The sequence below is a fragment of the Bacteroidota bacterium genome, assembly GCA_017303975.1.
GTDB lineage: Bacteria > Bacteroidota > Bacteroidia > JAFLBG01 > JAFLBG01 > JAFLBG01.
The window spans coordinates 1-57,671 of record JAFLBG010000001.1; the positions used below are offsets into that span (position 1 = coordinate 1).

Consider the following 57,671-nt stretch of genomic DNA (forward strand, 5'->3'; position numbering starts at 1 on the left):
AACTTCATCTACTACTTGAAGTTTAAAGGCTAAACTGTAATCTTTCTGAGCCCTTCGTAAATGACTCCTTTGGTCAATGTGTTCCATATAAGTTAACTTTTGTGTCAACTTATTTCAGGATGAGGCATTACAATAAAAAGAAAGGGGGTATAAAATTTTATGCCCCCTTTCTTTTTATTGCATGAGCTTAAATAAGTCGAATGAACATCGAATTTAATCATTAAGCGAACCCGAATTAATCCAACACTTTATCTTTTTCCTATCATCTAACGATAAAGGCTTAGATGGTGGCATTTTTTTATCGACCAACACGTGTCTATTTAACGAACCGTTATTTGATTTTGACAGTAACCCTTTGTAAGTAGTAAAATCACCGTAAGAAGAACCACTGTTATGGCAGCCCCCGGAATTGCAGTTTGCGTCTATAATAGGTTTTATATCGCTCTTGTAAGATGAATTTATAGTTGAGCAGTCCAGATTTTTGTACTCATCTTTTTTACAGGAATTGTGTATGACCAACAAGGTGGTCATACACAAAAAAATTGAAAGCTTTATTTTCATAAATCTATTCCGTTACGGGAATGTTTACTTCCGTCATTTTCTTTCTGTCGCTCCATTTTATTTTTACCGGAACACCACCTTTTACAGGCATACTGATTGCCGCATCAAAACCAACTGCGTACAAATAGTATTCCCCTGGACGCATATTATCTATGTGAACATGGTTGTCGGAATCTTCTCCTGTTACCTTTAAATCATAATTATTTTCAGGATCAGAAGGAAGTTCTTGTGTGCCAAATTTTATATATACAACTGCACCATTGATTGGTTGCTCATGATGAAATATTTCTGCATGTATCGTGGCTTTTCCACCTACATCATTCTTCTTACATGAAATAAATGCTAAAAAAGAAATTAGTGTTAATAGTTTTATTGTTGTTTTCATTTTTGTTGTTTTAAATTGTTATTGTAAAAGAAGCTTTTAATCTTAATGTTGTTTTTTCTTGCACGCTACTCCACCAATTTTGCCTTACCGGGATAAAGCCGTTTAGCAATAATCCGAAACGCGAAAAAAACAACTGCGTTCCAATTGCTGCGCACAACATGTTTCCTCCCGTTTGATAATTTACTTTTCCCGAAATAGTTTGTGCACCAAATATTTCGTTGGTAAGACCTGTGCTAAGAAAAAAAGTAGGTTTACTTATGTTTAACGAATCTATACTCTCACAAGTATTAGTCTTATTAATTCCATACATCACAAAAAAACTCTGATTGTAATAATTTCCAAAATTATTTTTGTCTGAATTACTTATGGTTAGCTTGTTTGCGGAGCTCCAAATAAAAACAAAACTGTTTTTTACCAATTGGTAATTAACTTGCAACAACGGGTCGAAATTTCCTGAGCCAAACACAATTATGTTTTGGTTTAACGAACTCTTTCCTGTTGGTACTTCAACACCTGCGGATACATTAAACTTGTTTCTATTGTTAAAAGTAAACGACTTACCTACCAAAAAAGGTATATCAGCTATTCCACTTTCTTTATAAATAGAAACAATTCTTGAATATGGAACTAGTGTCGAAACACCAAAACCTCTTCCAAACCTATATTGTAAGGCTATCAAGCTTACAGAAGTAGATTGCAGCTTAATATTGGTTGTATCGATTACTGTTGTTGCATCATTTGATAAAATAGTCTCCTTAAAAAATCGATTATCAGATGTCAATTCAATAGATAGTGGTTGACTTCCATAAATCGAAAAATTTAAACCATCTATAGTTCCAGATGCACTACTACCTGCTCCGCAATTGCATTGTGCACTTGCAAATCCACACAGTACAACAGCCAAAATACAGAAGAAAATTTTTTTCATATATGTATATTGGTGTAGAATTAAAAAATGCTCGTATTTCGTTTATCCTGTTTTAATAGAATACGAACACATAAACTAAATAGTGTGTTTATAAAGAAGGTGGGTGAAAAACGGCATCTAAGAAGCCGGCTTGGGAGGGTAATAAAAAATCAAAAAATTTAATTCTGGGATTGTTTTGCGCAATAAAAACAGATGTTGGGAAGCAGATATACAACAAGGTTTCGATTTTTTCCTTTAAAAAATTTGGCAAGGGATTTTCTGATTTTTCTTGCTTTTCTAATTCAGCCCTTAAACAACAGTTTCCCTCACAATCATTCTCCTCTATTTCTTTTTTAATACATAAATTTTTTGCAATAAAATCTTGATTGATTTTAAACCGAATGAAAATAAAAGATTTTATAGTTCCCTGTAGAAAGAATGCAGCAATTAATATGATTGTAATTATTCTCAAACTCTAACTATCCTCATTAAACCGTCATTATTTCTTTCTCTTTTATTTCTAAATGTTTATCACATTTTTGAGAATAGGTATCTGTGAGTTGTTGAATTTTTGCTTCGCCCTCTTTAGCCTCATCTTCCGGCATTCCATTCTTTTTCAATTCCTTTATGCTTTCGTTTGCATCACGTCTTATATTACGTAGTGATACTTTACAATTCTCTCCTTCACCTTTGGTTCTCTTTACCAAATCTTTTCTTCTTTCTTCGGTAAGTGGCGGCACAACAATACGAATTAAAGTACTGTCATTTTGCGGATTCAATCCAATATTTGCAGCCTGTATAGCCTTCATAATAGGATCTATCATTGATTTATCCCAAGGTTGTATAGCAAGTGTTCTTGCATCTAATGTATTTACATTGGCCGTTTGATTCAGCGGCATTTTTGCACCATACGCATCAACCATAATACTATCAAGCATATTAGGCGATGCTTTTCCTGCTCTAATTTTAGCCAACTCTCCCTCCAAATGAGAAATAGCATTTTCCATTTCTTCTTTCGAGTTGTTTAATATATTTTGCATTTCTGAATTCATAAAATAAAATGTTTATTTTTTCTTAAAAATACAGCTTAATTTTTAATTTTCAATTACGCCTCTACTAGCGTTCCAACAGGCTCTCCCGTTACCACCTTTTTAAGGTTTCCTAATTTATTCATATCAAAAACAATAATAGGAAGTTTGTTTTCGTTGCATAGCGTAAAGGCGGTCATATCCATTACCTCAAGGTTCTTTTGATATACTTCTGTAAATGTAATTTTTTCATACTTCACCGCATTTTTATCCTTTTCAGGATCGGCCGTATAAATGCCATCTACTCGTGTTCCCTTTAAAACTACATCAGCCTCTACTTCAATTGCTCGAAGTGATGCAGCTGTATCTGTTGTAAAATAAGGGTTTCCGGTTCCAGCACCAAAAATAACAACTCTGTTCTTTTCTAAATGTCTTACTGCTCTGCGTCTTATAAATGGCTCACAAATTTGTTCCATTTTAATGGCAGACAATAAACGTGTATGCACATTTATTTTTTCTAATGCCGATTGTAAAGCCATACTATTTATAACCGTAGCAAGCATTCCCATATAATCTCCTTGCACCCTATCCATTCCACCCTGCTCGGCCTGTACGCCTCTAAAAATATTTCCACCGCCAATAACAATTGCTATTTGCACTCCGGCATTTACAACTTCTTGTATTTCTTTGGCATATTGCTCTAAGCGATTATGGTCTATCCCAAATTGCTTGTTTCCCATTAGGGCTTCTCCGCTTAGTTTTAAAAGGATTCGTTTATATTTCACGTTAGAAGGGTTTTATATTAAATTTTAAAATGTGTGCAGCGCTTTTACAAAATTTAACCCTAAAAAAAATCCCGATGAAACTCATCGGGATTTTTTAAGAATTAACTTAACGAATGGCGTTTAAAGCCAAGTATTTTCAACTCCTTATCATTGTTGGCCAAATACTGACCAATTGATATTTTATTGTCTTTTATAAACTCTTGATTTAATAAAGTAGATTCTTTGTAAAACTTATTAAGTTTACCCATGGCAATTTTCTCCAACATCTCTTCTGGTTTCCCTTCTTGACGAGCTTGCTCTTTACCAATTTCAATTTCTCTTTTTAGAGTTTCTGCATCAACATCATCTTTATCTAACGCAACAGGAGCCATAGCTGCAATTTGCATAGCAACATCTTTCGCAATCACATCAATATCTTTAGTTGTGCTCTTATTAAATCCAACTAAGCTAGCTACTCTATTTCCGGGGTGGTTATATCCAAGGACTTTTTCTCCTATAATAACCTCGTATCTTGAAATTTCAATTTTCTCTCCAATTTTACCAACTTGCTCAGTAATTTTTTCTCCAACAGTAATTGTTGTTCCTGTAAAGTTTAAAGCTTTTAATTCTTCTGCTGTTTTTGGATTAGATGCCAAAGCAACATCAACAATTGTATTTACAAATGCCCCAAACTCTTCATTTTTAGCAACAAAGTCTGTTTCGCAGTTTACAACTACTAAAACACCTCTTTTGCCGTCTGCAGTAACCTTTGTAACAACCAAACCTTCTTTTGCATCTCTATCGCTTCTGTTAGCTGCTACTTTTTGTCCTTTTTTACGCAAAAAATCAATTGCTGCTTCAAAGTCGCCATTGGCTTCGCTTAGCGCTTTTTTACAGTCCATCATACCGGCACCGGTAATCTGTCTCAACTTATTTACATCTGCTGCTGAAATCATTACTGTTGACATAAATTATATACTTTTTGGGTTACTATAAAAATTAATCCTTTTTCTTAGGCGCCTGTTTTTTTGCAACAACTGGAGCTTTTTTAACTGCTAATTTTTTAGTTGCTGTTTCAACAACCTCTTCTCCACCTTCTACTTCAAAAGCAATTTGCTTAACACGTTTTTCTCTCTCTTCTTGTTCTTCTTGCTCCATGATAGATGTTTTACCCTCTTTTTCTTCTGAAGCAGCTTCTTTATCAATCTTTCTATCTGCCAAACCTTCTTGAATAGATTTTGTAATAACATCCATAATAAGTGCTATAGAAGACGATGCATCATCATTTGCAGGAATTGCATAATCAACTAAATTTGGATTTGAGTTTGTATCAACAATCGCAAATGTAGGTATGTTAAGTCTTTTAGCTTCTGCAACAGCAATGTGTTCTTTCATGATATCAACCACGAAAATAGCTGCAGGCAATCTTGTTAAATCAGCAATACTACCCAATTGAGTCTCCAACTTAGCTCTCTCACGAGAAATAGAAAGACGCTCTTTTTTAGAAATATTGTCAAATGTACCATCAGTAGCCATTTTATCAATGGATGCCATTTTTCTGATAGCTTTTCTGATAGTTACAAAGTTGGTAAGCATTCCGCCCGGCCATCTTTCTGTAACATAAGGCATGTTAATGTTTTTTACTTTATCCGCAACAATGCTCTTTGCTTGCTTCTTTGTAGCAACAAACAACACTTTTTTTCCTGAGCGTGCAATTCCTTTTAAGATAGTTGCTGCTTCATCAAGCTTTACAACGGTCTTATTAAGGTCGATGATGTGGATACCGTTTTTTTCAGTAAAAATGTAAGGAGCCATGCTCGGATTCCATTTTCTTCTAAGGTGTCCAAAATGTGCACCCGCTTCCAAAAGTTGTTCAAATGTAACTCTAGCCATTCTTTTTGTATAAGTAAGTTTAAAATATTAACGTTTGCTAAATTGAAATTTCTTTCTTGCTTTCTTTTGACCAGGCTTCTTACGCTCTACCATTCGTGGATCGCGCGTTAAAAGACTTTCTACGTTTAATGTAGCTTTTGTCTCCGGATCATTTTCTACCAATGCTCTAGAAATAGCCAATCTGATTGCTTCCGCTTGTCCGGTAATTCCACCGCCATATACGTTTGCAATTACATCAAAATTGGTTTCATTCTTTGTTAATGTTAAAGGCAAAGCAACCGAACGTTGTAAAACAAATGTTTTAAAATATTCTTTGTAGCTTTTATCGTTAACGGTAATTTTTCCTTCACCTTTTTGCAGATATACTCTAGCAACAGATGTTTTTCTTCTTCCTACTGTATTAATAACTTCCATGTTAATTATTTAAGTGAGTCTATTTTAATTTGTTTTGGTTGTTGTGCTGCTTTATCGTGCTCTGCGCCTTCGTAGATAAACACGTTTTTTCTCATAACATCACCCAATCTGTTTTTAGGCAACATTCCATGAATTGCTTTTCTAATAACTAAAGTAGCATCTTTTGCCATTAACTCCTTTGGTGTAGCAAAACGCTGACCACCCGGATAGCCAGTATGTCTTTTGTAAACTTTATCTTGAAGCTTATTTCCGGTCAATCTTACTTTTCCGGCATTGATGATAACTAGATTATCTCCGTTATCTACATGTGGTGTAAAATCTACCTTGTGCTTGCCCAATAAAACATAAGCAGCTTGCGATGCAAGTCTTCCTAACACTTGATTTTCGGCATCAATTAAAATCCAATTCTTCTTTACAGTTGCCTTGTTGGCATGTACTGTTTTGTAACTCAAATTATCCACGTTAATATATTTTAAAATAGTGTATAAAAAACCCTAAAATGGGCAGCGAAGATAGGAACTTTTTTTGATAAGAACAAAATTTATTAACAAATTAACAAATAAGCGTTTTTTTTATGTCCCCAACCTCCTTTATTTGCAAAAATTGTTGGAAACCGTTTGTGTATTATTACCTACCTAAAAAAACAGTTCTGTGTCCGCCCACACAGTAAAGATAATTTCTTTTTAATAAAATTTATATATTTGGGCAATAATACAAATACTATGTTTAAAAAAATACTAACGTTAACCGGATTTTCTCTGATTGCAGTATCACTTATGCAGGCACAGCCTTGTAGTTCTAGCGAAATGACGAATGAGCTAAAGGCAAAAGACCCACAAATTGAGTTGTTAGAGAAGCAGCACAGAGAATATGTAGCCGACTATATAGCCAATCACAAAAAAGATGGCTCTGCTAAAATGACAACCCTTTATACAATTCCGGTTGTTTTTCATATCATTCACAATGGTGGCTCCGAAAATGTTTCGGATGCAATAATTCACCAAGAAATTGCAAAACTTAATAAATATTATAGCAAAACCAATAGCGATATAACAGCCGTAATACCTTTTTTTGACACCATTGCAGCAGATTGCCAAATAGAATTTAAATTGGCACAACTGGACCCAGAAGGCAACTGCACAAACGGAATTGATAGAATACAATCTCAAAAAACATACGTGGGAGATGATGGAGCAAAATTAAATCCATGGCCAAGAGATAAATATTTGAATATTTGGGTGGTAAATAAAGTTCGCCAAGTTGCATCCTCTGGGGTTACACTTGGATACGCCTATTTCCCTTCTTCTGTAACCGGCACTAATTTTGTTTTTGATGGTCCAATCGTTTCGTCTTCTACATTAGGAAACAGCCCAAGCTCTGGAGAGCCAACAACTGTTGCTCACGAAATTGGTCACTATTTAGCTTTGTACCATCCTTGGGGCAGTGGTGAAGTAGCCACAGCATGTGGAGATGACTTTATATACGATACACCGGAAACAAAAGGCTCATTCAGTACTTGTAACCTGAATTTAGCTTCTTGTAATCCTCCTATAATTGAAAATGTTCAAAATATAATGGATTACTCTAGTTGCACCAACATGTTTACCAGAGACCAAAAGACTGCGATGCATGCAACCTTAAACAGCCCAATTGCAGGCAGAAACAACCTGTGGCAACCAGCTAATTTAATTGCAACCGGAGTAAACACTCCAACAGCTGTGTGTGCACCTAAAGCTGACTTTTATTTCGATTCTCCTACAAATTGTGTGGGTTCTAATGTTATTGTAAAAGACAATTCATATGATTCCCCTGCTACTTCATACAGTTGGAATTTTGCAAACGCAACGCCAGCTACTGCAACATCAAAAAACGTAACAAATGTTGTATTTAATGGCGCAGGATATCAATACGTTAGCTTAACTAGCTTTAACTCTAGCGGTCAAGACACTAAAATTAAGACGGATTTTTATACGTTCCCTTCTCCAGCATTGATTAATACGCTTCAACAAGATTTTGAATACATCTCTTCTTTTAGTGACGATTGGTATTTATCTAAGTCGGATAAAATCGCCTCCTATGGTTGGTCTGTGGTTAATTTTGCGGGACGAAACAGTACTTCTAGCGCAAAGTTAAATAGCTATTTTGGTGTTTCTCAAGTTCCTAGCTACTTTATTACACCTCCGGTAAACATTACAAGCATTTCTAGCCCTAAACTTGAATTTTACTATTCTTGTGCTACCGCAGCTTCTAATACAAACCTAATGTCAGACAAGTTAATTGTTTATGGATCAACCAATTGTGGAAAATCTTGGACTCCAGTTTATACACAAACAAATTCTGTGGCATTAGCAAATGCTGGATTTTCTTCTGTAGATTACGCTCCTACATCCACAAGCAACTGGACAAAGGTATCTGTAACAATACCAAATATCTTAAAAACAAATAAAACGGTTTTTAAATTTGAATTTACTTCTGCAGGAGGTTCCGGACACGTGTCAAATGTCAATTATGAGTCGGAGTTTGGCTATAGCAACAATATTTATATTGATGACATTAACATTGGAACCCCTTTGAGTACTGAAGATGAACTTTCTTCTCTAGTTAACTTCCACTCATTCCCAAACCCTACAGAATCGGGCAATTTTTCGCTTGTAGTTAATTTGCAAGAAGCAACATCACTTGATGTAACTATAAGCAACAATCTGGGACAAACGGTTTACATGTCAAATTTGGGCCAAAAAACAGTTGGAACTCACCTGTTTGATATCGATTTGTCTAATAAAGATCTTTCAAATGGCATTTACTTTATCAACCTAAAAACTGAAATGGGTTCTGTTCAACGAAAAATTATTTTCAACTAAATTATAGAAACACGTTTTTAAAAAATAGGCACTACAAGAGTGCCTATTTTTTTTGTATCACAAATTAATTTTACGGTCATTTTAGTACCAATCTATAAGAAAATTATATAGCTTTGCACTGCAATTTTAAAATCCGTTGTTTGTGTTAGCAAAAAGAAAATTAGTTTTATTTGTTGCAGTATCATTTATACTCTCCTTCACTTTTGTTTCAAAATCCTTTTCAACTTCCGAAACACATTCGGATAGTGTAGTTGTTGATGCTGCCGCTATTGAGGATGAGCCTGTGTTTGATAAAGAAGAACTATCGCACGAGAAAGGTTTTAATGCAGGAGAATTGATAATGGAACACATTGGAGACGCCTACGATTGGCACTTGTGGGGTCATACGGCCATCCCTTTGCCTGTTATTATTTATTCCGACAAGGGTTTAGATGTTTTTTTATCAAGCAAGTTTGAACATGGGCACGCTAGTTACCAAGGCAACTATAACTATAAATTAATACACGGACACGTAAAAGTCGTAAACAATGCGGGTGAAGAGGATGCTGAAGCAACTGCAAAGCTTTGGGATATATCAATAACAAAAAATGTTCTTGCAATATTTGTTACAATTGGTTTAATGATTTGGATGTTTATTAGCGCTGCTAATATGTATAAGCGCAATCCGGGTCAGGCGCCCAAAGGTATTCAATCTCTATTAGAGCCTCTTATTGTTTTTGTGCGAGACGAGGTTGCAAAATCAGCCATTGGAGAGAAAAAATACGAGCGCTTTCTTCCATTTTTGCTTACCGTTTTCTTCTTTATATGGATTAGTAATTTATTGGGATTAATTCCACTTGTTGGTGGTGCTAATGTTACCGGAAATATTGCCGTTGCGCTTGTTTTAGCAGCAATGGTTTTTTTGATTACAATTATAAACGGAAATGCCCACTACTGGAAACACACATTAGCAATGCCTGGGGTTCCTGTTGGTGTTTTGTTTATTTTAACACCAATTGAGATTATAAGTTTGTTTTTGAAACCCTTTGTTTTAATGATACGACTTTTTGCCAACATCATGGCGGGCCATATCATTGCATTGTCTTTCTTTAGTTTGATATTTATTTTTGCAGAGATGAACGTTGCTCTTGGATTTGGGGTTTCTTTGCTTTCTATTGCATTTACTGTTTTTATGGGATTCTTGGAATTGTTGGTTGCTTTTTTACAAGCGTACGTATTTACGTTGCTTACGGCAATGTATTTTGGTTCCGCTGTTGAAGAGGGTCACCATGCAGAAGAGCATCATTAAGAAACCCGCTGTAATCTCCGATAGCGGTTTTAAAATCGGAGAATAATAATTTAACACAATTTATATGTTACACACAATTTTGTTAGAAGCAGGAAGCACACTTGGTTATGGTGTTGCTGCTCTTGGAGCTGGTCTTGCAGCAGTTGCTGCAGGTTTGGGTATTGGTAGAATTGGTGGAAGCGCTGTTGAGTCTATTGCTCGTCAGCCTGAAGCTGTTAACGACATTCGTGCTACTACTATCTTAACTGCCGCTCTTATTGAGGGTGCTGCATTCTTTGCGATGGTAATTGGATTACTTGTAATTTTCTTAAAGTAATCAACATCTTTTAAATGCTTTGCAACGGTTGGTTGCAAAGCATTTATTTAAAATTAAAAAGATTAAATAGGTAAATAATTAATATATGGAATTAGTAAAACCCGCATTTGGACTCGTTTTTTGGATGTGTATTTCTTTTGGGATCATCTTTTTTATTCTTAAAAAGTTTGCCTGGGGTCCAATTTTAACAATGCTTAAAGAGCGCGAAACATCTATTCAAAATGCATTAGATTCGGCTAAAAAAGCAAAAGAAGAAATGTTGGCATTGCAATCTAACAACGAGCGCATTGTAAACGAAGCAAAAGCAGAAAGAGATAAATTAATGAAAGAAGCTCGCGAAATAAAAGATGCTATAATTTCGGAAGCAAAAAGCACAGCAAGCAAAGAGGCAGACAAACTATTAGCAATTGCAAGAGAAAACATCCAAAACGAAAAAATGGCTGCTATTACAGAGCTTAAAAATCAAGTAGCAAAGCTATCTATCGAAATAGCAGAAAAAATATTGAGAGAAGAATTGTCTTCTGCCGAAAAGCAAAAAGCTATTATCAATAATTCATTACAAGAAGTTAATTTAAACTAACTTATATTTCTATGAAAGGAACAAGGGTTGCAACACGTTATGCAAAATCTCTTTTAAAGTTATCGACCGAAAGAGGAGAGCTAGAGCGTGTATTTGCCGACATGCAACTTATTTACAATACACACACCGGGAGTAAAGACTTGGAGCTTTTTCTAAAAAGCCCCATTATTAAATCAGACAAGAAGGATGCTGTGTTGGGTGAAATATTTGGCGATAAAATAAGTAAAATAACAAAAGAGTTTATAGAAATAATTGTTCGCAAAAAAAGAGAAGAGCATTTGGGTATTATTGCCGAAAGCTTCGTAAATCAATACAGAGAACAAAAGAAAATCTTAACAGCTGTGGTAACTACCGCTATTGGATTAGACGATTCTATACGAACAAAAGTACTCGAACTCATTAAAAAATCAGCCAAAGGCGAAGTTGAAATACAAGAACATGTTGACAAAGATATTATAGGTGGATTTGTATTGCGAGTTGGGGATAAACAAATAGATGCAAGTATTGCACGCAAATTAAAACAACTTGCAAGTAATTTTTCAGACAACCCTTACGTAAAAGAATTTTAGAAAACAGAAATAAAAAACAGAATTTAACTTTTAAATTATAGTATATATGGCCGAAGTAAAACCAGCAGAAGTTTCTGCAATTTTAAGACAACAATTATCCGGTTTTAAAACCGAATCTCAACTAGAAGAAGTTGGATCTGTATTGCAAGTGGGTGACGGTATTGCTCGCATCTACGGTTTATCCAAAGTACAATCGGGCGAGCTTATTGAGTTTGAAAATGGCTTAAAAGGTATTGTATTAAACTTGGAAGAAGACAACGTAGGAGCTGTATTACTAGGCTCTTCCGGAGATATTAAAGAAGGTTCGGTTGCAAAAAGAACCGGGAAAATTGCCTCTATAAAAGTTGGTGAGGGAGTGTTGGGTCGTGTGGTAGATACATTAGGAAATACCATAGACGGTAAGGGTCCAATCAAAGGCGAAACTTTTGAAATGCCATTAGAAAGAAAAGCTCCGGGTGTAATTTTCCGTCAACCGGTAAACGAACCGCTACAAACAGGTATAAAAGCTATTGACGCCATGATTCCTATTGGTAGAGGACAACGTGAGTTGATTATTGGAGATAGACAAACCGGTAAAACAGCTGTTGCTATTGATGCTATCATCAATCAAAAAGAATTTTATGAAAAAGGAGAACCGGTATATTGTATATATGTAGCAATTGGTCAAAAAGGTTCTACGGTTGCAGGAATTGTGCGTGTATTAGAAGAAAACGGAGCATTGCCTTATACGGTAGTTGTTTCCGCATCTGCATCAGATCCTGCACCAATGCAGTTCTTTGCACCAATGGCAGGAGCAGCAATTGGCGAGTACTTTAGAGATACCGGTCGTCCTGCATTAGTTGTGTATGATGATTTATCTAAACAAGCGGTGGCATACAGAGAGGTTTCTCTTTTATTAAGAAGACCTCCGGGGCGTGAAGCGTATCCGGGTGATGTGTTTTACTTACACTCCCGTTTATTAGAGAGAGCCGCAAAAGTAAATGCGTCTGATGATATTGCAAAAAACATGAACGACTTGCCAGAATCGCTTAAAAACAAAGTAAAGGGTGGAGGCTCACTTACAGCCCTTCCTATCATTGAAACACAAGCCGGTGACGTTTCTGCATATATTCCAACAAACGTAATTTCGATTACAGATGGACAAATTTTCTTGGAGTCTAACTTGTTTAACTCCGGTGTTCGTCCTGCTATTAACGTAGGTATTTCGGTATCTCGTGTAGGTGGAAATGCACAAATTAAATCGATGAAAAAAGTTGCTGGTACATTAAAGCTAGACCAAGCACAGTATAGAGAGTTAGAGGCGTTTGCTAAATTTGGTTCTGATTTAGATGCTGCCACAAAATCTGTATTGGATAAAGGTGCGCGTAACGTAGAAATATTGAAACAAGGACAATTTTCTCCACTACGTGTAGAGCAACAAGTTGCTATTGTTTATTGTGGATCAAAAGGATTGTTGCGCGATGTTCCGGTAAATAAGGTGCGAGAATTTGAAGCGGAGTTTTTGCAGTTTTTAGAAGTAAAACACAAAAACGTTTTAGATGGTTTGAAAGCAGGAAAGCTAGACGATGCAATTACTGGCGTATTGGAGAGCGTTGCGAAAGATCTATCAAAAAAATATAAGACAAACTAAGAATGTAGAATTGAGAATTAAAAAGTAGAGAAAACAAACTCTTACTTTTTAATTCCTAATTTTTAATTTAGGTAATATGCCAAACTTAAAAGAAGTACGAAATAGAATAGTATCAGTAAGCTCTACACAGCAGATTACGAGTGCCATGAAAATGGTGTCGGCCGCTAAACTAAAAAGAGCACAAGATGCAATTATAAAAATGCGTCCGTATGCTTCTAAATTAAGAGAAGTATTAGAAAACTTAAGTGCGGGCCTAGATGCGTCCGATAGTGCATATTCTAAGCAAACAGAAGCAAAAAACGTGCTGTTGGTTGTTATTACCTCGAACAGAGGATTGGCGGGTGCTTTCAATGCAAACATTATTAAAAAAGCAAATCAGACAATAAAATACCAATACAAAAATGCACAAGTTGATGTGTTATGCATTGGTAAAAAAGGGTTTGATTTTTATAAAAAAACTGACCGTAAATTTTTTGCGGACGATTATACAGGAAGCAACAATTCTCTTTTTGATAAACTAAACTACAATTCTGTTGCGCCTTTGGCAGAAGCTGTAATGCAGGCCTTTTTATCAGGTAAATACGACAAAGTTGATATCGTGTACAATCAGTTTAAAAATGCTGCGGTTCAACATGCTTCCACAGAGCCATTTTTACCGGTTTCTCCCAATACCACATCTTCGTCTAAAACAAAGAAGATGGAGTATATATTTGAGCCGAATAAAGAAGAAATTATAAAAGATTTAATACCGCTTTCATTAAAAACACAATTTTATAAGGCACTGCTTGATTCTAGTGCTTCGGAGCACGGTGCTCGTATGACTGCAATGCACAAAGCAACCGACAACGCAAAAGATTTAATTAAGCAATTAAAACTTACCTACAACAAAGCCCGTCAGGCAAACATTACAAAAGAGATTTTGGAAATTGTTGGTGGTGCAGAAGCGTTGAACGGATAAGCGTTTATATAACACGTATTATATCGCTTCGTTTTTATTAATTTTTTTGCTGTGTGCTATAAGGTGCTCTATCTGTTATTTATAATCAACATCCAAAACACTTGCAACGAATGATACTATTAAAGAGGGTTATTTGTGTAATTGTTTTGTTATTTACCCTTACGACAAACGCACAAATAAAAAAACTTAAAACCAACACACCTATGAATACTTCGGACAAAAAAATTAGAGTTGAAATTTGGAGCGATGTGTTGTGTCCATTTTGTTATATAGGCAAACGAAAATTTGAAAATGCACTACAACAGTTTAAACAAAAAGATAGTGTTATTGTTGAATGGAAAAGTTACCAATTAGACCCGGAATTTGTTTCCGGAGATGCAAAATCGTACGTTGATTATTTAGCAACCAGAAAAGGGTTTTCGCTGCAACAAGTTAACCAAATGTTTGGGAATGTAACCGAAATGGCTCAATCAGTAGGCTTAAATTATCGGTTTGATAATGCTATTGTTGCTAACTCGCACAAAGCGCATCAGTTGACACATCTAGCTAAGAAACACCGCAAAGAATCAGAAATAGAAGAAGCGCTTTTTTCGGCACATTTTATTGAAGGAAAAGATATTGGAAACGAGGATATCTTAATTGCTATTGCCAAATCTAGTGGAATAGATGAGCAAGAAGCAAAAACAGCTCTACAATCTAATCTTTACGCCAACGATGTAGCAAAAGATATAGAAGAAGCTACAAAGCTTGGTGTGCAAGGCGTTCCCTTTTTTGTATTTAATAGAACGTACGCTGTTTCCGGTGCACAGGATAGCAATGTTTTTTTAAAAACACTTGAAAAGGTTGCTACAGAACTAAAGTAAACTACCAACGAGTATCCTACAAATGCTCGCTTACAATATCGTTTAAGCCCTTTATTTTTTTGGTAAAAACAAATTTGCCTTTTGTAAAATTGTTTACCGGCCAACCATTCCAAATAGTATAGTTTCCTTGGGAGTCTTTGTAGTTATACAATGCATTTGTATTCTCATTAAACTCCCAAATCATTGTAGTAGCCGATTTAATTGGGTCTGTAACATCTTCCTCTATTTGTTCAGGAAACACAACAGATACATTTGTAAATTTATGGTAGATAGTTTGCTGCAACCAACCATTGCCCACACCAAAAATGGTAAGTATATCAGAAAGACCACCCGCAATTGCAGTTGCTTGTAATTTAAACTCTACGGTAAATACGTCTGTTACGCCTTCTCCCACAAAAAACTCTCCGGTATTAAAACGCAGATTAGCATAATCAAAAACTTGATTCATCTTTCCGGAAGCCTGCGACCAATTGGTATTTCCATAAACCAGTCGTGTTGCTAATGGAGCTTGTGTTCCCAACATGCCATTGTCGTCTGTTAGTTGTATGGCGGTAACAGGAAAAGAAATCTGTGAAAGGATATCGTTTCCAGCTGCATCATAAGCTTCTGTAAGCTCCCAATTTCCCTGCATTAGTATTTTTGTTGCGGTAGATTCTTTTGCACAGCTAGTAAATAGTGTAGCTAAAACTGCTAAAAGAAAGATGTTTCTAAATAAAATCTTTATCATATAAGTGGTCTTAATCGTTACTAAATATAAAAATATCTTGTGTATAAAATAATTTATATTGCTAAAACAACAAGTGTGCCAAAAACCTAGTCGCTCTTTTTTTTGTTTTTATTGTGTTTTTTGTTACATTCATCATACGTTTAATTAAAAACCATCGTAATGAAAACCGAATTAAAAAACAAATTGAAGAATTACGCAAAAGGTGCAGCGGCACTTTCGTTAGTTTCAAATATTGTGGATGCGCAAGCTGTATATACAGATATTATACCTGATTACGTTGGTAAAAACCACTTGGATAATTACCAGCTAGATTTGAATAACGATGCAATTAAAGACTATAAATTGAATTTATTTAAGTTGTCTTATGGCTCTTCTGTATATAAAATGACTTATATTGAACCATTAGACACCAATAATATGTTTAACGGAACTGGCAGTTCTAGCTTCTATTTACCTACTGCCAACAACTCAGGAGTTGTAATTGACAATTCTTTAAGCTGGACAAAGGGAAATATAAGCTCTGCTTCATACAATTTATTAGCTTTAAAGGTAACCAGTAGTAGTGGTGGTGGTGTTTTAGGAGACTGGGTTGGTAAGTCTGATAAATACTTGGGCTTTAAATTTAAAATAGGTGCAAATTACCATTATGGCTGGGCAAGATTAGATGTTTCTTTGGGTGTAGATTCTTTTAAAGTAAAAGATTACGCATACAATGCAACACCGAATACACCGCTTACAACCGGACTTGCTTCTGGTGTTTCAACCAATGTAAATAACAACAAAGCACGTATTGCATTAAACGAAAACACACTAGTAATTACCTACAAAGAAGCAACTCTTCCGGAAAACACGTTCTATTCTATTACTGATATGAAAGGATCTGTTATTCGCAGAGAACGTATGATTAATAAGAAAGAACAAGTAGATGTATCTGAATTAAACCAGGGCGTATATGTTGTTTCTATAGAATCAAACGAATACAACCAACACCAAAAAGTGTTTAAGAAATAATTTATAAATACTATTAACTAACCCCGGGAGTGTTTTTTCTCGGGGTTTTTTATTTTTAACACATGAGTTCACCAAACTATACAATACCCAAAGAAGGTTCGCTTGGGTTACTAGCTCTGGGCGCAAAAGGATTAAAAGCTTGGCGAGAAGTAAGAAACGGAAAGACGCCTATTATTGAACCTGACAAAGAAAAAAAATCAGACAAAAAAAAGCGTAAAGTTTTGGTTGTTGGTTGGGATTCTGCTGACTGGCAAATTATAAATCCGTTGATGGATAAGGGTTTGATGCCAACCTTGGAATCATTAGTGAATAAAGGTGTTATGGGGAATATTGCAACACTAGACCCTCCGCTATCTCCTATGTTGTGGTCTTCTATTGCAACCGGAATGGCACCTTATAAACATGGTATATTGGGCTTTGTAGAGCCCGATCCAACAACCGGAAAAATTAGACCAGTAACATCTACATCTAGAAAAGTAAAAGCAATCTGGAATATCCTTTCGCAAAAGGGTTACAAAACACATACCGTTGGTTGGTGGCCTAGCTACCCTGCTGAGCCTATTAATGGAATTTGCGTTTCTAACAAATATACCGAGTTTAGTGAGAACATAGATACTCCATGGAAATTACCTAACGAAGTTATTTATCCAGAAACGTTAAATTCTATTTTTTCTGAGTTTAGAATACACCCGCAAGAGCTTACCGATGCACATATTTTGCCATTCATTCCGGATGCAGCAAAAGTAGATCAAGAAAAAGAAAAAAGCATTCAGATATTGGCAAAAGAAATAGCTCGCTCTTCTTCTTACCACGCAGCCGCTACATGGATAATGGAAAATGAAGAATGGGATTTTTTAGCTGTTTACTTAGATACGTTAGACCACACCTGTCATTCGTTTATTAAATTTCATCCTCCACAACTGCCTGGATTGCCAGATGATTACTTTAATCTATACAATGATGTGGTATCAAGCATGTATCGTTACCACGATATGATGCTGGAAAGGCTTGTAAAATTAGCGGGAGAAGACGCCACAATAATACTTTTGTCGGACCACGGATTTTACAACAACCACATGCGCCCAACTTGGCTACCGGAACACTTTGCGGCACCAGCACTAGAACACAGACCATTTGGGGTATTGTGTATCAGCGGTCCGGGAATAAACAAAGACGAGAGAATTTACGGTTCCTCTATAATTGATATTACACCTACTATACTTCAATTATTTGATTTAGAAGTAGGAAAAGATATGGAGGGAAAAGTGCTAACACAGGCGTTTACGGAAAAACAAACAATTAAATACATAGACAGTTGGGAAAAGGTAGATGGCGCGAGCGGAATGCACCCAACGGATAAGATTGTTGATCCATGGGCTTCAACAGAAGCGCTGAATCAACTAATAGAATTGGGCTATGTATCACCACTAGAAGATGACGACAGAAAGAACTTAGAAAACATGAATGCAGAAACGCAGTTTTCGTTGGCATGTAGTTATATCCAATTTCAAAAATACGATTCAGCTCTTACTATTCTTAAAGAGTTGTATCAACAGTTTCCGGAAAAAAACCATTTTGCTTTGCGCTTTGCGGCCTGTCTAGAACACACCGGAAACACTAGCGAAACAAGAGAAATAATAGAACATCTTAGAAAAGACTCGAAAAACAAATTACCACAATTAGATTTACTGGAAGGCTCTATATTGCTAAAAGAAAACAAACCGAGAAAAGCACTAGAGTGTTTGAAAAAAGCAGAGGGAGTTTCATTACATCTACCACACTTTCATATTAAAATTGGTCAAGTATATAGTAAAATAAAGCGTTGGAGCGATGCACAGCGAGCTTTTGAAATGGCATTGAAAATTGATTCAGATAGTCCGATGGCTAAATTGGGATTGGCAATTGCATACCTAAAAATGGAAATGCTTGAAGATGCTGCTAATGCTGCATTAGATGCTGTTGGATTGCAACACGAACTTACATCGGCTCACTACTATCTTGGTGAAGCATTATACAAACTAGGAGAATACGAAAGAGCTGTTGATGCTTTTAACACGGCACTTTCGCAAAGCCCTGGAATGAAAAAAGCACACGAGTGGTTAATTAAAATTTATTCGGAAAACAAGATAAATCCTGCGTTAGTTGAGCAACACCAAGCATTTATAAAAGATAAAATAAAAGGCACCGTGTATGTGGTATCCGGACTGCCGCGCTCTGGAACATCGATGTTAATGCAAATGTTGCATGCGGGTGGAATGCCAATATTAACCGATAATTTACGACAAAACGATTCCAACAATCCAAAAGGATATTTTGAATACGAAAAAGTAAAATCTTTAAACAAGGACAAAGATTGGGTAGTAGAAGCCAAAGATAAATGCGTAAAAGTGGTAAGCCCACTAATTCAGTTGCTGCCGGGTAATTTTAATTATAAAATAATTTTTATTCGCAGAGATATAAATGAAATACTTACATCGCAACAAATAATGTTAGGAAAAAATCCTAAAGATTTTCCGGTTGTGCTGCAACAGGCGTATCAAAAATACGTAGAGCAATCGTTTACGTGGATGAAGGCAAATCCAAATGTTTCTTATATGGAGTTGAATTACACTGATGTCGTAAATAATCCACTAGAACAGTCTGAAAATATAGTATCTTTCTTGGGTGTGGATTTGGATATAGAAAAAATGAAACGGTCGGTAGATGGCACCTTGTATAGAAACAAAGCTGTGGTTGATTAAAAAGATTTATACGCAAGAGAAACAATAGCTTTTTATGGATATTTTATTTGTTGTTTTACTCTTGTTGGCTGAGATAGTTGGAACTGTTGGTGGTTTCGGTTCGTCTATGCTACTGGTGCCCTTAGCTTCCTATTTCTACCCATTTCAAGAGGTATTATTGCTTACGGCAACTATACATATAATAAGCAATACCAGTAAATTAATTTTGTTTCATAAACACTTTAGTTGGAAAACTATTTTGTTGATTGGCATTCCGAGTGTGTTGTTTGTTTTGCCTGCGGCCTATTTCTCCAAACACCTTACAAACATAAGTGCCAACCTGTATTTGGGAATATTTTTGATTGTGTTCTCGGTGGTGCTTTTGGTAAAGAAAAACATTGTGCTAAAAACAAGTTCGACTAATTGTATTATAGCAGGCTCTGTTTCCGGATTTTTTGCGGGACTGCTTGGCACGGGCGGTGCTATACGAGGAATTATGTTGGCTGCGTTTAATCTCGAGAAATCTATTTTTGTTACAACCTCTGCTGCTATTGATTTTTCAATAGATCTGTCGCGCTTTTTTGTGTATAAAAGTCAAACGTCATTCTCTAATTTTTCTCTTACCTCTTTATTGGTACTGATTTGTGTGGCCTTTGTTGGAAGCTATTTGGGAAAACTAATACTAAAAAAAATAAATGCAGAACAGTTTAAAAAAATTGTCTTGGTGCTTATACTTTGTGTTGGTATTGTGAATATCTATTCTTTTGTGATTCAGAAAATCTAAAATATACATAACAATTTTTACCTTTAGCTGTGGCAACAAACAAACCCAAAATAGGTGTAATTGGTGGAGGTCAATTAGGATTGATGCTTGCTCAAGCTGCCGAAAAACTGAGCGAAAAATTAAACTTCTTAGATGACTCGAATGATGCTCCCTGTAAGGGAATTTCGGCTTCCTTTATTCAAGGAAGTTTATATGATACATCTGCGCTAGAAAAGCTAGCAACCATATCAAATATAATAACCTACGAAACAGAACACACCAATGCAAGCGCCATAGAGGAGTTCGAGAAGCAAGGGAAAAAGATTATTCCAACACCAAGTGTATTGCGGATAATGCAAAATAAGGTAAAACAAAAAGAGTTTCTGTTTAGAAATGATTTGCCTACCGCACCATTTGTTGTTGCAGAAAACTGGAACGAATTAAAAAACAAATTAAACAAAATAAATTCTACGAAAGTTGTTGTTAAGTCGGATACTGGAGGATACGATGGTAAAGGTGTTTGGATTGGAACAAAGGAAGAAATAGAAAAAGTAAATTCGAATCCTGTAGGAGGAAGTCAATTATTAATTGAAGAGTGTATCCCTTTTGAGAAAGAACTTGCAGTGATGCTTGCAAAAGATCAATATGGAAATTATACTATCTACCCTGTTGTTGAAATGTATTTTGATGAAAAAGCTAATTTGTTAGATTATCTTTTTTGTCCTGCACATATTAGCAATTCCGTTCAAGAAAAAATAAACAGTATTATTGACAAACTTGCGAAATCAATAGAAAGTCCAGGATTATTCGCCATTGAACTTTTCCTAACACACACCGAAGATGTTTTTATAAATGAAATTGCTTCGCGACCACACAACTCACAACACCACACTATTGAAGCCTGCAACATATCTCAATACGAACAATTAATCCGAATTTTATTGGGTGAAAAGATAAAGCCGGTAGAATTGAACTATACAAGTGCTATTCTAAACATTGTTGGCCCATTAAACTTTACCGGAGAATATATTACAAGTGGAGAAAAAGAAATTAGTACAAAGGAAAATATTTTTGTACATATGTATAATAAGTCCATTAGTAAGCCTAATCGAAAGTTGGGACACATTACAGTATTGGGAAATACGATGGATGAAGTAAAAGAAAAGATAGCCTTTGTGAAAAATAATTTTAAAATTGTAAAAAAGTAATTGTACTAAGTGATATGCTTCGACACCGCTCAGCATAACCTAGTTGTAATTATAGAATATAACAAACAAGCACTATTTATGAAAAACGCACAAGTAGCAATAATAATGGGGTCTGATTCTGATTTGCCGGTAATGCAAGAGGCCGCAAGCATTCTAACTGAATTTGGAGTTGCTTTTGAAATGACTATTGTATCTGCACACCGCACGCCTAAACGCATGTATGAGTTTGCCGAAAACGCTGAAAAAAGCGGAATAAAAATAATAATAGCGGGAGCCGGTGGTGCTGCTCATTTACCGGGGATGGTTGCATCTATTACGAAGCTACCTGTTATTGGTGTTCCCGTTCAGTCAAAATATTTATCAGGAATCGATTCACTTTACTCTATCGCTCAAATGCCTCCGGGAGTGCCTGTTGCAACCATGGCTATAAACGGTGCGAAAAATGCGGGGTTAACAGCCATTCGTATTTTGGCATTAAACGACAAAACAATTTCAAAAAAACTAGAAGCCTTTATTAATAAGCAAACCAAGACTGTTTTGGAAAAGGCCGAAAAAATGAAAAAAGGGAAATAAAGGTGTTACTAAAATACTATTTTGTAACCGAGCCTTTTCTTAAAATGAATTTTTCATCTTGAAAAATTATTTCATGCTCTGACAGTTCAATTTTTTTCAAAGAATCTTCTTCTGCTACCGGATCTAAATAGGTTGATGATTCAAGTATTTTTATTTTCACTTCAGCGTTTTTACTAAATTCAATTTTACTTTCTAAAAAATACTCGGCTCCTCCATCTCCAAAGTATGCACCAACCCAATACGAAGAATCTGAAACCAACATTTTTTCTGTATCATATAGCTTAAGAACAATATTCATCCAATTGTATTCATGTGGCAAGCCTATGAGATAACCGGTATATTTATTTGAAATTTGAAATTTTCCAATAGCTAGAGGTTGCAACGATTTATTGCTATAGTACTCTACATTGGGAAAGTTTGGAAGGACTTGCAAATTGAACCTCTTTATTGCAAAAGAATCTAATTCCTTATACTTGCCAAAATCCTCTTTCTGAATGTGTGTTACGCGAATTGGAGTAGTATCATGTGTTATAAAAAAAGAATCGAAATCAGCTACTTGACTTGTTAGTTGAGGTTTACACGAATAGATAATTGACATGAAAACGAAAGCCAAAAAATAAAATAAGCTATTTTTCCAATTCATGCGAAAGTTTAATTTATCTACCCATATATATCAACAAAACAGATATATCCGAAGGACTTACACCACTTATGCGTGATGCTTGACCAATAGTGCCAGGTTTAATTTTAGAAAGTTTTTGTTTTGCTTCTGTTGACAAAGAACTGAGTTGTGTGTAATCAAAATCTTCATGTAGTCGGATATTCTCCAAGCGCTTCATTTTATCGGCAGTTTCGTTTTCTTTAGAAATATAGCCTTCGTATTTCATTAGTATTTCTGCTTGCTCTAGCGTTTCTAGAGAATATTGAGAAATGTAATTTTTAACACGTTCGTTGTATAATGCAAAATCAAGTAGTGTTACAAATGGTCGAGCCAACACACCAAACATTTTTACTTTTTGAGTTAGCAGAACAGAACCAACAGCCTCTAGTGCCGGATTTATCTCAGAAGGGTCGACACTTTCTGTTTTAAAATATTTTACAATTTCTTGTGCTTGCTTTTGCTTTGCCAACACTTTATCTAAGCGTTCCTTTTTTACTAATCCCAATTCAAACGCTCTGGGAGTGAGGCGTGCATCGGCATTATCTTGCCTTAACAAAATACGATACTCGGCACGAGATGTAAACATGCGATAGGGTTCATCGGTACCTTTGGTAACCAAATCATCGATTAAAACTCCTATATAGGCCTCAGAACGTTGCAATATAAAAGGATCGCGACCGTGTACTTTTAAATGCGCATTAATACCAGCCATTAAGCCTTGGCAAGCAGCCTCTTCATATCCTGTGGTTCCATTTATTTGTCCTGCAAAATAGAGGTTTTCTATTTGTTTAGTTTCAAGTGTAAGCTTTAATTGTTGCGGTGGAAAATAATCGTATTCAATTGCATATCCGGGACGAAAAACTTTTACGTTTTCAAAACCGGGTATAGTTGTAAGTGCTTTGTATTGGACATCTTCGGGCAACGAAGTAGAAAATCCATTTACATATATTTCGATGGTATTCCAGCCCTCCGGCTCTACAAATATTTGATGCCTGTCACGTTCAGCAAAACGAGTTATTTTATCTTCGATACTAGGACAATAGCGTGGCCCCAACCCCTTGATACGTCCCTGAAACATGGGTGACTTTTCAAATCCAGTCTTTAATAATTCGTGTGTTGCGCTATTGGTGTAGGTTATATGGCAGCTTCGTTGTTCTTTTAATGGTTGTGTTTCATCGGAATAGGAAAACTTACATGGCTCTTCATCTCCCTTTTGTTCCTCCATTTTAGAGTAATCTAACGAACGACCATCAATACGAGGCGGTGTGCCTGTTTTCATTCGTCCTCCCTCAAAGCCAAGCTGAACCAACTGTTCTGTAATTCCTGTAGAGGCCTTCTCTCCTGTTCTTCCACCACCAAATTGTTTTTCGCCAATATGTATTATACCATTTAAAAATGTTCCATTTGTAAGAACAACAGACTTTGCGCGTATTTCAATACCCATGCCCGTTACAATACCACAACATCTCCCCTCCTCTACTATCAAGCCTTTCACCATATCCTGAAAGAAATCTACATTGGGAGTTCTCTCCAGCATGAGCCTCCACTCTTCAGCAAAGCGCATTCTATCGTTCTGTGTACGAGGGCTCCACATAGCGGGACCTTTGGAGCGATTGAGCATACGAAACTGTATCGCACTTCTATCGCTTACAATACCCGAATAGCCGCCCAACGCGTCAATCTCTCTAACAATCTGACCTTTGGCAATACCTCCCATGGCAGGATTGCAGCTCATTTGTGCAATAGTCTGCATGTTCATAGTTACCAAAAGAGTCTTAGACCCCATATTAGCAGCAGCAGCAGCAGCCTCACATCCGGCATGACCGGCACCAACCACAATTACATCGTATTCTTTAAACATAACGTTGCAAAGATACGGCAGAAATAGGGTTTTGCAAAAGATGTTTTATATAAACCCCAAAGCAAGAATAGCCAAAATTGATTCGTTTTCTAATTTGTACTATATTAACATAGATTATTTACCTATTTAACCACAACACAGAAACCTCCACAACTTAATGAAAAATTTATTTTTTGTCTTATTATCACTACTAACTATTAGTGCAAACGCACAACCCGTTAATGATAATTGTTCCGGAGCAATAACAGTAACAGTGGCTGCCAATCAAGCCAGTAGCGCACCTATTGCTGTTAGCACTTTTTCTGCGACAAACTCAGGGGTAAGTCCTGATTGTAGTCAATTTATGAGTTCATCGATAAAAGATGTTTGGTATCAGTTTACTGCGCCCTCTGCGCACATTGCGATGACTTTTAGCAACAAAAGTTTAAACAACAAAATTGGTTTTGCCTTATATACCAACACGTGCTCATCTCTACTAGACGCATATTGTGGAAACGATAGTGCTAAATTCAATGGACTAACTGTGGGACAAACTTATTTTCTGCAATTGTACTACAATGGTGCAAACTTGGTGGGAACATTTGACTTTTCTATTTTTTCTTTTGTAAACAACGCTACAGCACAAAATGACGAGTGCATCAACGCCACACCAATTACCATTTATAGCAACACAGCAACATGTATTCCTACAACAATAAACATGAGTGGCTCTAGCCTCTCCGGATTTTATGGCAGTTGCACCAGTATGGTAGGTGTTAATCCGGGAGATGTTTGGATTAAATTTACAGCCACAAGCAATACTGCAAACTTTGTGTTTAGCAATGGTACCGGGCAAGCGGCTTCGGCCATACGATATCAGATTTATACACAACCTTGCTCTTTGTTTACTACAAACGTTGCGCAACAATCGGTTTGTGCGTATTTATCATCGTCTATGTATGGGCAACTAGATGTGGCAGCAGCCTCTATTTCTTTAACAGTAGGGCAAACCTATTATGCCAAAATATATCCCGCTACCAACATAACAGGAGGAACTATTGATTTTTGCATTGTTTCAAACGGTTCACAAAATGGTATAATAAAAGAGCGAGCCTTTTCAAGACTCCCAATGATGCCAAATCCTACTAATGGTGATTTTGAATTTGCATTACCTTATGGAAAAAACATTAAATCTGCTTGGCTGCAATCGTCCTTGGGAACACGCATAAGCTTGCCATCAACTACTGTGCAGCAGCTACAAGGCTTTTTATCACAAGGGTTGTATCATCTTTTTGTAGAGGATGAACAAGGAAATATTTATACAGAAAAGGTGTGTGTGTATTAGGTAGATTATAAAATACACATATAAGTGAGAAAATAAATTTAGAGCGTCTATTTTGTAGTGACAACAAACGTCCTAAAAAACATGGAAAAATTTGGAATCGGATTCCAAATTTGTAAGAATGCCTTTACCCTTAATTATCTATTATCTAGGTATTGTTCCGTTTAAATTAATATTCACTCCGTTTTTAGGCTGTGGAGCAGCGGGCGCAGTATTGTTTATAATAATTACATCGTTTCTGTTATTTATTTCGTTTTGGCGCTTGGTATGCGGCATTCCATTTTGTCTTATAAAACGCTCAACAGCATTGTTATCCAAATCTCCATCTGCTATCAGCTTGTCTTCATATACAAACTCTATATTTTTAATGCTTTTCATAAAATAATAGGAAACTTCTGTGATCGAATTTGTGTTTAAAAATGTAATCTCTCTATATAGCACATTTCCATTGGTGTTTGCCGATTTTCCTTCATTTGGGTCGCTGTATTCACGGGTTTTAACAAAAATTAAATCTTTACCCTCTAAATTTTGAATGTAATAATCCTCGCAACCATAAAGCGTCTTGCTTTTTAATTTTGATACTTTAAACAAGCTTCCGGTTTCGTTAGAAACAATGCCCGTTTCTTTATCATACTTTAATTTACCACCAGCAAATACATTGGCAATAAATAGCAGAGAGATTAATGTTAAAAATATTTTTTTTATCGCTATTGTTTTTTTCAGGCGCAAAGATACACGGGTAGAGTGCAACAAAACAAGTGTTTGGGGAAATATATTTTTGAGGGCTGATTTGAATATCCACTTCTATTTAAACACCTATAATTAAGATCTTCAAATCACTTTTTTATATGTAATTTTTATATTGTAATCACGAATTTTTATATCCTACCGTCAAAAAACGTTAATTTGTTGAATGGATTCATGAAATTCATGTAAAAATTGTGAATGCATTCACAGAATTAACGAAAACGTTCGATTTTTAAACAACTCAACCTATCTTATAATTCCTTACTTTTGCACAGCTATGGAAAACATTAGAAATTTTTGCATTATTGCTCATATCGACCACGGAAAAAGCACGTTGGCCGATCGTTTGTTAGAATACACTAAAACCGTGTCTAAGCGTGACATGCAGGCTCAAGTGTTAGATGATATGGATTTGGAGCGTGAGCGCGGTATTACCATTAAAAGCCATGCTATTCAAATGGATTATGAGTTGAATGGTAAAAAATATGTACTTAATTTGATTGATACTCCGGGGCACGTAGATTTTTCTTACGAGGTTTCTCGTTCTATTGCTGCCTGCGAAGGCGCTTTGCTTATTGTAGATGCAGCACAAGGGATACAAGCACAAACGATATCTAACCTGTATCTAGCTCTAGGCAATGATTTAGAAATAATTCCTGTTTTAAATAAAATAGATTTGCCTAGCGCAGAGCCCGAAGTTGTGAAAGACCAAATTGTAGATTTGTTGGGATGCAAGCGCGAAGAAATAATTGGCGCTAGCGGCAAAACGGGTCTTGGTGTGTATGATATCCTTGCTGCTATCGTAGAGAGGATTCCAGCACCTAAAGGAGATCCTAAAGCCCCTCTTCAAGCCTTAATATTCGATTCTGTTTACAATTCATTCCGTGGTATTATTGCCTATTACAAGATTGTAAATGGCACCATGAAGAAAAACGAAATAGTAAAGTTCATGAACACCGACACACAGTACGGAGCTGATGAGATAGGTGTACTTCGACTTCAAATGGAGCCTCACGACCAAATAAGTGCGGGTAATGTCGGGTATATTATTTCCGGTATAAAAGAAGCAAAAGACGTAAAAGTGGGTGATACGATTACTTCTGTTGCAAATCCTTGCGAAAAAGCTATTGAAGGATTTGCAGAGGTTAAACCAATGGTATTTGCTGGTATTTATCCGGTAGATACTGAGGATTACGAGGAGTTGCGCGCATCCATGGATAAGTTAAAATTAAACGATGCTTCCATTACCTATGAACCGGAATCTTCGGCTGCACTTGGTTTTGGCTTTAGATGTGGCTTCTTGGGTATGTTGCACATGGAGATTATTCAAGAGCGATTGGAGCGCGAGTTTAATATGACTGTTATTACAACGGTTCCAAACGTATCGTACAAAGCCTTTACTACCAAGGGAATTGAGATGGCTGTAAATAATCCGTCTGATTTGCCTGATTTCAGTACGCTTGATAGGGTTGAAGAACCTTACATAAAATCTACTATTATTACGAAGTCCGATTATATAGGACAAATTATTTCGTTGTGTTTAGAAAAGCGCGGTGTTATAATGAACCAAACCTACTTAACCACCGACCGTGTAGAACTTATATTTGAAATGCCATTGGGCGAAATTGTATTTGATTTTTACGATAGATTAAAAACTGTTTCTCGTGGGTATGCTTCGTTTGACTATCAGCCATTGGATTACAGAACATCGGACTTGGTTAAACTAGATATCTTAATTAATGGTGACCAGGTGGATGCCTTGTCAGCATTGATACACAGACAAAACTCCTATACATTCGGAAAAAAGATTTGTGAAAAACTGAAAGAATTAATTCCTCGTCAACAGTTCCAAATAGCCATACAGGCTGCTATTGGTGCTAAAATTATATCGAGAGAAACTATATCTGCTTTACGTAAAGATGTAACTGCAAAATGTTATGGTGGAGATATTTCGCGTAAACGTAAATTATTAGAAAAACAGAAAGAGGGTAAAAAACGTATGCGCCAAGTTGGAAGTGTAGAAATTCCACAAAGCGCATTTATGGCGGTGTTGAAGCTGAATGATTAATGATAATGGCTTCTTAAATATTGAAGCTTAAATCTTATTTCTTATTTAAGCGTACCGTTTTTCTCTGCTTCTTTGTTGTAGATGTTTATTCTTCTAACCCACAATATAAGGGCTGCAAAACAAATTACGATAAATAATACATTAGGACCATCGCCCAATTTTTCGATTATTTTAAAAGAAGCTTCAAAAAGTTCTCCTATTCCGTAGAAAAATTCTGTCATAGTTCTTATTTTGTACTAATATACACTTTTTTGTATTTAATTAAATAAACCACCGTGATCAATTTTTTTAGAAACAACACCCCTTTTGCAACAATAATCATTTGTGTTTTGGGTGTATTACTTTGGTTTTCGGGGTTTTTAAATAGTACTTCTATAATCGTAAAACACGAAATGCCGTTGTTCGAAACAATAGCATTTTCGTATAACAAAGCCTCCATAGCGGTAAGCGCCTTCTCTTTATTACTTATTTTAGGAAGCAGCCTCTTATTAAACCGACTTTGCAATGATTACGAGTTATTAGGCAGACCAAACTATGTTGTGGGTTTAATTTATTTGCTTATCTGCTGCTCTTTACCCGGCTTGTTAAAACCTAACGCATTTCATTTTTCAAACATTATAATTGTGTTGGGGCTTCAAAGGCTTTTATCCGGCTACAGACAAACCTCTGCCCTCTCTTCTGTTTTTGATTCGTCTTTGCTGTTCGGCATTGCCACATTGTTTGATTTTTCTAGTGTTACATTGGTATTGTTTGTTTGGATTTCTATTGCCATTATCCGCCCGTTTAATTGGCAAGAATGGGTTATCCCCGTTATCGGCTTCATTATACCGTATTTATTTTTGGGTGTGTATTTCTTTTGGATTGACCGAATTGATTATCTTATTTACGATAAAATGCTTTACAATATTATTTACGAGCCGTTTGTTTTAAACTTTACAAGTAAGGAAATGCCTGTAATATATACCCTTTTGGCTATTCTTATTTTTTCTCTTTTTAATTACTTTACAGGAGGAGTAACACCCAAACTAAAATCGCAAAAGGTACTTCAGGTGCTTTTGGTTTTGCTTTTTGTAAACCTAATTGGTGTGTTGTTTTCGAGGGAAATTGGGTATGAAATGCTTGCACAGTGTGCAATTCCACTGTCGGTATTTATTGGGCGGTATTTGTATGTGATTAGACGACCGTTTTTTTCTGAATTGTTCTTCTTTTTGCTGTTAGCCGTTATTATTGTGTGTAAATTTTAGTGTATGTTGGTAAAACAACAAGGTGTTCTGTTTTTTATATTTATTTGTTCAATAGGAACATACGCACAAAAAACAAAAACAGAAAAAATAGATTCGCTATTAAAAAAATTATATTACTCTAACCAGTTTAATGGAGCAGTGTTGATTAGGGAAAAAGAAAAGGTTATATATAAAAAAGGTTATGGATGGGCCGACTATAACAAAAAGGATACTATTGATTCGAATACCCGTTTTCATATAGCATCCATATCAAAACCTTTTACAGCTATTGCTATCATGCTTTTAAGAGACGAAGGAAAATTAGTCCTGAGTGATGATATCACGAAATACCTACCCGAATTGACCCACTATAAGGGCATTACGATACGACATCTATTACAGCACACCTCGGGTATTAACTATCCTGAAAACTTGAAAGGCAATCGCGAATTCAAGCTTTTTGAAAAAAAATATTTAGACACTATTCCCAAAAAGGACCAACCTTACTACCAAACAAATGAGTTTAATTTACGGTATTTGGCAACCTGCAAACCAAAACTATTTAATACACCGGGCGAAAAATTTATGTATAGTAACATTGCCTATAGCTTATTACCTATAATTATTACTCGCATTACTCACATTAAGTTTGAAACATTTATGGAAAACAATGTTTTTAAACCGTCTGGTATGCATAACACTTTTATTTACAATGGAAGAATGGACGATACACTAACAAATTTTGCACGACCAGATATGACAAAAACGTGCAAAGGCGATGATGTAAATGGAAGCAATATGATTTGTGCTTCTATTGAAGACATGAATATGTTTGATATTGCATTGTTTTCGGAAAAACTAATTCGACTAAAAACCTTGCAAGAAATGATTACAACAAGTGTTATTGATGATAAAATCTTAAATACAAAATATGGTCTTGGGTGGGAACTTTTTTCTAACAAGCACGATTCGCTAATTTATCATATGGGAAATTATTTATCTTATACAACACAGTATAAACACTGTGCTAAAAATGATTATACGATACTAATTTTTATGAATATGGAAAAGGGGAATACTAAACTATATGTTTCCCGTTTTATAGAATGCCTATTAAAAAACGATTACAAACGCTTAAACGCACTTAAGCTCTTCAATCCTCCCAAATACTGGTTTAAAAAGAAAAAAATTCCCAAAAAGTATAGGATAGATTATAATTAACCACATAATAACTAAATTAGTACAAACTAAATTTTTTACTATGCGTTTTGGAGTAGTTATTTTTCCCGGTTCTAATTGTGATCAAGACATGATTTATGTGTTGAAAAAAATAATGGGACAAGATGTTGTTGAATTGTGGCATAAAGACACAGACTTACAAAACACCGATTTTATTGTACTTCCCGGTGGATTTTCGTACGGAGATTATTTGCGCTCTGGCGCAATTGCCCGTTTTTCGCCTATCATGGAAAAGGTAACGGAGTTTGCTAACAAGGGCGGATATTTAATGGGCGTTTGCAATGGTTTTCAAATATTGTGCGAAGCGGGTTTGGTTCCGGGTGCATTGATGCACAATGCAGAGAGAAAATTTATTTGCAAAAATGTATTTATAAAATCCGAAACAACAGGCACTCTGCTTACCAAACACATACCTCAACACAAGGCACTTAAAATACCTATTGCACACGGAGAAGGAAATTATTATGCAGATGCCGAAACACTAAAACAACTAAACACCAACGGGCAAGTGCTTTTTAGATACTGCAACGAGAATGGCGAAATAACAACCGCGTCAAATCCTAACGGTGCTATTGAAAACATTGCAGGTGTTTGCAATGCGGGCAAAAATGTATTTGGTATGATGCCACACCCGGAAAGAGCCGCAGACAAAAACCTTGGAAATACAGATGGTTCCTTGTTATTTGAGTCTATGTTAAAAGAGCTGTTAGTAAAGGCTTCGGTATAATTATCGTATCCTACCGATTCGTAAAAACCATTAATTAGCCTTTGCTATTGGATTGGCTAAACCGGAATACGAAACTAAATCCATTTTTATAGAACCCACTAAAATTTCGGCTTCTGCCCTTACAGGTATGTGATTTTTATCGTCCGTAATCCACACTGTTAAATCTTCTTCGTGCTTAAATACCCGTCCCTTCTGAATTACAGGACGAAATTTTAAACAATTGAATTTGCCAATTCCTATTTTTATCGTTTCTTTTCCAACGTATTTTATTTTTAGCGGATACACTTCGTTGTCTACAAAACAGGTAGAGGCCTCAAAAATATCGCCATACTTGGCATTTGTAAAATCCATGCAACGTGCTTCGTAAAAAGCAGAAATCATGTCTTGTGTGTTAGTAGGAATATCGAATGTTTTTCCACCACCTACATCAACTTTATTCTTGTAATGATTGAAAAAATAATCTTGGCTATCGGTATATCCGCCCTCCTTTATTCGTCTTACAAACAACCATGGAAAAAGAGCCTCTTCGTCAATATAACTTTCGTATCTATCGCGCACTTTAAAAAACCAATCGAAGGTACCTTTTGAATTGCCCGTTCCAACAACGTGTAAAGCCTTTCGAGAACCAAATGTTTTTGTTTCGTCTTTTATTTCAAGTACTGCTTCGCCTGCATCCATAAAACCATAGCGCAAATGGTATGTAAGCACTTCTCCTTTTTTAAAAGAGTTTACCTCCATTTTACGGAACTCTACCTTTTTTCCTGCTGTATCAACCACCACAACCTCGTTTCGCTTTGAAAAAGCAAAACCTATAAGCGCAATGCACGCAAGTAGAATTATTTTTTTCATAGTTACCATCTTCATATCAATACACATGCAAATGATGTGCCAATACCTACTTATACGACAATGTTGACAATTTTGTTCGGTACCACTATAATTTTTTTAGGTGCTTTTCCTTCTAGAATTTTTTGCGTTTGTTCAAGCGCAAGCACCTCTTTTTCAACATCTTCCTTGCTTAATGCCAAATCTAATTCATGGAAAAATTTTGTTTTTCCGTTGATGGAAACCGGGTATTTGAAAGAACTTTCAACTAAGTATTCCTCCTTAAATTCGGGAAATTGAGCATTTACAATGCTTTTATACCCATGCGGAATAGCGTTAATATCAAAGCTTTCGCCATACTGTAATTTAGCCCATAGCATTTCGGCTATATGCGGTGCATACGGAGCAATGATAATAGCCAAAGGCTCCAAAATAGCTTTTTTGTTGCATTTTAAGTCGGTTAATTCATTTACACAAATCATAAAATTGCTTACCGAGGTATTGAACGAAAAACGCTCAATATCATCAACTACTTTTTTAATGGTTTTGTGTAACGCCTTTAATTCCTCTTTTGTAGGGGCATCGTTGCTTACATTGAAAGCTCCAACCCCTCCCTGACCCTCCCCCGGGAGGGAATGATATAGTCTCCACAATTTTTTTAAGAAGCCGTGCACGCCTGTAATACCATTGGTATTCCACGGTTTATGTTGCTCCAATGGACCCAAAAACATTTCATACAAGCGTAGTGTGTCTGCGCTGTAGTCACGAACAATATCATCTGGATTTACAACATTGTATTTGGATTTGGACATTTTTTCTGACTCTCGTCCACAAATGTATTTTCCATCCTCTTCACAAAAAATTTCATCAATTAATAGTGATTTATATCTTTCACTATTTTTAAATCCCTGAACGTCTAGCTCGTTAGAAATTGGATCGACAAGACTAATATCTACATGAACAGGATGAACACTTTGCATCTTTTCTGCTAACGTAATGCTATTAAATCCTAGTTGTTTTTGTCTTTCCAACTCATTTCTTTGTATTGACTCGATTAATTGATCTTTTAAACCTTTGTTGAAATTATCATACGATGATTTTGGGACAATGTACTTTTGAGCATTTGGCATACCATTCACATCTAAATTATCAAGAAATGGCATGGTAAGACCTGTTGAAAAACCATACACAAACGCACTCACCCCCTGTATCATCCCTTGATTAATCAACTTTTTAGCGGGTTCTTGAATATTGATATAACCTAAGTCGGCTAAAAACTTTGTCCAGAAACGCACATAGAGCAAATGCCCTGTAGCGTGCTCTGCACCGCCAATGTACAAATCTACATTTTGCCAATAATCAGCAGCTTCTTTAGATACAAACTCATTTGGATTTTTTGCATCCATGTAACGCAAGTAATACCAGCTACTTCCAGCCCAACCGGGCATAGTGGTAGTTTCCAAAGGAAAAGCGGCCCCTCCTAAATCCTCCCCATTAGGGAGGACTTTTGTGTCGAGCTCCGATTTTAATTTTTGCACGACCCTATCTACATCAGCAAGTATTTCCTCGTTTTTATACCGAACTACTGAAAACCCCGCTAATTCAAGTTGTTGGGTTCTCAATTCATCTTGTTCTTTCTGAAAATCATGGTACTTACCATCTACTTCAATAACAACCTTTTTTTCTAAGCAAACAAAGTCTGCAATACTTGTGCCTATTACATGTTGTCTTCGAATTTTATAACCCAACTGCTCCTTTCGAATATGCTCCCAAAGCACTGACTCTGCCTCAGTTTGATCTTTTCTTTTTTCTCTTGACAACTCCTTTGTAGCAGGCCAAATAGTTTTATCAGCAGTATGAAACGAAGGGCTTGCCTTCCCCTCTCCCCTCTGGGGAGAGCCGGAGTGGGGCCTATACATCCAACCCTTAGCCCTTGCTAATGGCGGCTCTCCTGTTTCGGTAGGTAAAAATTTATCTATTTCGGGCAATTCAATTGGTAGGTCTTTTTCATCTACTGCATAAGGAATTCCGTCTTTGTAATAGATAGGAATAGGCTCTCCCCAATAGCGTTGGCGGCCAAACACGGCATCACGCAAACGATAATTTATTTCTCTTTTTCCTAATCCACTTTTTTCAATTTCGTCAATCGCCTTCTTCATGGCTTGTTTCACGTCCATGCCATTTAAAAAATCCGAATTAACTAGTGTTCCCTCCTTTGCTTCGTATGCTTCCTTACTTATATCGCCTCCCTTAACAACCTCGGTAATGGGCAAATTGAAGTGCTTTGCAAATGCATAGTCGCGGCTATCGTGCGCAGGAACTGCCATTACAGCACCTGTTCCATATCCGGCTAAAACATAATCGCCAATCCAAACAGGAATAGGCTTTTGCGTAAACGGATGTAACACATAAGAACCTGTAAACTGCCCACTGATGCGCTTTACATCAGCTTGTCGTTCGCGCTCACTTCTATTTTTAGATACTTGTACGTATTCATCAACAGCCTTTTTATTCTCCGGTGTTGTTATTTGGCTTACCAATTCATGTTCCGGAGCAAGTGTTACAAAAGAAACACCGAAAACGGTATCTGGTCTAGTTGTAAAAACCTCTATCTCAAACTTTGAACTTTCAACTTTGAACTTTAAACTAGTACCTTCCGATCGTCCTATCCAATTGCGTTGCGCCTCTTTGATACTTTCGCTCCAATCTATTCCATCTAAATCTTTTAGTAAACGCTCTGCATAAGCCGTAATTCGAAGGCTCCACTGCTTCATCATTTTTCTTTCTACCGGATAGCCTCCTCGTTCGGATACACCATCTTTTACCTCATCATTGGCCAACACTGTTCCCAATTGCGGACACCAGTTTACAACAGCTTCTCCCAAGTACGCCAAACGATACTCTTGCAATACCATTTGCTTTTCTGCTTCCGAAAGCTCTTTCCAAGCCTTGCCAACGTTTTCGTGCTTTGTATTTTGTGTTTCGAATTTTTGTATAAGCGTCTCTATTGGCTCAGCCTTATTGGTTTCCGGGTTGTACCAACTATTAAATAATTTAATAAAAATCCATTGTGTCCATTTATAATAGTTTGGATCGCACGTTTTAACTTCTCTATCCCAATCAAAGGAAAAACCTAATTTATCTAGCTGTTCGCGATATCTCTTTAAATTTTTTTCGGTTGTAACAGCAGGATGTTGCCCGGTTTGAATAGCATATTGCTCGGCAGGTAAACCAAACGCATCGTAACCCATAGGATGCAACACATTAAATCCTTTTAAGCGTTTGTAGCGACTTACAATATCAGACGCAATGTATCCCAATGGATGCCCCACATGTAGCCCGGCTCCGGATGGATACGGAAACATATCCAATGCATAATACTTTGGTTTCGATTTGTCAATCTCTGCCTTATATACATTATTTTGGGCCCAGTATTGTTGCCATTTTTTTTCGCTTTCAGAAAAATTGTATTCCATAACTAGTATTTGATTCGCTAAAATACAAAATTGGCGGGTTGTTTGTAATTAACACTTTATAACTATGTTTTACTTATTTAAAACACAAAAGCATGCAAACTTTTATTATTTTAGAAGCCTAATATGTCGGAAAACGTAAGTAAACATAAAACGCAGTCATCGTCTATTACAACAGTAGTAAGCCTATCTCTTGTTTTGTTTACGTTGGGGTTATTGGGTTTGCTAATTCTAAACACTCAAAAGCTTTCGAACTATGTAAAAGAAAATATTTCGTTCCAAATAATTTTGTCCGATAACATTACAGAGGCGGATGCAAGTAAATTGCAAAAAACACTGGATGCGTCTGATTATACCAAGAATAGCGAGTTTATTACCAAAGAAAAAGCAGCAGAAGATTTGAAAAAAGACTTGGGCGAAGATTTTATAGGATTCTTAGGGTATAATCCGTTGTTGGCTTCTATTAACATAAATTTAAATGCCGAGTATGCAAACACAGATAGCATAGCTGTTATAGAGACGGAGCTGTTGAAGAATAAAAAAATAAAGGAGGTTATTTATCAAAAGAATCTGATTGCTACTGTAAACGAAAATGTAAAAAAAATAAGTTTGGTAATATTAGTATTTAGCTTTTTGCTTATGATTATTGCTTTGGCATTAATAAATAACACAATTCGACTTTCTATCTATTCCAAGCGATTTATTATTCGTACCATGCAATTGGTAGGCGCAACACAAGGGTTTATAAGAAGACCATTTGTTTTGAAAGGTATATTACACGGCATATACGGAGCTATTATAGCTATCGTACTGTTAAGTGGATTGCTATACCTAGTATCCAGACAGTTTCCGGATATTATGCAACTGCAAGACACTACCATGCTACTTACTTTGTTTGGAGCAGTAGTATTGATGGGAATTGTTATTTCCGGAATAAGCACAGCTCTTGCAGTGCGAAAATATTTACGAATTAAACCAGAAGATTTATATTATTAATATGGCCAAACAAGTAACAAATACAACCAATACGAGCAACCAAAATTATGTTTTTGGAAAGCAAAATTACACCCTTCTTTTAGCCGGCATTGCATTAATTTTAATTGGCTTTATGCTTATGATTGGCGGTGGCTCCGAAGATCCTACCGTATTTAGCGAAGCCATTTTTGATACACAACGATTAACCGTTGCTCCTATTGTGGTTTTGAGTGGTTTTACTGTAATTATATTTGCGATTATAAAAAAGCAGAAGGCCGTAGAGAAATAATTCTCTATACGATAAACCTATTATTAAACCGGTTATTAAATCTAGTACCGGTAAATCTATGCAGCCATGTCGTTACTTCAAACTATTATCATTGCTATCATCGAAGGCCTAACCGAGTTTTTGCCCATATCTTCAACAGGACATATGATATTGGCATCTTCATTGATGGGCATTCAAGACTCAGAGTTTACCAAAACCTTTGAAATAGTAATACAACTAGGCGCAATATTTGCGGTGCTAATCTTGTATATAAAACGCCTACTTGCCGGAATCGATATTTATTTAAAATTGGGCATTGCCTTTATACCTACAGCTATTATTGGTATTGTAGCATACAAAACTATAAAAGCCTATTTGTTCAATCCTTTGGTAGTAAGCCTTTCCTTAATTATTGGCGGTATTGTATTGTTGTTTATTGATAAATGGATAAAGCCAAAAAACGATACATATGTAGAGATAAAAGATTTATCCTATCTCGATTGCTTTAAAATTGGTTTATTTCAGTGCATCTCTATGATACCGGGTGTTTCAAGAGCTGCGGCAACCATAATTGGAGGAATGGTTCACAAACTAGACAGAAATCAAGCTGCCGAATTTTCGTTTCTATTGGCTATTCCCACTATGTTTGCGGCATCAGGCAAAGATTTGATGGAGTCTATGGATTTAATTACAGCAGCTAATTTGCAAACTATTTTAATTGGCAGCGTTATCGCTTTTATTACCGCGCTATTTGCTGTTAAAGGGTTTGTGGCTTTTTTAACTAAATACGATTTTAAACCATTTGGTTATTACCGCATTGTTATTGGTGTTGCGTTTTTAATCTATGCTTACTCGACAGGATTGTCTCTATCTACAAATTAAAAAACACCATGAACAAACTTGCGGATATACAAACACAGCCCTTAAACTACGAACTAACGCATTCTTTAGCAGAATACGAAGCTGGAAAAGTTTTGTTAATTGACAAACCCTACGGATGGACATCTTTTCAGGCAGTAAACAAAATCAAGTATGCAATCAAACATCAATTTAAAAAAATAATTAAAATAGGACATGCCGGAACCCTTGACCCACTTGCTACAGGGCTGCTTATTGTTTGTACCGGAAAAGCCACAAAAACAATAGACCAAATACAAGCACTGCCCAAGGAATACACCGGAACTTTTTTTCTTGGAGCCACCACACCTTGTTTTGATTTAGAAAAAGAGGTGGACGCTACTTACCCCACAGAACATATTACCAACAAACTCATATACCAAGCCGCCAAAGACTTTGAGGGTGATATTATGCAAACACCACCCGTTTTTTCGGCAGTAAAAATAAATGGAAAAAGAGCGTACGATTACGCTAGGGCAGGACAAGAAGTAGAAATAAAGGCAAAGCCAATTACAATCTATTCGTTTGAAGTAACAAAAATAGAAATGCCCCTACTGCACTTTAAAATTAAATGCAGCAAAGGCACATATATCAGATCTATAGCAAGAGACTTTGGATTGGCATTAAATAGTGGCGCACACCTGACTTCGCTTAGAAGGACAATGATTGGAGAGTATAACCTATCTAACGTCACTAATATAAAGGTTGACATCTAATCAATATAATAACACTCCCAGATTATCAACGTTGTAAGTGCTGTCAATTTTGGTGTGCTTGTCTTTTCTCTTAGGCAACCAGGTTTAGAACCCTCATCAACAGTACAAATTGCCTTTGTATCACAAACTTGCGGATTTGTAACACTAGAAGTGTCGCCACCACCAACAGTTTGTTTTTGATTTTTATCAAGCTCTGTTACAAAGCTCTCTACTTTTAATTCACTTAAGGTTAATTTCTTCATGGTAATTTTTTTAATAGTATTCAAACAAAAATTCAATACAGCTAGTTAATCAATGTAAAGGCATTGCCAAAAAATTAAAGTACCCAATCCTAATAATTGATCTATGGGATGCGTCTTTGCTCTTACACATGTTGGCCTAGAACCGCAATTATTTCCGCACTTTGTACCCAACTCCGATTCGTTCTGACAACCATACGCATTACTTGCGCCATTTATGGTTTGCTTTTCTTCGGCAGAAAGGCTGGTAACGAAACTTTCTACCTTAATTTCTTTTAAACTCAATTTAGCTGCTTTCATAAACTTTTAATATTGGTTATAAAACAAGTATACCAAGAACAAGTATTTATGAGTAGTACAAAAAATGAGTAAATGAAAAAGTCTAACCAAGCTCCGAAATAACCCTATGGTTATCTATCGATTTAATTCGTACCTTTGCATTCGTTTTTATATTTATTTATAAACCATTAAATCCCGTAAGATTTATGAAATTATCGCAGTTTAAATTCAACCTGCCCAAAGATGCCATTGCAGAAAACCCTGCAAAAAACCGTGAAGACGCCAGAATGATGGTAGTTCACCGCAAAACAGGCAAAATAGAACACAAAAAGTTTAAAGATATTATCAACTATTTTGATGATGGCGATGCCTTTATTTTAAATGATACCAAAGTTTTCCCGGCACGTATGTACGGCAACAAGGAAAAAACCGGTGCTAAAATTGAGGTTTTTTTATTACGCGAATTAAATAGAGAAAGCCGACTGTGGGATGTATTGGTAGATCCTGCTCGTAAAATAAGAATTGGTAACAAACTATATTTTGGTGATGACGATTCATTAGTAGCAGAAGTTATTGACAATACAACATCAAGAGGTAGAACGCTACGTTTCTTGTTTGATGGACCTTACGAAGATTTCAAAAAAACAATTGAAACATTAGGAGAAACTCCACTGCCTAAATACGTTCGTAGAACACCAACTGAAGATGACAAAGAACGCTACCAAACCGTATATGCACGCAACGAAGGTGCAGTAGCTGCGCCAACAGCAGGAATGCACTTTAGCAAAGAGTTGCTAAAACGTATGGAGCTTAAAGGAATTAACTTTGCAAACATTACACTTCATATCGGACTTGGAACATTCAGACCGGTAGAGGTAGAGGATTTGACAAAGCATAAAATGGATTCGGAAGATGTTGAAATTTTGCAAAGTGCTGTGGATATTGTAAATAAAGCAAAAGACAATAAAAAAAGAGTGTGTGCTGTAGGTACCACTACCATGCGTTCTATAGAAACTTCTGTTTCAACAACCGGTCATTTAAAACCATACAAAGGTTGGACAAACAAATTTATTTTTCCTCCGTATGATTTTAGTGTTGCAAATGCCATGGTAACCAACTTTCATTTGCCTGAATCAACTCTTTTAATGATGGCGTGTGCGTTTGGTGGATATGATTTGATAATGAAGGCATACAAAGAGGCTATAAAAGAAAAGTATAAGTTTTTCTCTTATGGCGATGCGATGCTGATTTTGTAATTTTTTGTTATATAACCACTGTCAGTTCGAGCGGAGTCGAGAACTAGACGGTGGTTTTATTTGAATGTTATTTTATCCGTTCGAACTGACAGTAGTGAAAAACACTAGTACAATTTCTACAACCCCTTACCGTTTCATAAATGCCTAACCCAATTGATACCGTAAAAAAATACGCCATCATTGTTGCCGGAGGAACAGGGTCAAGAACAAGCTTACCCATTCCTAAACAATTTGTCAAACTTCTTGATAGACCAGTGCTAATGCACACTATTGCTAAATTTGCTGAGTGTTTTCCTGATATTGAAATTATAGTTCCACTCCCTGTATCACAAATTGAAAATTGGAAAAGGCTTTGTGTTGACTATAATTTTACAATTGTACATACCACAATAGCGGGCGGAGATACACGATTTCAATCTGTTAAAAATGCACTAAACACCATTAAAGAAGAGGGTGTGGTTGGAATACACGATGCTGCAAGACCTTTGGTTAGCAAACAGGTAATTCTAAATTCCTACAAAACAGCCGAAATGTATGGCAATGCTGTGCCTGCAATTCCGATGAACGAATCTCTCAGACAAATAGACTCGAGAAGAAGTGTTGCTGTTGATAGAACACGGTTTTGTATTGTACAAACGCCACAGTGCTTTAAAATTGATTTGTTAAAAAACGCTTTCGAGCAAGGCTATAATAATGCTTTTACCGATGATGCATCTGTGTTAGAAGCTACTGGGGTAAAAATCCATTTAATTGATGGAAACCCTGAAAATATTAAAATCACAAACCCGCGAGATTTTTTAATTGCGGAGGCTCTTTTTAAAAGCACACAAAGTCCGTTAATCTAAAAAATTATCTCTAATATAAAACCCTACACGTATTTGTTGATTTGTTGGAAATACTTGTTATCCTATTTCCCCTAAGGCTAAGCAAACTCAAGTCCTTCATATAAGACACATAATAAAACGAAGGATTGGTTATTTGATTGTTGTCTAAATACAACTTTCGCGTGTTTGTTAAGAATGAACAATAATACCCAATTTCCTTTATTTGATTGTTATTTGCGCTTAGCACTTCTAGATTTTTTAAAAAACTTGTATAATACCCAAGTTCTCGCAGTTGGTTTCCATCTATATATAACTCTCTTAGATTTACCAAAAAGCTTGTATAATAGCCTATTTCGGGAATGTTATTATTTCTAACACTTAAAACTTCTAGATTCTTTAAAAAAGAAATGTAGTATCCTAATTCCGAAAGCTGATTATTGTCTAAAATCAACACTTTTAAATTTGGTAGGAGAGATATTTGGTAGGGTATTTTTGTAAGTCCGGTACCAGATAAATCCAAAACTCTTACTGTGCTTTGGTTTTGCATAGCAGCGTTTATGCTATAATAAACCACACCATCGTTCTCATAATTACTATAGCAATTTGAATTATAGCGTTGAGAGAAAATCAAAATAGGTAAAAAAAGAATTGCTACTAGTATTTTTAGTTTCATTATAATTTTGTTTTAACTACAGAAACCAAATTTTGTGCCAAAAATTATTTTTTGCTCAATCGCTTGTCCGTTGCATATTTCAAAAGAGCGTTGGCTATTACAACTGCTAGTACAATAGCTGTAACTAAATAAAAACCGGTACTCATTTTTTCGCTATCGTTAAAAATAAAATATGCAAAAAATATACCATACACCGTTTCTAAATTAATGGTAAGCGCAATTGTATATGGACTAATATTTCTAAGTATTTCCATGCTTATTATAAACGGAATAGTTGTGCACAAAATTCCCAAGAGCGCTAAATAAAACCAATCTAGCTCTGTAGGCAAAGGCCACGATCCAATATCTTTAAATAAAAACAAAGTAAGCGCAAGTAATCCTCCCGCTAATTCAAAAAAAGAGATTGTTACCGGGTCGTCACCTCTTTTTATAAGCCACCCATTTAAAACACCAAACAAAGACGAAGTAAATGCAGAAAAAATACCCATCGCTATTCCTAATTTATACGAAAACTCCAACTTGAAAAGCAGTGCCATAGAAACCGCAACAATCAAACCAAAAATAATTTCGTAGGCTCGTATTCTTCGTTTAAATATGAGCGGTTCTAAAATAGAGGTGAAAAAAGAAATGGTGGCCAAACAAGCAAGTGTTATAGAAATATTACTCACTTTAATGGCACCGTAAAATGTAATCCAGTGAAGCATTATTACCAACCCTACTGCAGAATAAGTAATTACTTTTTTCCAAGAAATTAGAATGTTAATTTTTTTATACCAAGCCCAAAAAGCAATACCAGCAACAGCAATAGGCAATCGGTACCACACTAAATATAGTGCAGGCAGCTCTATAAGTTTTCCAAGTATAGCTGTCCACCCCCATATAAATACAACAAAATGTAATAGATAAAGGTCTCTTGAGCGTGTATTCAAAAGTGTTTAAATAAAATTCAATTTCTTTTGAAGATCTTCTTTAAAAGAACCACCGATTGGTATTCTTTTAGAACTATTTTCTAAAATTAAATCGGATGACTCAATAGCAGCTATCTTATCTATATTCACAATGAAAGATCTATGTACTCTCATAAATTCGTTAGAAGATAGTTTTTTTTCTATATCCTTCATGGTAGAATGTATAGTGAATTTACCAATTGTAGCGTTTATAATAACATAATCTTTTAGCGCTTCTACAAAAAGTATTTCTTTCGATTTAATTTTTACTTGTTGTGAATTTGATTTTACAAATAGGGACGATTTGTCTTTATTTTCAACAATAGAATATAAAAAGTCTCTTTCTTTTTTTATTTCATTTATTTTTTCGTGTTTATACACAGCCATTTCAATAGCTGTATGCAAATCGATCTCTTTAAATGGCTTTAATATATATCCATAAGGTTCTGTTATTTTTGCTTTGCTTAGGGTGTTTTCATCAGCATATGCAGTTAAATATATTACCGGAATATTGTATTTTTCCTTTATTACTGACGCAGTTTCTATACCATCCTGCTTTCCTTTAAGCATAATATCCATTAATACCAGTTCTGGCTTTTGCTCATCAATAAAGATTATTGCGTCTTCTCCTTTCGAACAAATTCCAATTACATTGTGTCCTAATTTTTTTAAGCTCAATTGAATGTCTTTTGCTACGATACTTTCATCTTCTACAATTAAAATATTTTTGGCACTCATATTATTTTTTTATGTGTTTTTAAAAATGATTGTGTAATGTACGCCATTATTAGTATCAATCTTTACATCAGCATTAATTTGTTCTGCTAAGGTAAAAATTAACTGCATTCCAAGTGTGGCTGATGATTTATAATCAAACCCGTTGGGTAGTCCTACTCCATTGTCTCCTACCCGTATTTTAATAAGGTCTGATTTATAGTTTTTTACGCTTAAATATAATTGCGGATTTTCTTTATTAATAAAAGCATATTTAAGCGAATTAGAAATAATTTCATTTACCACCAAGCCGCATGGTATGGCAGTATCTATATTCATATCTATTTTCTCTATTAATAGCTCTGTTTCTACTTTTTGTAATGAATATGAGTGCACCAAGTTTTTTACCACATTGGTTAAATAATCTGCAATATTTATTCTAGAAAAATCTTTTGTTTGGTAAAGTGTTTCATGTATAAAAGCCATTGATTTAATTCTATTTTGGCTCTCTTTAAACAAGTTTATTGTGTATTCGTCTGTTATGTATGACGATTGAAGATTTAATATACTGGAAATAACCTGCAAATTATTTTTTACTCGATGATGCACCTCTTTTAATAAAACTTCCTTTTCTTGAAGCGATTGTTTCAATTTTTGCTCTGCATTTTTACGGTCCTTTATTTCTTCCTTTAATTGCTTATTTGTTTCTTCTACAATTTGCAATCGCATTTGTTCCTTTTCAATTTTCCTTTGTTGTGTTAAGTCGTGGTAAACAACTAATACGGCATATTTTCCTTCAAAAATAAATGGTATTGGTTTTGATTCTATGTCTAAAACTTCGCCCACTGCATTCTTTATTTTAATGGGTAGAAAAGGTAAACTTTTATTGCCTTTACCAAATTCCATTCTGCGCTTTTTTACAGTAGAATGATACTGTGGAAGGATATAATGAAAAATAGATTTATTTTTTAATTCGCTCAAATGATTTATTCCCATTATTTTTAAAGCGCTTGGGTTTGCAAATATTACATATCCTTTTAAATCATGTATAAAAATTCCATCGGGCGATAGTTCTACTAATCTTCTGTAATTATCCTCGCTCGATTTTATTTTTAATTCAAATTCTTTTCTTGCTGTAATATCTGTAATAAATCCTTCCAAATACAAAAGTTTTCCTTCGTCAGAATACACGCCCTCTCCTCTTTCCCAAACCCATTTTTCTTGTCCTTTTTTAGGTTTGATTCTATATTGCAATTCAAAGTGTTTTTTATTCTTTAATGCACTATTTACTTGCTTAATAATATAAGTTCTATCTTCTGGAACAATAATATCAGAATATGATTTTTTCTTGTTATTTAACATTTCCTTTTCAGTATATCCTGTTAAATCATAACATCCGTTGCTAATAAAAAACATGGTCCAATGTTTATCATTTGCACATCTATAAACCATTCCCGGCAAATTGTTCATCAAATTGGAAAGTGTTCTTTCCTTTTCCTGCAATTTTCTTTCAGAATTTTTTCTATCAGTAATATCAAATGAAATACCTATACAACCAACTATTTTTTTTCCATTGAACAAGGGTTTAAGATAGGTTTGAAAATGTACATTTTTAAATACGTGTTCGTATTTCACTTTTTTACCTTTTAGTGCATTAAGATGCATGCGTATAGGTAAAAACTCTTTATCTGATGTCGAAAAAAGATCATAAAGAGAAACTCCTGTAACTTCGTTAGGTTTTTGATCTAACTTTTTTAAACCTGAACCATTAGAAGATGTAAAAACAAGGTTTGTATCGGTTGTCCAAATTATTGCTGGTGATTGAGATAATACTATTTCTAACTCTGATTTATTTCTAGCTATTTCTAATGTCTTTTCCTCAGTTATATTATTAGCAACAAGTAAATAATATTCTACTTTTTTATTTTGTATTATCGGAATAATTTCTGTTTTATACCAAGATTTTTCATTACTTGTGGCTGATTTAATTCCTGAAACCTTTATATAATCAGCCTTTTTTGATTGAGTAACTTTTTTAATTTTTTTCTTATATAGTTCTACATGTTCCGGATGTACAAAATCATATAAAGACTTTCCTATAAAATTTTTTGCATATACTGTGTTGTAAACAGTATAAATACAATAGTTTTTATCTATAACAAGAAAGTTAGACGAAGAAAATTTTGTTAAACTTTCCCAAACTAATTTTTCTTCAATATTATTACTTAGATTTTTTTTCTGCGCTTGTACCACTTGATAATACTTCTTGTTCGGTAGGTTTTACTTTTACGCCATCAAATTTTATTTCTATATCATTTACATACGTAATGGTTAATAATAAAAGTCCAGTAGCATCTTTAAACACCCATTCTCCATCTTTATTTCCCATTATATATTTACCTTCTTGCATCAACTTACCATTTGAATGATAATATTTATGTTTACCATCTGCACTACCATCAATAAATTTACCTTCAAAACGTAATTTTCCATTTGTGTAAAAATGCTTCCATTCTCCATCTCTTTTATCTGCTTTATAAGCGCCTTCTTCCCTGTAATCACCCATTTCATATACCCAAGTTCCTTCTTTCAATCCATCTAAATATTCTCCTTTTGTTATTACTTTTCCGGAATCACTATACTCAATCATATTTCCTTCCAACTTATCATTTACATAATTTTCTTCTCGTAATAAATTACCACTTTCGTAATACCATTTCCATAATCCTTGTGCTTTACCCTTTTTATCGTATTTACCTTTTTGCTCTACTTTTCCATTCGGATGATAAAATACCCACTCACCTACTCGTTTAGCATCCTTATACTCTCCCTGTGCCTTTATTTTGCCATTGGTATGGTATTCTTTCCATATTCCTTGTTGATTACCTTTTTCATCCATTATTCCTTCGGCAATAATAACACCATCAGAATATATTTTAGAAGATACAATTAATCCGGAATCATTATAATCTCTATGCACTCCTTCCGGAACACCATCTTTATAACCTCCGGTAAATTTTAATTTGCCGGTTGGATGATATTCCGTAAAAATGTCAACTTTTTTTAACTCTGGTGCGTCTTCTTGTAATTTTCCGTTGGTATATTTTTCTACTTTTAATAAACTTCCATTCAGCGCATAATCCTTAAAATACCCGTCCTTCTTATCGTTTAAATATCTTCCTTCATTTTTTAAATTTCCATTATCATAAAAATCTTTCCACACTCCTTGTTTTAAACCATCTCTATCTTTTCTGTTTATTCTTTCTGATTTTCTGGTAAATCCTAATTTATATTCGGTAAGTGTAATAATATTTCCCAATGTATCGTATTCAAAAGCATTTCCATTCTCCTTGCCATCTACAAAAGGAATTTTATCTTTTATTTTTCCATTGGAATGATAATTAAAACTAAAATTTTGTTTAACGTCTTCTTTAAAATTTTCAATGGATAAAAGTTTGCCTGTTTTTGAATCGTATGTCTTTTTTTCGCCTGTTTTTTTTCCGTTTTCGTAGTAGTATTCGAGTGTTAAAATGCCGTCTTCATTGTAAAATTTCCATAAACTATCCAGCACAAAATTTTCCCTATTTCCTTCGGATTTAACTTTTCCATTCGGAAAATACGTTTTCCAATATCCATCCGGTTTTCCTTGTCGTAGTGTACCTTCACTTGATTTCTTTCCATCTGCGTAATAATAAATTTTAAATTCGCTTGCACCAGTTTCGGTTTGTTGACCGTAAGAGCAAACAAAAGTAAGAAGAATTAATACGATGTTGAACAACCTTCTACACATACTTATTAAACAACATTTATATTATATATTTTATTTAATTATTATTTATGTATCTATTATTAGCTTGTTAATTAAGTTAGTTATTTTTTTACTGTTTTATTGTATTTATCAGATATTAAATACTATTAACAACTTATTAAATACTAATATTTTATAGACTATTGTAAATCTGCTAATTAGGTTGTTATAAACATTCTGTGTATAAACCTGAGTATGGATAAAAATGTACAGTTTTTAATTGTTAATATCCGTCTTTTGTTGTTAATATTAGAATATTAAAAACTGGAAAGTAAAATTTGATTGTTAGTTGTTTTTCATAATGAAGATAATATGTGTATACATGCCAATAAGGTTATAAACAGATATTAACAATTAAAAAGGGTAATTAACAGATAGTTTTTAATAATTCTATTCTATTTTTACGATATAAAATTCAACAAATGAAGCTAAGTATTGGTTCTGATCATGCAGGGTTTACTTTAAAAGAGGTAATTAAAACAAAACTGTCCAAAGAAAATTTCGTAATTAACGATTGTGGTACTTATTCGTTAGATAGTGTTGATTATCCCGATTTTGCTCATAAAGTAGCTACAAGTGTTGTAAATAAAGAAGTTGAATTAGGTATTTTGGTTTGTGGTACCGGTAATGGTGTTGCAATTGCGGCTAATAAACACAAAGGAATTAGAGCTGCATTATGTTGGAATAAAGAGATAGCAGCACTTGCAAAACAACATAACAACGCAAATATTATTTCTTTACCGGCTAGATTTATTACGGATAATGAAGCCATTGAAATAATAAACACCTTTTTAAACGCCACATTTGAAGGAAATAGACATCAAAAGAGAATAGAAAAAATAGATTTATAAAAAATGATTCGTATTGTTTTTTTATTCTTTTTATTTTCTTCAATCGCAAGCGCAACTTCCATAGAACAACTAGTTGAAAGAATTAGCACAGACAGCTTAAAAAGTTATATTACCACACTTTCTTCAGATGCTATGGAGGGAAGAGAAACAGGCACCTTAGGTCAAAAGCAAGCCGCTGATTACATAGCTAAAAAATTTAGAAAAATCGGCTTAGAATCCTTTACAGATAATTACCTGCAACAGTATGATTATTCTGTTGATACAGCAAATAAAATATATACAAATTTAACAGGCCATAATGTAATTGGATTTATACGAGGAAATTTACCAAACGCGAAAACACTTATTATATCTGCTCATTACGACCATTTAGGTATAAAAGATTCTTTGGTTTACAATGGCGCAGATGACAATGCTTCTGGAGTAGCCGCGATTATAGAAATAGCTCGCATTTTTTCTGATGAAGCAAAATTAGGCAATAAGCCCGATAATACTATTTTATTTATTGCATTTAGTGGAGAAGAAAAAGGATTGTTGGGGTCTAATTATTATGTTAAAAATACTGTGATACCTTTAAATAAATGTATAGCGAATATAAATATTGATATGATTGGAAGGATTGATGCAAAACATGCCACCGATTCAAATTATGTATATGTAATAGGCTCTGAAAAAATTAAGAAAAGTTTAAAGCGATTGATAATAAAACAAAATAGTTTGTACAACAACCTATCTCTCGATTTTTCATTTGACAGAAATGATGTAAACAGGTATTACTACAGATCCGACCATTACAATTTTGCAAAAAATAAAATCCCAATTGCTTTTTATTTTAATGGAACTCATGAAGATTACCACAAACCTTCCGATGATGTTTCTAAAATAAAGTTTGAGTTATTAACTAATAGAGTAAAACACATTTATGGTGTAGTTTTTAAAATAGCACAATTAAAAAAGTTGTAAGTATATTTTTAACATTAATGTGTATTTTTAAGTAAATGTTTTTGATAAAATAAAGTTTATGCCAACACAGTTTGATGAATTTATTGAATCTTCCGAAGTAAAATCGTTTGATAGAGAACACAGACGAAAATTGTTATTTAATATTCATCAATACGATAAAAAGGTTGAAGAAGGAAAACATCAGTTTTCTAATTTAGAATTGGCAAAAACAAGAGCTTCGGCATTAAAGACAAAAGTAATTGAGAATCTTGATAAATATTTAATAGAATTCGAGTCTAATTTTATTAAGCGAGGAGGAAAGGTTATTTGGGCGCAAGATGCAGAAGAAGCTATGAAAGAGATTGTGCAAATAATGAAAAAGCACAATACAAAAACTGTTGTTAAGTCGAAGTCGATGACAACAGAAGAAATTCATTTTAACGAAGCTGCTGCTAAAGAAGGCATAGAAAGCCTTGAGACGGATTTAGGAGAATACATTGTACAATTACGCAACGAACCACCTTATCACATTGTTACACCCGCCATGCATCTTTCTAAGGAGGATGTAGCAAAAACATTTAACGAGAAGCAGGGAACACCAATAGATTGGACACCTCCTGAAATTGTAGCGCATGTTAGAAAATTATTGCGCGAAAAATATACAAAAGCAGAGGTTGGTGTAAGCGGTGGTAATTTTTTAATTGCGGATGTTGGTGCTGTTGCGGTAACCGAAAACGAAGGAAACGCAATGCTTTCGATGGCATACCCAAAAGTACACATTGCTATTGTTGGTATCGAAAAAATAATTCCATCACTTACCGATTTAGATTTATTTTGGCCACTATTATCTACTTATGGAACCGGTCAGAAAGTTACAGTGTACAATTCTATATTAGCCGGACCAAAACAAGAAGGAGAAACCGATGGACCTCAAGAAATGTATGTGGTGTTGCTTGATAATGGAAGAACAAATTTATTAGCAGAACCGGAACAACGCAGAGCGCTTAATTGTATTCGTTGTGGAGCTTGTTTAAACGGATGTCCTATTTATAAGAGCGTTGGGGGCCATTCTTATGCTTCAACATACAGTGGACCCATTGGTTCGGTTATAACGCCTCACTATAAAGGAATGCAAGAGTTTAAGCATTTAAGTTATGCGTCATCGTTATGTGGAAAATGTACAGAAGTCTGTCCCGTAAAAATTGATTTACATAAGCTGCTATTGTTTAATCGTAGAGACTCCGTTAAAAATGGCTTTTCGACCAAAGTAGAAAACGGTACTTGGTATTTTTGGAAGAAAGCCATGTTAAAGCGAAGTACCATGGAAAAAGGTGGAGCCAAAGTCAAAAATTTTATGCTCCGTCAATTCTTTAAAAAACAATGGGGTGATAGACGGGAATTGCCTGTTGTTGCGGCAAAATCATTCAATCAATTGTGGAAAGAAAGAAATAGAATTTAAGGAATAATAATTTTTTTACTTTGCTTTATTCCCGCATCATCTACAGACACAAAGTAAACACCGGAAGTTAGTTTTCTAAGGTCTAATTTTATTTTTCCATCCAAAAAATTTTCCATATTCTTTGGAACACTAATTTTTTGACCCATTGCATTGGCAACAAAAATATCCGGCATTGTTTGCGGTAACTCTATAAAATTAACAATGGCATAGTTTAAATCCATGTTGTGGTAAATATAAATGTCGTCATCTGTTTTTACTCGCACAGATCTTACGTCAGAGTATTTGAATTTACCATCAAAATCGACTTGTTTAAGTCGGTAATAAAATCTGCCTGCATACAATTCTTTGTCAGTAAAATAGTAATTAACAATTGTATTGCTATTTCCACTGCCCTTTATTCTACCTACTTCTACAAAAGTTTTAGCGTCAAGCGAACGTTCAACAACAAAATATTCGTTATTTATTTCAGTGGCAGTAGTCCAATACAAATCCACTTCATTTTTTCGTTTAGAAAAAAGTTCGAAAGAGGTTAGCTCTACCGGAAGACCATAGTTGATAACACAAAATTCACCACAAGCAGGAGGGAGTCCATACGTTGAGCTTACTGTTATATGGTCAACTTGTGCTGTAGCTGCTACCCCGGCTGCCGCATCTCTATTGGCAGAAAACGCTAATCCAAAAAAAGCAGACATTACATCAGCCCTTCCAACACAGGTTTGTCCGGCATCTAAGGCATAGGTTCTAATGGCGTCTGCTGCTGGCCAGTTAGTATTATTAGCATAATCGCACCCGGTTTGAATAGCACCATTTATCACCCACCTTACTCTGTAATCATCAATATTTGTGTTGGGATTACTTCGTTCTACAGAGAATGTTATTACTCCTGGTGCACAATCAGATGTCATCGATATTCCAAAATTTCTTGCAATTAAATAATCGGTATAACTTCCGTTTGCGGCTAAATCAGTTGTGTTTGTGGAATACGAATCGTCAGATGCTGTAATATTTCCTTTGTTGCTCCAAGTAGAGGTTGAGCCGGCAATGGCAACAGTTTCAGTAGAAGCCGGACTATGAGGTCCGGAAACACCAGCTGTACAACCAAACAATGCCTTAAGTTGAGAAAAACAAAACGAGCAACTTAATAATATAAAAACAACTAAAAGCGAAAAACGTTTCATGACTAATGCAGGATAATTGTATGACAAATATATCAATTTTGGCGACAAGTGACCAGAGAACAGGTTAAAACGTAATTTGCATAAAATTAATACCTTTGTAGTTCATATATGAGCGATAGCATAAAACACGAATGCGGAATAGTTCTTATTAGGCTATTAAAACCTTTACAATATTACTGCGACAAATACGGAACACCCTTGTATGCCCACAACAAGTTGTATTTGCTTATGCAAAAGCAACACAACAGAGGCCAAGACGGAGCCGGTGTTGCATCTATTAAGTTTGATTTACCCCCAGGGATGCAGTATGTAGATAGGTTTCGCTCTAATACCAGTTCTGCTATATCAGAAATTTTTTCATCTATCAACGAAAAATTTGAAGAGGCAAAAGAAAACAACGCAAGCGATTTTACAAACGCTGCATGGCTAAAAACAAATGTTCCTTTTTCGGGTGAACTTTTTCTTGGTCACTTGCGCTACGGAACATATGGTGGAAACAGTATTGAAAGTTGCCACCCGTTTTTACGACAAAATAATTGGAGAACCAGAAATTTAGTTGTTGCCGGAAATTTTAATTTAACCAACGTAGATGAGCTTTTCCAGCAGTTAATAGATTTGGGTCAGCACCCACGCGAAAAGGCAGATACCATTACTGTAATGGAAAAAATTGGTCATTTTCTAGACGAAGAAAATGATAGACTTTACAACGAGTTTAAAGACAAGGGTTATTCACAAGAAAAAATATCATCGTTAATTGCCGATACAATTAATGTTGAAACTATTTTGAAGAATGCTAGTAAAAAATGGGATGGTGGATATGCTATGGTTGGTTTAATTGGACATGGCGATGCATTTGTGTTTAGAGATCCGAACGGAATACGGCCTACGTTTTATTACCAAGACGAAGAAGTTGTAGTTGTTGCTTCCGAAAGACCTGCCATACAAACTGTTTTTAATGTGCCTATTGGAAGTGTTAAAGAGTTAACTCCCGGTTGCGCATTAATTATTAAGAAGAATGGCGATACAGCAGAAAAACAAATTATATCGCAAAAGGAAAAAAAATCTTGTTCGTTCGAACGTATTTATTTTTCAAGAGGAAACGACAAAGATATTTATACAGAAAGAAAAAAATTGGGTTACAACCTAACAGATAAAGTGCTTCGTGCTGTTGATGGGGACATAAAAAACACCGTTTTTTCCTATATACCAAACACCGCAGAAGTTGCTTTTCTTGGGCTAGTAGAGGGTGTTCAAAATCATTTAGATAAGCAAAACGCAGAAAAAATTGCAGCACTTAGTATAAACAATACACTAAGCGGAATTCAAGAGTTGTTATCTATAAAACCAAGAGTAGAAAAAATTGCCATTAAGGATGTAAAGCTTAGAACCTTTATTACACAAGATAATAAGCGCGATGACATGGTAGCGCACGTGTACGATACCACCTATGGATTGGTTAGAAATCATATTGATAATTTGGTTGTTTTGGACGATAGCATTGTGCGTGGAACTACCCTTAAACAAAGCATCATCAGAATTTTAGACAGGTTGCATCCAAAGAAAATAGTAATCGTTTCTTCCGCTCCTCAAATCCGTTATCCGGATTGTTATGGTATCGATATGGCCAGACTGGGCGACTTTATAGCTTTTCAAGCTGTTATAACATTGGTAAAAAAATCGGGTAAAGAAAATTTCTTACAAGAAGTGTATGCTTTTGCAAAACAGCAACAGCATTTGCCCAAAGAAGAAATTATAAATCCCATTCAAAAGATATACGATTTGTTTTCGTACGAAGAAGTAGGAAAGCAAATAGCAGAATTATTAAAACCTGTTGATTTAAAAGCAGAATTAGAAATTTGTTACCAAACCGTAGATGGTTTGCACGCTGCGTGCCCTAATCATACCGGAGATTGGTATTTTACCGGCAACTACCCTACTCCCGGAGGAAACAGGGTTGCCAACCTTTCGTTTATTTACTACATGGAAGGCAATAAAGCACGCGCCTACTAATTAGCAATTTTCCGCAATAAGTTTATCAATACTTTTTACTACAAGAAAAGAATCTTTACTACTAAGGGCGTTAATGTGTGTGTCAGTACAACCTATTTTCTCAAATAGATTCGTTGCTTTTATTTTTTCGAGTGCATTGTTTGAAAAAAGCCCGTGCGTTGTAATTGCTATAATTTTATTTGCACCGGCTTGCTTATAAGCCCTTGCTGCATTAATTAAAGAGCCTCCGGTTCTAATCATGTCATCATAAATTACAACTGTTTTGTTATTTACATCAGCATTTATTGAAAGCACCTCTGTCTCTGTTCCACTGATTCTTTTTTTACTTATAAAACCAATATCTACGCTCATATCAGTAGCTAGCGATTCTACCCACTTTGCTCTACCTGCATCTGTACTGGCAAGTACAAAATCTGTTCCGGCAAGTTCTTTGCAAAGTTCTATTATTAAGGGTTTGCAGTAAACATGAATGGGCTTAACTGTAGTTTCAAAATAATGCGGTAGTCCTTCGGTGTGTAAATCGAACAATATTATTTTGTTACCGTTGTTGCAGGCAGGAATAGAAGAAAGTAGCAGCGCTCTTGTTTTAGCTGTTACTACTTCTCCATACTTTATCGCTCTTTCCATGGTAGAATAGCCAAAGTAGGGAATAACAATAGTAAGTTCTGAACACCCATTTTGCGCTAGAGTACAGGCTAGGTCGTACAGTTCTAGTGTATCATTCTCGTTTATAGTGCCCCCAATTAAGACAACATTTCTTTTTTCTACAGGAGTTATTATTCTTTGGTAACGCTCTCCATCAGGAAACAAAGTTGTTTCAACCGTTCCGCAATCTGCTTTTGTTGATGCAACCAATTGGTCTCGTAAATAAGAGTAGTTTTTTGTAGAGAAAAATAGTTTGTTCATCAACACAAGTTATTAAATGGTTTTTTCTAATGCTTTCGGAGCTATTTTATAGTATTGTGCAGCACGATGGTTTACGTTTCTTTGTAGTTCTTTTAGCGGCTCTACAATTTTCTGGGAAATAATTTTTTTTCTGAAATTTCTTTTGTCGAATGTTTTATTGGATAGCACCTCTACCATATTTTGCATTTGAGAAATGGTAAACCGCTTGGGCAATATAGCTGCTAAAAACAAAACACTATTTACGCGTGTTTTAATTTTATCATAAGAATCTTTAATAATTATTTTGTGGTCAAAACCGAGCGTTGGAAGGTTTTTCAACGAGAACCATTTTTTATTTTCTGTGGAGATAGGTTCTATCTCCGGAATAATACATACGTAAGAAATAGAAACACTTCGCTCTTTTGGATTTCTTTTAACGCCTGCATAGGCAGCGAGTTGCGTTATATAAAAATTTTTTGCGCCTGTTTTTTCTTTTACTTCTTTTGATATTGTTTCTGTAGCGTCTTCTTTTAGTTTAAGAGGTGTTCCGATAATTGTCCAAAAATCTTTCGCTTCTTTTTTATTTAACAACACATAAAAATTGTTTTTATGATAAGTTAAGACAACACAATCAATAGTTACAAGTGCTCGTTCTTGTTTGTATGTATACTTTTTTGCCATAGTGTAAAATTTACGTAAAGGTAGTATTTTATAGGAAAAGAAGTTAAATCCAATCCAATTATGTCATTCTAGCTTTACGAGAAGTAGAATCCAAAACTTACCGCATAGACAGTAAATATATATTGATTAAGACTTCGGAAATCCTTGTATGAAAATAAAAACAAAGGAAACTAGTTATTGGTAGCGTATTTATTTAATGCAATATCTAAATAGGAATATGCATCAGGGGAGTGATCGTCTGTTTCTTTTCTTTTTGCTCTATCCCATCCTAGGCGCACCACGACTAGGTTTTCTGAAGGTACAACAAATACGTATTGTCCCAAAATTCCTCGTGCGTAAAAAATGTTCTTGGTTTTGTAATTCATAATCCACCAGGAATATCCATAGCAAGTGTTTTTTTCTCCACGTGTATTTACAAGATTGGCCGGCACAACCGATTCACTAGCATATTGCTCCGATACAATTTGTTTATCATTCCATTTGCCTTTATGTAAATACAGCAATCCAATACGAGAAAAGTCTCGTGCGTTAGAATTAAAACAACAATACGCTTTTTCGTTACCAGCATCGTCAATGTCCCACCAAGCGGTATTTTTGGCGTTAATAGGATTCCAAAGTTTTTGAGAGGCGTATTCATTCAAACTTAAGCCGGTCGCACTCTCCAAGATTATCCCCAACAGTTGGGTGTTACCACTTAAATAATTAAAAACCTTTCCGGGCTGCTCTGTAGCCTCATAACCAAGCGTAAGTTTGTTAATGTCCTTTCCGTAATATGCTTTTGCTGGATAAGCAAGTGGATTTTTGTAGTGCTCATCAAACCCAATTCCAGAGCTCATTGTAACCAAGTGCCGAATTGTAATTTGCTGCTTGACTCCAACTTTAAAACTCGGAATAAAATCAGCAACCGGTTGGTCGATATTTTTTATTTTACCTTCATTTATTGCAATACCAACAAGTATAGAAACAATTGTTTTTGCCATAGAAAACGAGTTGCTGCGAGAGTCTTCGCTGTATCCATCCCAATAATGTTCGTAAACCACCGAATCGTTCTTGATGACCAAAAAAGCTTCTGTTTTGTATTTCTCAATAATAGCAAGCTCTTCCGGAGTTAGTTCTTTTTTATTGTAAGACGATGAATTGGGCAATGCGCGATAATTTTTCGCAACTACATCTGTGTGTTTAAAGTACTTATGATCTTCAATACCAGGTCCGGTGCGGCCTTTAAGGTAGGTGTATGCAACTGCTCTATACACATGGTTGTTGTTGGTAAGCTGAATTAACAATGCTCCGCACAACAAAAACGATAATGTAATTAATACCCCTTTTTTTAACCTATTCATAAAGCGCTATTACTTCTATTGCTTGTACGGTGTTTTTTAAAAAAGGATACTATCCTAATGCCTTTTTTAAATCTTCTAATAAATCATCAATGTCTTCGATACCTACACTTAGTCGCAGTAATGAATCTACCACGCCCGATTTTTCTCTTTCTGCTTGTGGTATAGAGGCATGAGTCATAGTGGCTGGATGGCCAATCAAACTTTCTACTCCACCTAAAGATTCTGCTAATGAAAACACCTCAGTGCTCGATGTAATCTTGAATGCTTCGTCTTTTGAATTTCCTTTCAGCGTAAACGAAATCATACCACCAAAGTCTTTCATTTGTTTTTTTGCTATTGCATGGTTCGGATGGTCCGTAAATCCTGGCCAATACACCTTATCTACCTTGGGGTGTTGTTTCAAAAATTCGGCAACCTTTTTACCATTATAGCAATGGCGTTCCATGCGCACATGCAGTGTTTTTATTCCACGCAGTACTAAAAAACTATCCATTGGCCCCGGAGTTGCTCCACACGAGTTGTGTATAAACGCCAACTGCTCATATAGCTTATCATCATTTGTGCA

General features: G+C 35.2%; 57 protein-coding genes and 3 pseudogenes (1 of these 60 running past the window's edge). 28 read left to right on the forward strand and 32 right to left on the reverse strand.

What is annotated here, in order from left to right; genetic code table 11:
- Positions 1 to 213: 213 nt before the first annotated feature.
- From J0M08_00005 to rplM, 10 genes are all read right to left on the reverse strand, one after another.
- Positions 214 to 561: a hypothetical protein gene (locus J0M08_00005; protein MBN8701425.1), complete on the reverse strand. Its 348-nt coding sequence runs from the start codon at positions 559 to 561 to the stop codon at positions 214 to 216.
- Positions 562 to 565: 4 nt separating this feature from the next.
- The gene (locus J0M08_00010; protein ID MBN8701426.1) at positions 566 to 946 is read right to left on the reverse strand and encodes a hypothetical protein; all 381 of its coding nucleotides are present in this window, start codon (positions 944 to 946) and stop codon (positions 566 to 568) included.
- Between the two features lie 10 nt (positions 947 to 956).
- Complete coding sequence (locus J0M08_00015) at positions 957 to 1,874, reverse strand: hypothetical protein (protein ID MBN8701427.1); 918 nt, start codon at positions 1,872 to 1,874, stop codon at positions 957 to 959.
- Between the two features lie 88 nt (positions 1,875 to 1,962).
- Positions 1,963 to 2,325, reverse strand: a complete 363-nt coding sequence (locus J0M08_00020) for a hypothetical protein (protein ID MBN8701428.1) — start codon at positions 2,323 to 2,325, stop codon at positions 1,963 to 1,965.
- A 16-nt stretch (positions 2,326 to 2,341) separates the two neighbouring features.
- Positions 2,342 to 2,905 (reverse strand): ribosome recycling factor, encoded by a 564-nt coding sequence (gene frr, locus J0M08_00025; GenBank protein ID MBN8701429.1) that lies wholly within the window; start codon positions 2,903 to 2,905, stop codon positions 2,342 to 2,344.
- Positions 2,906 to 2,958: 53 nt separating this feature from the next.
- Positions 2,959 to 3,666 carry a UMP kinase gene (locus tag J0M08_00030; protein ID MBN8701430.1) on the reverse strand — a complete coding sequence of 236 codons (708 nt, stop codon included), beginning with the start codon at positions 3,664 to 3,666 and terminating at the stop codon, positions 2,959 to 2,961.
- A gap of 101 nt (positions 3,667 to 3,767) precedes the next feature.
- Positions 3,768 to 4,613, reverse strand: a complete 846-nt coding sequence (locus J0M08_00035) for an elongation factor Ts (protein ID MBN8701431.1) — start codon at positions 4,611 to 4,613, stop codon at positions 3,768 to 3,770.
- Positions 4,614 to 4,644: 31 nt separating this feature from the next.
- Positions 4,645 to 5,538 (reverse strand): 30S ribosomal protein S2, encoded by an 894-nt coding sequence (rpsB, locus tag J0M08_00040; protein ID MBN8701432.1) that lies wholly within the window; start codon positions 5,536 to 5,538, stop codon positions 4,645 to 4,647.
- Between the two features lie 27 nt (positions 5,539 to 5,565).
- A complete protein-coding gene (gene rpsI, locus J0M08_00045) occupies positions 5,566 to 5,952 on the reverse strand; it encodes a 30S ribosomal protein S9 (GenBank protein ID MBN8701433.1) in 387 nt (128 codons plus the stop codon).
- A 5-nt stretch (positions 5,953 to 5,957) separates the two neighbouring features.
- Positions 5,958 to 6,413, reverse strand: a complete 456-nt coding sequence (rplM, locus tag J0M08_00050; protein ID MBN8701434.1) for a 50S ribosomal protein L13 — start codon at positions 6,411 to 6,413, stop codon at positions 5,958 to 5,960.
- Between the two features lie 261 nt (positions 6,414 to 6,674).
- Between rplM and J0M08_00055 the strand changes: the two genes are divergently transcribed.
- The 8 genes from J0M08_00055 (at position 6,675) to J0M08_00090 (ending at position 15,017) form a co-directional block, all read left to right on the forward strand.
- Positions 6,675 to 8,813: a T9SS type A sorting domain-containing protein gene (locus J0M08_00055; protein ID MBN8701435.1), complete on the forward strand. Its 2,139-nt coding sequence runs from the start codon at positions 6,675 to 6,677 to the stop codon at positions 8,811 to 8,813.
- A 340-nt stretch (positions 8,814 to 9,153) separates the two neighbouring features.
- A complete protein-coding gene (gene atpB / locus J0M08_00060; GenBank protein MBN8701436.1) occupies positions 9,154 to 10,101 on the forward strand; it encodes a F0F1 ATP synthase subunit A in 948 nt (315 codons plus the stop codon).
- 64 nt (positions 10,102 to 10,165) lie between these two features.
- Complete coding sequence (atpE, locus tag J0M08_00065; protein ID MBN8701437.1) at positions 10,166 to 10,417, forward strand: ATP synthase F0 subunit C; 252 nt, start codon at positions 10,166 to 10,168, stop codon at positions 10,415 to 10,417.
- 85 nt (positions 10,418 to 10,502) lie between these two features.
- Positions 10,503 to 10,997 carry a F0F1 ATP synthase subunit B gene (locus J0M08_00070; GenBank protein MBN8701438.1) on the forward strand — a complete coding sequence of 165 codons (495 nt, stop codon included), beginning with the start codon at positions 10,503 to 10,505 and terminating at the stop codon, positions 10,995 to 10,997.
- An 11-nt stretch (positions 10,998 to 11,008) separates the two neighbouring features.
- A complete protein-coding gene (gene atpH / locus J0M08_00075; protein ID MBN8701439.1) occupies positions 11,009 to 11,566 on the forward strand; it encodes an ATP synthase F1 subunit delta in 558 nt (185 codons plus the stop codon).
- 46 nt (positions 11,567 to 11,612) lie between these two features.
- Positions 11,613 to 13,196 (forward strand): F0F1 ATP synthase subunit alpha, encoded by a 1,584-nt coding sequence (locus J0M08_00080; protein MBN8701440.1) that lies wholly within the window; start codon positions 11,613 to 11,615, stop codon positions 13,194 to 13,196.
- A 76-nt stretch (positions 13,197 to 13,272) separates the two neighbouring features.
- Positions 13,273 to 14,154 (forward strand): ATP synthase F1 subunit gamma, encoded by an 882-nt coding sequence (gene atpG / locus J0M08_00085; protein MBN8701441.1) that lies wholly within the window; start codon positions 13,273 to 13,275, stop codon positions 14,152 to 14,154.
- 224 nt (positions 14,155 to 14,378) lie between these two features.
- Complete coding sequence (locus J0M08_00090; protein ID MBN8701442.1) at positions 14,379 to 15,017, forward strand: DsbA family oxidoreductase; 639 nt, start codon at positions 14,379 to 14,381, stop codon at positions 15,015 to 15,017.
- 16 nt (positions 15,018 to 15,033) lie between these two features.
- On the opposite strand, the gene J0M08_00095 is transcribed toward J0M08_00090, so the two are convergent.
- On the reverse strand, positions 15,034 to 15,744 hold the full coding sequence (locus J0M08_00095) for a hypothetical protein (protein ID MBN8701443.1): 711 nt from the start codon (positions 15,742 to 15,744) through the stop codon (positions 15,034 to 15,036).
- Positions 15,745 to 15,903: 159 nt separating this feature from the next.
- On the opposite strand from J0M08_00095, the gene J0M08_00100 reads away from it, so the two are divergent.
- The 5 genes from J0M08_00100 to purE all read left to right on the forward strand — a co-directional run bounded on the left by J0M08_00100 (position 15,904) and on the right by purE (position 22,019).
- A complete protein-coding gene (locus J0M08_00100; GenBank protein ID MBN8701444.1) occupies positions 15,904 to 16,755 on the forward strand; it encodes a T9SS type A sorting domain-containing protein in 852 nt (283 codons plus the stop codon).
- A 62-nt stretch (positions 16,756 to 16,817) separates the two neighbouring features.
- Positions 16,818 to 19,496 carry an alkaline phosphatase family protein gene (locus tag J0M08_00105; GenBank protein ID MBN8701445.1) on the forward strand — a complete coding sequence of 893 codons (2,679 nt, stop codon included), beginning with the start codon at positions 16,818 to 16,820 and terminating at the stop codon, positions 19,494 to 19,496.
- A 34-nt stretch (positions 19,497 to 19,530) separates the two neighbouring features.
- Positions 19,531 to 20,259: a sulfite exporter TauE/SafE family protein gene (locus J0M08_00110; GenBank protein MBN8701446.1), complete on the forward strand. Its 729-nt coding sequence runs from the start codon at positions 19,531 to 19,533 to the stop codon at positions 20,257 to 20,259.
- Positions 20,260 to 20,288: 29 nt separating this feature from the next.
- Positions 20,289 to 21,446 (forward strand): 5-(carboxyamino)imidazole ribonucleotide synthase, encoded by a 1,158-nt coding sequence (locus tag J0M08_00115; GenBank protein MBN8701447.1) that lies wholly within the window; start codon positions 20,289 to 20,291, stop codon positions 21,444 to 21,446.
- A 78-nt stretch (positions 21,447 to 21,524) separates the two neighbouring features.
- On the forward strand, positions 21,525 to 22,019 hold the full coding sequence (purE, locus tag J0M08_00120; GenBank protein ID MBN8701448.1) for a 5-(carboxyamino)imidazole ribonucleotide mutase: 495 nt from the start codon (positions 21,525 to 21,527) through the stop codon (positions 22,017 to 22,019).
- A gap of 16 nt (positions 22,020 to 22,035) precedes the next feature.
- On the opposite strand, the gene J0M08_00125 is transcribed toward purE, so the two are convergent.
- Together J0M08_00125 and mnmG are read right to left on the reverse strand one after the other, a co-directional pair.
- Positions 22,036 to 22,662, reverse strand: a complete 627-nt coding sequence (locus J0M08_00125) for a hypothetical protein (GenBank protein ID MBN8701449.1) — start codon at positions 22,660 to 22,662, stop codon at positions 22,036 to 22,038.
- A 13-nt stretch (positions 22,663 to 22,675) separates the two neighbouring features.
- Entirely contained in the window at positions 22,676 to 24,541 is a 1,866-nt protein-coding gene (gene mnmG, locus J0M08_00130; protein MBN8701450.1) for a tRNA uridine-5-carboxymethylaminomethyl(34) synthesis enzyme MnmG, read from the reverse strand.
- 157 nt (positions 24,542 to 24,698) lie between these two features.
- Here mnmG and J0M08_00135 point away from each other — a divergent pair, with 157 nt between their 5' ends.
- A complete protein-coding gene (locus tag J0M08_00135; protein MBN8701451.1) occupies positions 24,699 to 25,865 on the forward strand; it encodes a hypothetical protein in 1,167 nt (388 codons plus the stop codon).
- Positions 25,866 to 26,006: 141 nt separating this feature from the next.
- On the opposite strand, the gene J0M08_00140 is transcribed toward J0M08_00135, so the two are convergent.
- Entirely contained in the window at positions 26,007 to 26,591 is a 585-nt protein-coding gene (locus tag J0M08_00140) for a hypothetical protein (GenBank protein MBN8701452.1), read from the reverse strand.
- Between the two features lie 295 nt (positions 26,592 to 26,886).
- Between J0M08_00140 and lepA the strand changes: the two genes are divergently transcribed.
- Positions 26,887 to 28,677 (forward strand): elongation factor 4, encoded by a 1,791-nt coding sequence (gene lepA / locus J0M08_00145; protein ID MBN8701453.1) that lies wholly within the window; start codon positions 26,887 to 26,889, stop codon positions 28,675 to 28,677.
- 41 nt (positions 28,678 to 28,718) lie between these two features.
- Here the strand turns inward: lepA and J0M08_00150 are convergent, their stop codons facing one another.
- A complete protein-coding gene (locus tag J0M08_00150) occupies positions 28,719 to 28,898 on the reverse strand; it encodes a hypothetical protein (protein MBN8701454.1) in 180 nt (59 codons plus the stop codon).
- 54 nt (positions 28,899 to 28,952) lie between these two features.
- Here J0M08_00150 and J0M08_00155 point away from each other — a divergent pair, with 54 nt between their 5' ends.
- Genes J0M08_00155 through purQ form a run of 3 tightly spaced genes read left to right on the forward strand, consistent with a single transcriptional unit; the run spans position 28,953 to position 31,866 of the window.
- Positions 28,953 to 29,921 (forward strand): hypothetical protein, encoded by a 969-nt coding sequence (locus J0M08_00155; GenBank protein ID MBN8701455.1) that lies wholly within the window; start codon positions 28,953 to 28,955, stop codon positions 29,919 to 29,921.
- Positions 29,922 to 29,924: 3 nt separating this feature from the next.
- Complete coding sequence (locus tag J0M08_00160; protein ID MBN8701456.1) at positions 29,925 to 31,121, forward strand: beta-lactamase family protein; 1,197 nt, start codon at positions 29,925 to 29,927, stop codon at positions 31,119 to 31,121.
- 40 nt (positions 31,122 to 31,161) lie between these two features.
- The gene (purQ, locus tag J0M08_00165) at positions 31,162 to 31,866 is read left to right on the forward strand and encodes a phosphoribosylformylglycinamidine synthase subunit PurQ (protein MBN8701457.1); all 705 of its coding nucleotides are present in this window, start codon (positions 31,162 to 31,164) and stop codon (positions 31,864 to 31,866) included.
- 30 nt (positions 31,867 to 31,896) lie between these two features.
- Here the strand turns inward: purQ and J0M08_00170 are convergent, their stop codons facing one another.
- The 5 genes and pseudogenes from J0M08_00170 to J0M08_00190 all read right to left on the reverse strand — a co-directional run bounded on the left by J0M08_00170 (position 31,897) and on the right by J0M08_00190 (position 36,167).
- On the reverse strand, positions 31,897 to 32,715 hold the full coding sequence (locus J0M08_00170; GenBank protein MBN8701458.1) for a DUF3108 domain-containing protein: 819 nt from the start codon (positions 32,713 to 32,715) through the stop codon (positions 31,897 to 31,899).
- A gap of 50 nt (positions 32,716 to 32,765) precedes the next feature.
- Entirely contained in the window at positions 32,766 to 33,905 is a 1,140-nt protein-coding gene (locus J0M08_00175; GenBank protein MBN8701459.1) for a class I tRNA ligase family protein, read from the reverse strand.
- Positions 33,906 to 34,265: 360 nt separating this feature from the next.
- A pseudogene (locus tag J0M08_00180) lies at positions 34,266 to 34,610 on the reverse strand (endonuclease domain-containing protein).
- A 201-nt stretch (positions 34,611 to 34,811) separates the two neighbouring features.
- Positions 34,812 to 35,606: pseudogene (locus J0M08_00185) on the reverse strand (class I tRNA ligase family protein).
- A 132-nt stretch (positions 35,607 to 35,738) separates the two neighbouring features.
- Positions 35,739 to 36,167, reverse strand: a pseudogene (locus tag J0M08_00190) (class I tRNA ligase family protein).
- Positions 36,168 to 36,290: 123 nt separating this feature from the next.
- Here J0M08_00190 and J0M08_00195 point away from each other — a divergent pair.
- The 4 genes from J0M08_00195 to truB all read left to right on the forward strand — a co-directional run bounded on the left by J0M08_00195 (position 36,291) and on the right by truB (position 39,020).
- Positions 36,291 to 37,160 carry a cell division protein FtsX gene (locus tag J0M08_00195; protein ID MBN8701460.1) on the forward strand — a complete coding sequence of 290 codons (870 nt, stop codon included), beginning with the start codon at positions 36,291 to 36,293 and terminating at the stop codon, positions 37,158 to 37,160.
- Between the two features lies 1 nt (position 37,161).
- Complete coding sequence (locus tag J0M08_00200) at positions 37,162 to 37,428, forward strand: DUF3098 domain-containing protein (GenBank protein ID MBN8701461.1); 267 nt, start codon at positions 37,162 to 37,164, stop codon at positions 37,426 to 37,428.
- 66 nt (positions 37,429 to 37,494) lie between these two features.
- Positions 37,495 to 38,289, forward strand: a complete 795-nt coding sequence (locus tag J0M08_00205) for an undecaprenyl-diphosphate phosphatase (GenBank protein MBN8701462.1) — start codon at positions 37,495 to 37,497, stop codon at positions 38,287 to 38,289.
- Positions 38,290 to 38,297: 8 nt separating this feature from the next.
- Positions 38,298 to 39,020 (forward strand): tRNA pseudouridine(55) synthase TruB, encoded by a 723-nt coding sequence (truB, locus tag J0M08_00210; protein ID MBN8701463.1) that lies wholly within the window; start codon positions 38,298 to 38,300, stop codon positions 39,018 to 39,020.
- Here the strand turns inward: truB and J0M08_00215 are convergent.
- Positions 39,017 to 39,262: a pinensin family lanthipeptide gene (locus J0M08_00215; GenBank protein MBN8701464.1), complete on the reverse strand. Its 246-nt coding sequence runs from the start codon at positions 39,260 to 39,262 to the stop codon at positions 39,017 to 39,019. The genes truB and J0M08_00215 overlap by 4 nt on opposite strands.
- Positions 39,263 to 39,307: 45 nt before the next feature.
- Positions 39,308 to 39,559, reverse strand: a complete 252-nt coding sequence (locus J0M08_00220; GenBank protein ID MBN8701465.1) for a pinensin family lanthipeptide — start codon at positions 39,557 to 39,559, stop codon at positions 39,308 to 39,310.
- 185 nt (positions 39,560 to 39,744) lie between these two features.
- Here J0M08_00220 and queA point away from each other — a divergent pair, with 185 nt between their 5' ends.
- Together queA and J0M08_00230 are read left to right on the forward strand one after the other, a co-directional pair.
- Positions 39,745 to 40,794, forward strand: coding sequence for a tRNA preQ1(34) S-adenosylmethionine ribosyltransferase-isomerase QueA (gene queA / locus J0M08_00225; protein MBN8701466.1), 1,050 nt, complete (start codon positions 39,745 to 39,747; stop codon positions 40,792 to 40,794).
- Positions 40,795 to 40,934: 140 nt separating this feature from the next.
- Positions 40,935 to 41,639: a 2-C-methyl-D-erythritol 4-phosphate cytidylyltransferase gene (locus J0M08_00230; GenBank protein MBN8701467.1), complete on the forward strand. Its 705-nt coding sequence runs from the start codon at positions 40,935 to 40,937 to the stop codon at positions 41,637 to 41,639.
- A gap of 10 nt (positions 41,640 to 41,649) precedes the next feature.
- On the opposite strand, the gene J0M08_00235 is transcribed toward J0M08_00230, so the two are convergent.
- From J0M08_00235 to J0M08_00255, 5 genes are read right to left on the reverse strand one after another with little or no spacing between them, the layout of a single operon-like run.
- On the reverse strand, positions 41,650 to 42,291 hold the full coding sequence (locus tag J0M08_00235; protein MBN8701468.1) for a leucine-rich repeat domain-containing protein: 642 nt from the start codon (positions 42,289 to 42,291) through the stop codon (positions 41,650 to 41,652).
- A gap of 44 nt (positions 42,292 to 42,335) precedes the next feature.
- Positions 42,336 to 43,220, reverse strand: coding sequence for a DMT family transporter (locus J0M08_00240; protein MBN8701469.1), 885 nt, complete (start codon positions 43,218 to 43,220; stop codon positions 42,336 to 42,338).
- Positions 43,221 to 43,226: 6 nt separating this feature from the next.
- Complete coding sequence (locus tag J0M08_00245) at positions 43,227 to 43,976, reverse strand: response regulator (GenBank protein MBN8701470.1); 750 nt, start codon at positions 43,974 to 43,976, stop codon at positions 43,227 to 43,229.
- 9 nt (positions 43,977 to 43,985) lie between these two features.
- Positions 43,986 to 46,205 (reverse strand): PAS domain S-box protein, encoded by a 2,220-nt coding sequence (locus tag J0M08_00250; protein ID MBN8701471.1) that lies wholly within the window; start codon positions 46,203 to 46,205, stop codon positions 43,986 to 43,988.
- Positions 46,174 to 47,742, reverse strand: coding sequence for a toxin-antitoxin system YwqK family antitoxin (locus J0M08_00255; GenBank protein MBN8701472.1), 1,569 nt, complete (start codon positions 47,740 to 47,742; stop codon positions 46,174 to 46,176). Before J0M08_00255 ends, J0M08_00250 begins: the two co-directional genes overlap by 32 nt.
- A gap of 440 nt (positions 47,743 to 48,182) precedes the next feature.
- Here J0M08_00255 and rpiB point away from each other — a divergent pair, with 440 nt between their 5' ends.
- From rpiB to J0M08_00270, 3 genes are read left to right on the forward strand one after another with little or no spacing between them, the layout of a single operon-like run.
- Positions 48,183 to 48,611 (forward strand): ribose 5-phosphate isomerase B, encoded by a 429-nt coding sequence (rpiB, locus tag J0M08_00260; GenBank protein ID MBN8701473.1) that lies wholly within the window; start codon positions 48,183 to 48,185, stop codon positions 48,609 to 48,611.
- Positions 48,612 to 48,614: 3 nt separating this feature from the next.
- Positions 48,615 to 49,574, forward strand: a complete 960-nt coding sequence (locus tag J0M08_00265; GenBank protein ID MBN8701474.1) for a M28 family peptidase — start codon at positions 48,615 to 48,617, stop codon at positions 49,572 to 49,574.
- 58 nt (positions 49,575 to 49,632) lie between these two features.
- Complete coding sequence (locus tag J0M08_00270) at positions 49,633 to 51,012, forward strand: iron-sulfur cluster-binding protein (protein ID MBN8701475.1); 1,380 nt, start codon at positions 49,633 to 49,635, stop codon at positions 51,010 to 51,012.
- Here J0M08_00270 and J0M08_00275 read toward each other — a convergent pair.
- Complete coding sequence (locus tag J0M08_00275; GenBank protein MBN8701476.1) at positions 51,009 to 52,217, reverse strand: T9SS type A sorting domain-containing protein; 1,209 nt, start codon at positions 52,215 to 52,217, stop codon at positions 51,009 to 51,011. The genes J0M08_00270 and J0M08_00275 overlap by 4 nt on opposite strands.
- An 81-nt stretch (positions 52,218 to 52,298) precedes the next feature.
- On the opposite strand from J0M08_00275, the gene J0M08_00280 reads away from it, so the two are divergent.
- Positions 52,299 to 54,200, forward strand: coding sequence for an amidophosphoribosyltransferase (locus tag J0M08_00280; protein ID MBN8701477.1), 1,902 nt, complete (start codon positions 52,299 to 52,301; stop codon positions 54,198 to 54,200).
- On the opposite strand, the gene J0M08_00285 is transcribed toward J0M08_00280, so the two are convergent.
- The 4 genes from J0M08_00285 to J0M08_00300 all read right to left on the reverse strand — a co-directional run.
- On the reverse strand, positions 54,201 to 55,106 hold the full coding sequence (locus tag J0M08_00285) for a ribose-phosphate pyrophosphokinase (protein ID MBN8701478.1): 906 nt from the start codon (positions 55,104 to 55,106) through the stop codon (positions 54,201 to 54,203).
- Positions 55,107 to 55,118: 12 nt separating this feature from the next.
- Complete coding sequence (locus J0M08_00290; GenBank protein ID MBN8701479.1) at positions 55,119 to 55,766, reverse strand: NUDIX hydrolase; 648 nt, start codon at positions 55,764 to 55,766, stop codon at positions 55,119 to 55,121.
- A 170-nt stretch (positions 55,767 to 55,936) separates the two neighbouring features.
- Complete coding sequence (locus J0M08_00295) at positions 55,937 to 57,106, reverse strand: serine hydrolase (GenBank protein ID MBN8701480.1); 1,170 nt, start codon at positions 57,104 to 57,106, stop codon at positions 55,937 to 55,939.
- 49 nt (positions 57,107 to 57,155) lie between these two features.
- Positions 57,156 to 57,671, reverse strand: the 3' portion of a protein-coding gene (locus J0M08_00300) for a cystathionine gamma-synthase (GenBank protein MBN8701481.1). Its footprint extends 624 nt past the window's final position; 516 of the gene's 1,140 nt are visible here — the last part of the coding sequence; its start codon lies beyond the right edge, outside the window; it ends in the stop codon at positions 57,156 to 57,158.

Excerpts from the sequence above, each read along its gene's own strand:
- J0M08_00235 (MBN8701468.1), bottom strand. The coding sequence starts at position 42,291 with ATGAAACTAAAAATACTAGTAGCAATTCTTTTTTTACCTATTTTGATT.
- J0M08_00110 (MBN8701446.1), top strand. The coding sequence starts at position 19,531 with ATGGATATTTTATTTGTTGTTTTACTCTTGTTGGCTGAGATAGTTGGA.
- J0M08_00295 (MBN8701480.1), bottom strand. The coding sequence starts at position 57,106 with ATGAATAGGTTAAAAAAAGGGGTATTAATTACATTATCGTTTTTGTTG.
- mnmG (MBN8701450.1), bottom strand. The coding sequence starts at position 24,541 with ATGTTTAAAGAATACGATGTAATTGTGGTTGGTGCCGGTCATGCCGGA.
- rpsI (MBN8701433.1), bottom strand. The coding sequence starts at position 5,952 with ATGGAAGTTATTAATACAGTAGGAAGAAGAAAAACATCTGTTGCTAGA.
- J0M08_00150 (MBN8701454.1), bottom strand. The coding sequence starts at position 28,898 with ATGACAGAATTTTTCTACGGAATAGGAGAACTTTTTGAAGCTTCTTTT.
- J0M08_00285 (MBN8701478.1), bottom strand. The coding sequence starts at position 55,106 with ATGAACAAACTATTTTTCTCTACAAAAAACTACTCTTATTTACGAGAC.
- J0M08_00230 (MBN8701467.1), top strand. The coding sequence starts at position 40,935 with ATGCCTAACCCAATTGATACCGTAAAAAAATACGCCATCATTGTTGCC.
- truB (MBN8701463.1), top strand. The coding sequence starts at position 38,298 with ATGAACAAACTTGCGGATATACAAACACAGCCCTTAAACTACGAACTA.
- J0M08_00215 (MBN8701464.1), bottom strand. The coding sequence starts at position 39,262 with ATGAAGAAATTAACCTTAAGTGAATTAAAAGTAGAGAGCTTTGTAACA.
- J0M08_00055 (MBN8701435.1), top strand. The coding sequence starts at position 6,675 with ATGTTTAAAAAAATACTAACGTTAACCGGATTTTCTCTGATTGCAGTA.
- atpH (MBN8701439.1), top strand. The coding sequence starts at position 11,009 with ATGAAAGGAACAAGGGTTGCAACACGTTATGCAAAATCTCTTTTAAAG.
- frr (MBN8701429.1), bottom strand. The coding sequence starts at position 2,905 with ATGAATTCAGAAATGCAAAATATATTAAACAACTCGAAAGAAGAAATG.
- J0M08_00070 (MBN8701438.1), top strand. The coding sequence starts at position 10,503 with ATGGAATTAGTAAAACCCGCATTTGGACTCGTTTTTTGGATGTGTATT.
- atpE (MBN8701437.1), top strand. The coding sequence starts at position 10,166 with ATGTTACACACAATTTTGTTAGAAGCAGGAAGCACACTTGGTTATGGT.
- J0M08_00290 (MBN8701479.1), bottom strand. The coding sequence starts at position 55,766 with ATGGCAAAAAAGTATACATACAAACAAGAACGAGCACTTGTAACTATT.
- J0M08_00010 (MBN8701426.1), bottom strand. The coding sequence starts at position 946 with ATGAAAACAACAATAAAACTATTAACACTAATTTCTTTTTTAGCATTT.
- J0M08_00245 (MBN8701470.1), bottom strand. The coding sequence starts at position 43,976 with ATGAGTGCCAAAAATATTTTAATTGTAGAAGATGAAAGTATCGTAGCA.
- J0M08_00170 (MBN8701458.1), bottom strand. The coding sequence starts at position 32,715 with ATGAAAAAAATAATTCTACTTGCGTGCATTGCGCTTATAGGTTTTGCT.
- J0M08_00105 (MBN8701445.1), top strand. The coding sequence starts at position 16,818 with ATGAGTTCACCAAACTATACAATACCCAAAGAAGGTTCGCTTGGGTTA.
- J0M08_00200 (MBN8701461.1), top strand. The coding sequence starts at position 37,162 with ATGGCCAAACAAGTAACAAATACAACCAATACGAGCAACCAAAATTAT.
- J0M08_00135 (MBN8701451.1), top strand. The coding sequence starts at position 24,699 with ATGAAAAATTTATTTTTTGTCTTATTATCACTACTAACTATTAGTGCA.
- J0M08_00160 (MBN8701456.1), top strand. The coding sequence starts at position 29,925 with ATGTTGGTAAAACAACAAGGTGTTCTGTTTTTTATATTTATTTGTTCA.
- J0M08_00265 (MBN8701474.1), top strand. The coding sequence starts at position 48,615 with ATGATTCGTATTGTTTTTTTATTCTTTTTATTTTCTTCAATCGCAAGC.
- queA (MBN8701466.1), top strand. The coding sequence starts at position 39,745 with ATGAAATTATCGCAGTTTAAATTCAACCTGCCCAAAGATGCCATTGCA.
- J0M08_00035 (MBN8701431.1), bottom strand. The coding sequence starts at position 4,613 with ATGTCAACAGTAATGATTTCAGCAGCAGATGTAAATAAGTTGAGACAG.
- J0M08_00095 (MBN8701443.1), bottom strand. The coding sequence starts at position 15,744 with ATGATAAAGATTTTATTTAGAAACATCTTTCTTTTAGCAGTTTTAGCT.
- J0M08_00015 (MBN8701427.1), bottom strand. The coding sequence starts at position 1,874 with ATGAAAAAAATTTTCTTCTGTATTTTGGCTGTTGTACTGTGTGGATTT.
- purE (MBN8701448.1), top strand. The coding sequence starts at position 21,525 with ATGAAAAACGCACAAGTAGCAATAATAATGGGGTCTGATTCTGATTTG.
- J0M08_00255 (MBN8701472.1), bottom strand. The coding sequence starts at position 47,742 with ATGTGTAGAAGGTTGTTCAACATCGTATTAATTCTTCTTACTTTTGTT.
- J0M08_00270 (MBN8701475.1), top strand. The coding sequence starts at position 49,633 with ATGCCAACACAGTTTGATGAATTTATTGAATCTTCCGAAGTAAAATCG.
- lepA (MBN8701453.1), top strand. The coding sequence starts at position 26,887 with ATGGAAAACATTAGAAATTTTTGCATTATTGCTCATATCGACCACGGA.
- J0M08_00220 (MBN8701465.1), bottom strand. The coding sequence starts at position 39,559 with ATGAAAGCAGCTAAATTGAGTTTAAAAGAAATTAAGGTAGAAAGTTTC.
- atpG (MBN8701441.1), top strand. The coding sequence starts at position 13,273 with ATGCCAAACTTAAAAGAAGTACGAAATAGAATAGTATCAGTAAGCTCT.
- J0M08_00175 (MBN8701459.1), bottom strand. The coding sequence starts at position 33,905 with ATGATACAGGGGGTGAGTGCGTTTGTGTATGGTTTTTCAACAGGTCTT.
- J0M08_00005 (MBN8701425.1), bottom strand. The coding sequence starts at position 561 with ATGAAAATAAAGCTTTCAATTTTTTTGTGTATGACCACCTTGTTGGTC.
- J0M08_00125 (MBN8701449.1), bottom strand. The coding sequence starts at position 22,662 with ATGAATTGGAAAAATAGCTTATTTTATTTTTTGGCTTTCGTTTTCATG.
- purQ (MBN8701457.1), top strand. The coding sequence starts at position 31,162 with ATGCGTTTTGGAGTAGTTATTTTTCCCGGTTCTAATTGTGATCAAGAC.
- atpB (MBN8701436.1), top strand. The coding sequence starts at position 9,154 with ATGGAACACATTGGAGACGCCTACGATTGGCACTTGTGGGGTCATACG.
- J0M08_00280 (MBN8701477.1), top strand. The coding sequence starts at position 52,299 with ATGAGCGATAGCATAAAACACGAATGCGGAATAGTTCTTATTAGGCTA.
- rpsB (MBN8701432.1), bottom strand. The coding sequence starts at position 5,538 with ATGGCTAGAGTTACATTTGAACAACTTTTGGAAGCGGGTGCACATTTT.
- J0M08_00080 (MBN8701440.1), top strand. The coding sequence starts at position 11,613 with ATGGCCGAAGTAAAACCAGCAGAAGTTTCTGCAATTTTAAGACAACAA.
- J0M08_00100 (MBN8701444.1), top strand. The coding sequence starts at position 15,904 with ATGAAAACCGAATTAAAAAACAAATTGAAGAATTACGCAAAAGGTGCA.
- J0M08_00195 (MBN8701460.1), top strand. The coding sequence starts at position 36,291 with ATGTCGGAAAACGTAAGTAAACATAAAACGCAGTCATCGTCTATTACA.
- J0M08_00205 (MBN8701462.1), top strand. The coding sequence starts at position 37,495 with ATGTCGTTACTTCAAACTATTATCATTGCTATCATCGAAGGCCTAACC.
- rpiB (MBN8701473.1), top strand. The coding sequence starts at position 48,183 with ATGAAGCTAAGTATTGGTTCTGATCATGCAGGGTTTACTTTAAAAGAG.